At 64.8% G+C, this 57209-nt stretch carries 53 protein-coding genes and 1 pseudogene (2 of these 54 only partly in view); 27 read left to right on the forward strand and 27 right to left on the reverse strand.

Annotated elements, in window-relative coordinates; genetic code table 11:
- From BM190_RS23450 to BM190_RS23465, 4 genes are all read left to right on the forward strand, one after another.
- A protein-coding gene (locus BM190_RS23450; RefSeq protein WP_092259506.1) for a LysR family transcriptional regulator crosses the window boundary here: on the forward strand, positions 1 to 625 show its 3' portion. The gene continues 293 nt to the left of window position 1, outside the view; 625 of the gene's 918 nt are visible here — the last part of the coding sequence; the start codon falls outside the window, past its left edge; its stop codon occupies positions 623 to 625.
- 33 nt (positions 626 to 658) lie between these two features.
- Positions 659 to 1909: a Zn-dependent hydrolase gene (locus tag BM190_RS23455; protein WP_018315614.1), complete on the forward strand. Its 1251-nt coding sequence runs from the start codon at positions 659 to 661 to the stop codon at positions 1907 to 1909.
- Positions 1910 to 1921: 12 nt separating this feature from the next.
- Entirely contained in the window at positions 1922 to 2833 is a 912-nt protein-coding gene (locus BM190_RS23460; RefSeq protein WP_092259509.1) for an NAD(P)-dependent oxidoreductase, read from the forward strand.
- 148 nt (positions 2834 to 2981) lie between these two features.
- Positions 2982 to 4055: a malate/lactate/ureidoglycolate dehydrogenase gene (locus tag BM190_RS23465; protein ID WP_092259512.1), complete on the forward strand. Its 1074-nt coding sequence runs from the start codon at positions 2982 to 2984 to the stop codon at positions 4053 to 4055.
- Between the two features lie 186 nt (positions 4056 to 4241).
- Here the strand turns inward: BM190_RS23465 and BM190_RS23470 are convergent, their stop codons facing one another.
- Complete coding sequence (locus BM190_RS23470; RefSeq protein WP_092259516.1) at positions 4242 to 5315, reverse strand: tartrate dehydrogenase; 1074 nt, start codon at positions 5313 to 5315, stop codon at positions 4242 to 4244.
- 154 nt (positions 5316 to 5469) lie between these two features.
- Here BM190_RS23470 and BM190_RS23475 point away from each other — a divergent pair, with 154 nt between their 5' ends.
- Positions 5470 to 6246: an SDR family oxidoreductase gene (locus BM190_RS23475; protein WP_038972756.1), complete on the forward strand. Its 777-nt coding sequence runs from the start codon at positions 5470 to 5472 to the stop codon at positions 6244 to 6246.
- 122 nt (positions 6247 to 6368) lie between these two features.
- A complete protein-coding gene (locus BM190_RS23480) occupies positions 6369 to 7787 on the forward strand; it encodes an amidase (protein ID WP_092259519.1) in 1419 nt (472 codons plus the stop codon).
- A gap of 183 nt (positions 7788 to 7970) precedes the next feature.
- On the opposite strand, the gene BM190_RS23485 is transcribed toward BM190_RS23480, so the two are convergent.
- Positions 7971 to 9077: an amino acid ABC transporter permease gene (locus BM190_RS23485; protein ID WP_092259522.1), complete on the reverse strand. Its 1107-nt coding sequence runs from the start codon at positions 9075 to 9077 to the stop codon at positions 7971 to 7973.
- Positions 9078 to 9079: 2 nt separating this feature from the next.
- Complete coding sequence (locus BM190_RS23490) at positions 9080 to 10267, reverse strand: amino acid ABC transporter permease (protein WP_092259957.1); 1188 nt, start codon at positions 10265 to 10267, stop codon at positions 9080 to 9082.
- Positions 10268 to 10355: 88 nt separating this feature from the next.
- Between BM190_RS23490 and BM190_RS23495 the strand changes: the two genes are divergently transcribed.
- From BM190_RS23495 to BM190_RS23510, 4 genes are all read left to right on the forward strand, one after another.
- Positions 10356 to 11228 carry a MurR/RpiR family transcriptional regulator gene (locus BM190_RS23495; RefSeq protein ID WP_092259525.1) on the forward strand — a complete coding sequence of 291 codons (873 nt, stop codon included), beginning with the start codon at positions 10356 to 10358 and terminating at the stop codon, positions 11226 to 11228.
- A 3-nt stretch (positions 11229 to 11231) separates the two neighbouring features.
- The gene (locus BM190_RS23500) at positions 11232 to 12581 is read left to right on the forward strand and encodes an aspartate aminotransferase family protein (protein WP_092259528.1); all 1350 of its coding nucleotides are present in this window, start codon (positions 11232 to 11234) and stop codon (positions 12579 to 12581) included.
- 10 nt (positions 12582 to 12591) lie between these two features.
- Complete coding sequence (locus BM190_RS23505) at positions 12592 to 13605, forward strand: amino acid ABC transporter substrate-binding protein (RefSeq protein WP_018315604.1); 1014 nt, start codon at positions 12592 to 12594, stop codon at positions 13603 to 13605.
- A gap of 148 nt (positions 13606 to 13753) precedes the next feature.
- Complete coding sequence (locus BM190_RS23510; RefSeq protein ID WP_092259532.1) at positions 13754 to 14404, forward strand: aspartate/glutamate racemase family protein; 651 nt, start codon at positions 13754 to 13756, stop codon at positions 14402 to 14404.
- Here BM190_RS23510 and BM190_RS23515 read toward each other — a convergent pair.
- Positions 14401 to 15048: a TetR/AcrR family transcriptional regulator gene (locus BM190_RS23515; RefSeq protein WP_092259535.1), complete on the reverse strand. Its 648-nt coding sequence runs from the start codon at positions 15046 to 15048 to the stop codon at positions 14401 to 14403. The two genes, BM190_RS23510 and BM190_RS23515, sit on opposite strands and share 4 nt — an antisense overlap.
- Before the next feature lie 155 nt (positions 15049 to 15203).
- Between BM190_RS23515 and BM190_RS23520 the strand changes: the two genes are divergently transcribed.
- The 5 genes from BM190_RS23520 to BM190_RS23540 are packed head-to-tail and all read left to right on the forward strand — an operon-like array spanning position 15204 to position 19951.
- Positions 15204 to 15413, forward strand: a complete 210-nt coding sequence (locus BM190_RS23520) for a ferredoxin (RefSeq protein WP_007607931.1) — start codon at positions 15204 to 15206, stop codon at positions 15411 to 15413.
- A gap of 52 nt (positions 15414 to 15465) precedes the next feature.
- Complete coding sequence (locus BM190_RS23525; protein WP_018315601.1) at positions 15466 to 16686, forward strand: cytochrome P450; 1221 nt, start codon at positions 15466 to 15468, stop codon at positions 16684 to 16686.
- A gap of 28 nt (positions 16687 to 16714) precedes the next feature.
- Entirely contained in the window at positions 16715 to 18037 is a 1323-nt protein-coding gene (locus BM190_RS23530) for an MFS transporter (protein ID WP_092259538.1), read from the forward strand.
- 3 nt (positions 18038 to 18040) lie between these two features.
- The gene (locus BM190_RS23535) at positions 18041 to 18700 is read left to right on the forward strand and encodes a sulfite oxidase-like oxidoreductase (RefSeq protein WP_018315599.1); all 660 of its coding nucleotides are present in this window, start codon (positions 18041 to 18043) and stop codon (positions 18698 to 18700) included.
- Between the two features lie 27 nt (positions 18701 to 18727).
- The gene (locus BM190_RS23540) at positions 18728 to 19951 is read left to right on the forward strand and encodes a bifunctional alpha/beta hydrolase/OsmC family protein (RefSeq protein WP_092259540.1); all 1224 of its coding nucleotides are present in this window, start codon (positions 18728 to 18730) and stop codon (positions 19949 to 19951) included.
- A gap of 10 nt (positions 19952 to 19961) precedes the next feature.
- On the opposite strand, the gene pdxR is transcribed toward BM190_RS23540, so the two are convergent.
- Complete coding sequence (pdxR, locus tag BM190_RS23545; RefSeq protein WP_177237245.1) at positions 19962 to 21392, reverse strand: MocR-like pyridoxine biosynthesis transcription factor PdxR; 1431 nt, start codon at positions 21390 to 21392, stop codon at positions 19962 to 19964.
- Positions 21393 to 21489: 97 nt separating this feature from the next.
- Between pdxR and BM190_RS41770 the strand changes: the two are divergent.
- A pseudogene (locus BM190_RS41770) lies at positions 21490 to 22403 on the forward strand (DMT family transporter).
- Here BM190_RS41770 and BM190_RS23555 read toward each other — a convergent pair.
- The 16 genes from BM190_RS23555 to BM190_RS23630 all read right to left on the reverse strand — a co-directional run bounded on the left by BM190_RS23555 (position 22382) and on the right by BM190_RS23630 (position 36430).
- Positions 22382 to 23440: a YeeE/YedE family protein gene (locus BM190_RS23555; RefSeq protein ID WP_092259544.1), complete on the reverse strand. Its 1059-nt coding sequence runs from the start codon at positions 23438 to 23440 to the stop codon at positions 22382 to 22384. The pseudogene BM190_RS41770 and the gene BM190_RS23555 sit on opposite strands and share 22 nt — an antisense overlap.
- A 2-nt stretch (positions 23441 to 23442) precedes the next feature.
- Positions 23443 to 24447: a quinone oxidoreductase family protein gene (locus BM190_RS23560; RefSeq protein WP_092259546.1), complete on the reverse strand. Its 1005-nt coding sequence runs from the start codon at positions 24445 to 24447 to the stop codon at positions 23443 to 23445.
- A 76-nt stretch (positions 24448 to 24523) separates the two neighbouring features.
- Complete coding sequence (gene paaK, locus BM190_RS23565; RefSeq protein ID WP_092259547.1) at positions 24524 to 25855, reverse strand: phenylacetate--CoA ligase PaaK; 1332 nt, start codon at positions 25853 to 25855, stop codon at positions 24524 to 24526.
- A 28-nt stretch (positions 25856 to 25883) separates the two neighbouring features.
- On the reverse strand, positions 25884 to 26333 hold the full coding sequence (gene paaI / locus BM190_RS23570) for a hydroxyphenylacetyl-CoA thioesterase PaaI (protein WP_092259549.1): 450 nt from the start codon (positions 26331 to 26333) through the stop codon (positions 25884 to 25886).
- A gap of 101 nt (positions 26334 to 26434) precedes the next feature.
- Positions 26435 to 27517, reverse strand: a complete 1083-nt coding sequence (gene paaE, locus BM190_RS23575) for a 1,2-phenylacetyl-CoA epoxidase subunit PaaE (protein ID WP_092259551.1) — start codon at positions 27515 to 27517, stop codon at positions 26435 to 26437.
- 2 nt (positions 27518 to 27519) lie between these two features.
- A complete protein-coding gene (paaD, locus tag BM190_RS23580; RefSeq protein ID WP_092259553.1) occupies positions 27520 to 28023 on the reverse strand; it encodes a 1,2-phenylacetyl-CoA epoxidase subunit PaaD in 504 nt (167 codons plus the stop codon).
- Positions 28017 to 28793 (reverse strand): 1,2-phenylacetyl-CoA epoxidase subunit PaaC, encoded by a 777-nt coding sequence (gene paaC / locus BM190_RS23585; RefSeq protein WP_177237246.1) that lies wholly within the window; start codon positions 28791 to 28793, stop codon positions 28017 to 28019. Before paaC ends, paaD begins: the two co-directional genes overlap by 7 nt.
- The gene (gene paaB / locus BM190_RS23590; RefSeq protein ID WP_092259557.1) at positions 28793 to 29080 is read right to left on the reverse strand and encodes a 1,2-phenylacetyl-CoA epoxidase subunit PaaB; all 288 of its coding nucleotides are present in this window, start codon (positions 29078 to 29080) and stop codon (positions 28793 to 28795) included. Before paaB ends, paaC begins: the two co-directional genes overlap by 1 nt.
- A 10-nt stretch (positions 29081 to 29090) precedes the next feature.
- Positions 29091 to 30083: a 1,2-phenylacetyl-CoA epoxidase subunit PaaA gene (paaA, locus tag BM190_RS23595; protein ID WP_177237247.1), complete on the reverse strand. Its 993-nt coding sequence runs from the start codon at positions 30081 to 30083 to the stop codon at positions 29091 to 29093.
- Between the two features lie 76 nt (positions 30084 to 30159).
- The gene (gene paaX / locus BM190_RS23600; RefSeq protein WP_018315586.1) at positions 30160 to 31026 is read right to left on the reverse strand and encodes a phenylacetic acid degradation operon negative regulatory protein PaaX; all 867 of its coding nucleotides are present in this window, start codon (positions 31024 to 31026) and stop codon (positions 30160 to 30162) included.
- Between the two features lie 211 nt (positions 31027 to 31237).
- Complete coding sequence (locus tag BM190_RS23605) at positions 31238 to 32008, reverse strand: esterase/lipase family protein (protein WP_177237248.1); 771 nt, start codon at positions 32006 to 32008, stop codon at positions 31238 to 31240.
- A gap of 188 nt (positions 32009 to 32196) precedes the next feature.
- Entirely contained in the window at positions 32197 to 33483 is a 1287-nt protein-coding gene (locus BM190_RS23610; protein WP_092259562.1) for a DUF445 domain-containing protein, read from the reverse strand.
- Positions 33484 to 33703: 220 nt separating this feature from the next.
- Positions 33704 to 34159 carry a phasin gene (locus BM190_RS23615; RefSeq protein WP_092259565.1) on the reverse strand — a complete coding sequence of 152 codons (456 nt, stop codon included), beginning with the start codon at positions 34157 to 34159 and terminating at the stop codon, positions 33704 to 33706.
- A gap of 218 nt (positions 34160 to 34377) precedes the next feature.
- On the reverse strand, positions 34378 to 34971 hold the full coding sequence (locus BM190_RS23620; protein WP_177237249.1) for a GNAT family N-acetyltransferase: 594 nt from the start codon (positions 34969 to 34971) through the stop codon (positions 34378 to 34380).
- Positions 34968 to 36050 (reverse strand): PHA/PHB synthase family protein, encoded by a 1083-nt coding sequence (locus BM190_RS23625; protein ID WP_018315581.1) that lies wholly within the window; start codon positions 36048 to 36050, stop codon positions 34968 to 34970. The genes BM190_RS23620 and BM190_RS23625 overlap by 4 nt, the downstream gene beginning before the upstream one ends.
- On the reverse strand, positions 36047 to 36430 hold the full coding sequence (locus tag BM190_RS23630; protein ID WP_026201523.1) for a hypothetical protein: 384 nt from the start codon (positions 36428 to 36430) through the stop codon (positions 36047 to 36049). Before BM190_RS23630 ends, BM190_RS23625 begins: the two co-directional genes overlap by 4 nt.
- Positions 36431 to 36597: 167 nt before the next feature.
- Between BM190_RS23630 and BM190_RS23635 the strand changes: the two genes are divergently transcribed.
- A complete protein-coding gene (locus BM190_RS23635) occupies positions 36598 to 37512 on the forward strand; it encodes an alpha/beta fold hydrolase (RefSeq protein ID WP_092259569.1) in 915 nt (304 codons plus the stop codon).
- Here BM190_RS23635 and BM190_RS23640 read toward each other — a convergent pair.
- The 6 genes from BM190_RS23640 to BM190_RS23665 form a co-directional block, all read right to left on the reverse strand.
- Positions 37509 to 38183 carry a spermidine synthase gene (locus BM190_RS23640; RefSeq protein WP_092259571.1) on the reverse strand — a complete coding sequence of 225 codons (675 nt, stop codon included), beginning with the start codon at positions 38181 to 38183 and terminating at the stop codon, positions 37509 to 37511. The genes BM190_RS23635 and BM190_RS23640 overlap by 4 nt on opposite strands.
- A 30-nt stretch (positions 38184 to 38213) precedes the next feature.
- On the reverse strand, positions 38214 to 41450 hold the full coding sequence (locus tag BM190_RS23645; protein ID WP_092259573.1) for a bifunctional cytochrome P450/NADPH--P450 reductase: 3237 nt from the start codon (positions 41448 to 41450) through the stop codon (positions 38214 to 38216).
- A gap of 115 nt (positions 41451 to 41565) precedes the next feature.
- Entirely contained in the window at positions 41566 to 42561 is a 996-nt protein-coding gene (locus BM190_RS23650; RefSeq protein ID WP_092259575.1) for an alpha/beta fold hydrolase, read from the reverse strand.
- 10 nt (positions 42562 to 42571) lie between these two features.
- Positions 42572 to 44122 carry a WS/DGAT/MGAT family O-acyltransferase gene (locus tag BM190_RS23655; protein ID WP_092259577.1) on the reverse strand — a complete coding sequence of 517 codons (1551 nt, stop codon included), beginning with the start codon at positions 44120 to 44122 and terminating at the stop codon, positions 42572 to 42574.
- 47 nt (positions 44123 to 44169) lie between these two features.
- Positions 44170 to 44970, reverse strand: coding sequence for an esterase/lipase family protein (locus BM190_RS23660; RefSeq protein WP_092259579.1), 801 nt, complete (start codon positions 44968 to 44970; stop codon positions 44170 to 44172).
- On the reverse strand, positions 44970 to 45227 hold the full coding sequence (locus BM190_RS23665; RefSeq protein WP_028135213.1) for a DUF6489 family protein: 258 nt from the start codon (positions 45225 to 45227) through the stop codon (positions 44970 to 44972). Before BM190_RS23665 ends, BM190_RS23660 begins: the two co-directional genes overlap by 1 nt.
- A gap of 305 nt (positions 45228 to 45532) precedes the next feature.
- Here BM190_RS23665 and BM190_RS23670 point away from each other — a divergent pair, with 305 nt between their 5' ends.
- From BM190_RS23670 to BM190_RS23715, 10 genes are all read left to right on the forward strand, one after another.
- Positions 45533 to 47128: an ABC transporter substrate-binding protein gene (locus BM190_RS23670; protein ID WP_018315572.1), complete on the forward strand. Its 1596-nt coding sequence runs from the start codon at positions 45533 to 45535 to the stop codon at positions 47126 to 47128.
- 104 nt (positions 47129 to 47232) lie between these two features.
- Complete coding sequence (locus BM190_RS23675; protein WP_092259581.1) at positions 47233 to 48213, forward strand: ABC transporter permease; 981 nt, start codon at positions 47233 to 47235, stop codon at positions 48211 to 48213.
- A gap of 9 nt (positions 48214 to 48222) precedes the next feature.
- Positions 48223 to 49194 (forward strand): ABC transporter permease, encoded by a 972-nt coding sequence (locus BM190_RS23680; protein WP_028143436.1) that lies wholly within the window; start codon positions 48223 to 48225, stop codon positions 49192 to 49194.
- A 28-nt stretch (positions 49195 to 49222) separates the two neighbouring features.
- The gene (locus BM190_RS23685; RefSeq protein ID WP_092259959.1) at positions 49223 to 50209 is read left to right on the forward strand and encodes an ABC transporter ATP-binding protein; all 987 of its coding nucleotides are present in this window, start codon (positions 49223 to 49225) and stop codon (positions 50207 to 50209) included.
- Positions 50206 to 51195: an ABC transporter ATP-binding protein gene (locus tag BM190_RS23690; protein ID WP_092259583.1), complete on the forward strand. Its 990-nt coding sequence runs from the start codon at positions 50206 to 50208 to the stop codon at positions 51193 to 51195. The genes BM190_RS23685 and BM190_RS23690 overlap by 4 nt, the downstream gene beginning before the upstream one ends.
- Before the next feature lie 81 nt (positions 51196 to 51276).
- The gene (locus tag BM190_RS23695) at positions 51277 to 53082 is read left to right on the forward strand and encodes a gamma-glutamyltransferase family protein (RefSeq protein WP_092259585.1); all 1806 of its coding nucleotides are present in this window, start codon (positions 51277 to 51279) and stop codon (positions 53080 to 53082) included.
- 9 nt (positions 53083 to 53091) lie between these two features.
- A complete protein-coding gene (locus BM190_RS23700) occupies positions 53092 to 53802 on the forward strand; it encodes a DUF1028 domain-containing protein (protein WP_092259587.1) in 711 nt (236 codons plus the stop codon).
- Positions 53799 to 54788 (forward strand): ABC transporter ATP-binding protein, encoded by a 990-nt coding sequence (locus BM190_RS23705; RefSeq protein WP_018315565.1) that lies wholly within the window; start codon positions 53799 to 53801, stop codon positions 54786 to 54788. Before BM190_RS23700 ends, BM190_RS23705 begins: the two co-directional genes overlap by 4 nt.
- Positions 54788 to 55894, forward strand: a complete 1107-nt coding sequence (locus BM190_RS23710; protein ID WP_092259589.1) for an ABC transporter ATP-binding protein — start codon at positions 54788 to 54790, stop codon at positions 55892 to 55894. Before BM190_RS23705 ends, BM190_RS23710 begins: the two co-directional genes overlap by 1 nt.
- Before the next feature lie 22 nt (positions 55895 to 55916).
- A protein-coding gene (locus tag BM190_RS23715; RefSeq protein ID WP_092259591.1) for an ABC transporter substrate-binding protein crosses the window boundary here: on the forward strand, positions 55917 to 57209 show its 5' portion. It continues 216 nt past the right edge of the window; 1293 of the gene's 1509 nt are visible here — the first part of the coding sequence; the start codon lies at positions 55917 to 55919; its stop codon lies beyond the right edge, outside the window.

The raw sequence follows: 57209 nt of genomic DNA on the forward strand, positions 1-57209 counted from the left end.
CGAGACCATCGTGCACACCTGGCTGCCGCGCCTGGTGAAGAGCGTGAACCAGGTCTATCCGAACCTGTCGCTGGAGATCGAGGTCGACATCACGCCCAACCTCACCGCGCGCCTGCTCGCGCAGGAGATCGAGCTTGCCTTCGTGGTCGGACCGCTGTCGGCGTCCGGCGTGCATAATCGCGTGCTCGCCGATTACCCGATCGGCTTCCTCGCAAGCCCTTCGCTCGGCCTCGGCAAAGGCCGGGTGACACCGGCGGAGCTTGCTCGGTTTCCGATCATCACCTTCCCGCGCAAGACCAAGCCTTACGAGGTCGTGCGCGAGGTGTTCGACCGGCCGGAGCTGCCGCCGATCCGGCTGCACGCGTCCGCATCGCTCGCGACCGTCATCCACATGGCGGTCGAAGGCCTCGGCGTCGCCGTGATCCCCGACGCGATCGTCGAGAGCGAGCTCGCCGACGGCCGGCTGCAGCTGCTCGACACCGATCTTGCGATCGCACCGCTGACGTTCACCGCAAGCTGGCTCGCCTCGCCCGACGTCGTCGCCGTGGAGCGCGTCGCCGAGCTTGCACGGCAGATTGCGCAGAGCAGCCTCGCAGTTGACGCGCCCGCGCTGGCGCGTCATTGAAAAAGGCGCCGGACAATCGAGAGACCCCACCGCATGAGCCGAGCCGCCACCAATCTGCAAATCGATTCCGCCCGCCTCTGGGGCTCCATCCACGAGACCGCGCAATTCGGCGCGACGGCCAAAGGCGGCGTGCGGCGGCTGACACTGAGCAGCGAAGACAAGCTGGTGCGCGACTGGTTCCGCAAGGCATGCGAGGACGCCGGGCTCGAAGTGCACACCGACGCACTCGGCTCGCAATTCGGCCTGCGCAAGGGCCGCGACATGTCGAAGCCGCCTGTCGGCATCGGCTCGCATCTCGACACCCAGCCGACCGGCGGCAAGTATGACGGCATTCTGGGCACGCTCGGCGCACTTGAAGTGATCCGCACGCTGAACGATGCCGGCATCGAGACCGAAGCGCCGATCTGCGTCGTCAACTGGACCAACGAGGAAGGCTCGCGCTTCGCACCCGCGATGATGGCCTCCGCCGCCTATGTCGGCGACTTCACCACCGACGATATTTTGTCGCGCAAGGACGCCGAGGGCACGACCGTCGGCCAGGCGCTGGACAGCATCGGCTATCGCGGCGACAAGCCGGTCGGCTTCCAGAAGCTCGGCTGTTTCGTCGAGCTGCATATCGAGCAGGGCCCGATTTTGGAGGCCGAAGGCAAGACCATCGGCGTGGTCGATTCCGGCCAGGGCGTGCTGTGGTACGACGGCAAGATCTCCGGTTTCGAGAGCCATGCCGGATCGACGCCGATGCCGCTGCGGCGCGACGCGCTGGCGACGTTGTCGGAGATCGTGCTGGCGATGGAATCCATCGCGAAGAAGCACGGCCCGAACGCGGTCGGCACCATCGGCGAAGCCGTGATCGCAAATCCCTCGCGCAACGTCATTCCCGGCGAGATCGCCTTCACCATGGATTGCCGCAGCGCGGACGGCGCCATCATGGACGCGCTCGATCGCGATCTGCGCGCCGCGATTGCGGAGATCGCCGCACGCCGCAAGGTCGAGGTCAAGATCGACCTGGTCTGGCGCAAGCCGCCGACGCATTTCGATCCCAAGCTGATCTCGGCAGTCGAGAACGCGGCAAAGACGCTCGGTTATTCCTCGCGCCGCATCACCTCCGGCGCCGGCCACGACGCCTGCAACCTCAACACGATCATGCCGGCGGCGATGGTGTTCGTGCCCTGCAAGGACGGCATCAGCCACAACGAGCTGGAGGATGCCACGCAGGGCGACTGCACTGCCGGCACCAACGTTCTCATGCATACCGTGCTGGCGATCGCCGGCGTCGCGTCCTGACCGGAGAGAGCCATGCGCGGAGTTTTCATCGACGCCAATGAAGCGCTTGCCGTGATCATGGAACGGCTGGAGAAGCCCGGGGATCCCAAGGTGCGGATCCACAGGGATCCAGATATCAAGCCCGAGCAATACCCTGAAATCCTCGACGGCGCCGAGATCGCCATCGTCGATCACACCGCACTGCCGACCGAGGTGGCGAAGAAATGTGCGGGGCTGAAGCACGTCGTGTTCCTCGGCACCGGCGCGCGCAGCTACATGAATCCGGAGGAGCTGGCAGAACTCGGCATCTCCGTGCACCTGATCAAGGGCTATGGCGACACCGCGGTCGCTGAATCCGCAATCGCGCTGATGTGGGCCTCGGCCCGCGTCATCGCGATGATGGATCGCGAGATGCGCGGCGGCAACTGGCTGCGCGAAGACGGTATGCAGCTCACCGGCAAGACGCTCGGCCTAATCGGCTTCGGCGGCATCGCCGCCGAGGTCGCGCGCATTGCGTCCGGCAGCGGCATGAAGGTGATCGCCTGGAATCGCTCTCCGAAGAGCCATCCGGGCGTGGAATTCACCGATCTCGACAGCCTGCTGGCAAGGAGCGACGTCGTGTCGCTGCACCTGCTGCTCAACGACGAGACGCGCGGCATGATCACGCGCGAGAAGATCGCAAAGATGAAGCCGGGCGTCATCTTCGTGAACACCGCCCGCGCCGCGATCGTCGACGAGCAGGCGATGATCGACGCGCTGAAATCGGGCCACATGCGCCATGCCGGCCTCGACGTCTTCAACACCGAGCCTCTGCCCGGCGATCATCCGCTGACAAAAATTCCGAACGTGACGCTGTCGGCGCATTCCGCCTTCCGCACGCCGGAGGCGAGCGAGAACCTAATTGAAGCCGCATTGGTTCATTGCCGCCGCATCGTGAATTCGTAAGATGGGTTAGCCTTGCAGGTGCGTGAAGCGCATCTGCGAGGCGTAACCCACCTCTTTAGTTTCCGCGGAGACAGAAGTGGTGGGTTACGCCTTCGGCTAACCCACCCTACGCTCCCCGCCAAATTGTGAAAGGATAAGAGCAATAACAATGGCCGACTATCGCACCATCAAGGCAGAGCCGCTCACCAACGCCATTCGTGCCATCGTCAAGGCCGGCGGGTCTTCGGACCGCGAAGCCGAGCTCGTGGCCACCAATCTGGTCGAGGCCAACCTCAAGGGCCATGACTCCCACGGCGTCGGCATGATCCCGCGCTATGTCCAGAGCGTCACCAATGGTGGCCTCGCCGTGAACGCGCACGTCAAGATCGTGCTAGACACGGGGCCGCTCCTCACCCTCGACGGCCTCACCGGCTACGGCCAGGTGATCGGTCATGAAGCCATGGAGCTGGCAGCCGAACGCGCCAAGCGAAACGGCGTGTGCCTCGTCGGCCTCTCCAATTCGCATCACATCGGTCGCATCGGCCACTGGGCTGAGCAGTGCATCGACCACGGATTGGTCTCGATCCACTTCGTCAACGTCATTTCCCGCCCGATCGTGGCGCCCTGGGGCGGCAGCGATGCGCGCCACGGCACCAACCCGTTCTGCGTCGGCATCCCGCGCGCCGGCAAGGACCCGATCGTGCTCGACTTCGCCACCAGCCGGATCGCGCAGGGCAAAACCCGCGTCGCCCACAACAAGGGCGTCGCGCTGGAGCCAGGCACCATCATCGACAATGAAGGCAAGCCCACCACCAACCCGCGCTACACCGTGATCCCGCCGCATGGCGCGATCCTGCCGTTCGGCGAGCACAAGGGCTCGGGGCTCGCGCTCGTGTGCGAAATCCTCGGCGGCGCGCTCTCCGGCGGGCAGGTGGTCAAGGGCCCCTCCGACGGCAAGTACAACGTCCTCAACGGCATGCTCTCGATCGTCATCGATCCCGGCAAGCTCGGCACCGGCGAAAACCTCGCGCGCGAAGTCGAGAGTTTTGTTGCCTGGCAAACCGGCTCGCCGCCTGCCCCCGGCGTCGACAAGGTCAGAATCGCCGGCGAGCCCGAGCGCGAGACCAAGGAGAAGCGCCTTGCCGAAGGCATTCCGGTCGATCCGACCACCTGGCAGGAGATCATCGAGGCCGGGAAGAAGTTCGGGCTGGATCAGGCCGCGATCGAGAACATCGCTGGCTGAAAGGCGCGGGGCACGCCTCTCTTCCCTTCTCCCCTTGTTGTGGGAGAAGGTGGCGCGAAGCGCCGGATGAGGGGTTCGTGCCGCGAAAAATTTTTGAGAGGTTTAACTCCGCGGAGAGATACCCCTCACCCGTCTCGCCGCTACGCGGCGAGCCACCCTCTCCCACAAGGGAGAGGGTAGAGAGCCTCAATCCACCATATCCGCGACAGCCTTGCCGCAGGCCGTGGTGTCGGCGTTGCCGCCGAGGTCCTTGGTGCGGAGCGTGCGTTCGGCCAGCGTGCGCTCGATCGCCTCGACGATCGATTGGCCGGCTTCCTTCTCGCCGAGATGCTCGAGCATCATGGCGCCCGACCAGATCGCGCCGATCGGGTTGGCGACGCCTTGGCCGGCGATATCAGGCGCCGAGCCGTGCACCGGCTCGAACACCGAGGGGAAATCGCCCTCGGGGTTGATATTGCCTGACGGCGCGATGCCGATCGTCCCGGTGCAGGCCGGGCCGAGGTCGGAGAGGATGTCGCCGAACAAATTGGAGCCGACCACGACGTCGAACCAATCCGGATGCAGCACGAAGTTCGCGGTGAGAATGTCGATGTGGTACTTGTCCCACTTCACGCCCGGAAACTTCTTCGCCATCGCCTCCACGCGCTCGTCCCAATAGGGCATGGTGATGGAGATGCCGTTGGACTTGGTCGCCGAGGTCAAATGCTTCTTCGGCCGCGACTGCGCGAGCTCGAAGGCGAACTTCAGGATGCGGTCGACGCCGGTGCGGGTCATCACCGTCTGCTGGGTGACGAACTCGCGGTCGGTGTCGGGGAACATGCGGCCACCAACGGAGGAATATTCACCTTCGGTGTTCTCGCGCACCACCCAGAAATCGATGTCGCCGGGCTTGCGGCCCGCCAGCGGCGACGGCACGCCGGGCATCAGCCGCACCGGGCGCAAATTCACATACTGGTCGAACTCCCTGCGGAACTTGATCAGCGAGCCCCACAGCGAGACGTGGTCCGGAATCTTGGCCGGCCAGCCGACCGCACCGAAATAGATCGCATCGTGCTTGCCGATCTTCTCCTTCCAGTCATCGGGCATCATCTGGCCGTGCTTCTCGTAATAGTCCCAGGACGAGAAGTCGAAATGGTCGAAATGCAGGGAGACCCCATGCTTCTTCGCCGCGGCCTCCACGACGCGCAGGCCCTCGGGCATCACTTCCTTGCCGATGCCGTCGCCGGGAATGACCGCGATCCGGTATTGTTTCTTGCTCATCGAGAACGTCCTTGGTTGGTCCGGCAGTCGCCGCCTTTTGACCGCATTGCAATGGACCAAACGCAGCGGCAGTGCAACGCTGCACTGCAATGTTGACCATGGCGCGGCCAAGCGCCTACTGATTTCATCCTGTTCCTATCCTGCGAGTACCCTCATGGATCTGCATCTGCGCGGCAAGCGCGTCCTGATCACCGGCGCGTCCAAGGGCATTGGCGCCGCCGCCGCCGAAGCGTTTGCCGAGGAAGGCGCGCACCTCCTGCTCGCCGCCCGCAACGGCGACCAGCTCAAGGCGCTGGCCGAGCGCCTGCGTTCCGCCCACCAGATCGATGCCGCAACGAGCATCGTCGATCTTCGCAAGGCCGAGGATCTGGCGCGGCTTGCGAAGGAAGCCGCCGACATCGACGTGCTCGTGAACAATGCGGGCGACATCCCCGGCGGCTCGATCGACAAGATCGACGAAGCGACCTGGCGTCACGCCTGGGAATTGAAAGTGTTCGGCTATATCAACCTGACGCGGCAGATCTACGCGCAGATGAAGGCGAAGGGTGGCGGCGTCATCGTCAACGATATCGGCGCAGCCGGCGAAAAGTTCGACGCCAATTACATCTGCGGCAGCGCCGGCAATGCCGCGTTGATGGCCTTCACCCGCGCGCTCGGCGGAAAAAGTCTCGCCGACAACATCCGCGTGGTCGGCATCAATCCCGGCCCCGTCGGCACCGATCGCCACGTCACCCTGCTCAAGACGCGGGCCAAGCACCAGTTCGGCGACGAGAACCGCTACAAGGAATTCCAGAAGAGCCTGCCGCTCGGCCGTCCCGCGCATGCGCGCGAGATCGGCGATCTCATGGCGTTCCTGGCGTCGGACCGCGCCGGCTATACGTCGGGCGTGATCTACACGGTGGACGGCGGCATCAGCGCTGGCTGGGGCTAACTCTATCCGCATCATTGCGAGCGAAGCGAAGCAATCCAGATTGTTGCCGCGGACGGACTCTGGATTGCATCGTCGCTTCGCTCCTCGCAATGACGAACAGAATAAGCACAGGAGTAAAGTAATTGTCTCAAGACCTGATCCGTGAAACCGCCTGCGCCGTCGTCGACAAGCTGCGGTCCGGCGATGTCTCGCCGCTCGAGCTGCTCGATGTCGTGGAGAAGCGCATCAGTGAGGTCGACGGCAAGGTGAACGCGCTGCCGATCCTGTGTTTCGAGCGCGCGCGGGACAGCGCCAAGGCCCTGATGCGGAAACCCGCCGGCGCGCGGGGGCTGCTCGCGGGCCTGCCGGTGCCGATCAAGGACCTGACCGACGTTGCGGGCGTGTTGAACACGCAGGGCTCGCCGATCTTCAAGGACAATATCCCCGCCAAGTCCGACCTCATGGTCGAGAACCTCGAGGCCAACGGCGCGGTGGTCTACGCCAAATCCAACACGCCGGAATTCGGCGCCGGCGCCAACACTTTCAATGAAGTGTTCGGCGCAACCCTCAATCCCTGGGATACTTCAAAATCCGCGGCGGGCTCTTCCGGCGGCGCGGCCGTGGCGCTGGCCACCGGCATGGCCTGGCTGGCGCAAGGCTCCGACATGGGCGGCAGCTTGCGCAGCCCCGCGGCTTTCTGCGGCGTCGTCGGCATGCGCCCGAGCATCGGCCGCGTCGCACATACTCCCAAATCCGGCATCGATCGCAATCTCGGCGTGGTCGGCCCGATGGCGCGCAGCGTCGAGGATCTCGCGCTGCTGCTGGATGCGATGAGCGGCGATTACGCGGACGATCCGCTGTCACTGCCGGCGCCCACGACCTCGTTCCTGTCGGCGGCTCAGTCCGGCAAGAAGCCGAAGCGCATCGCCTATTCGCCCGATCTCGGCATCACGCCTGTCGATCCCGAGGTGAAGGCGATCACGCGCAAGGCGGCGGAACGCTTTGCCGAGGCTGGCGCCATCGTCGAGGAGGCGCATCCGGACTGGCGCGAGGCGCATGAATGCTTCCACGTTCTGCGCGCCTTCGATTTCGCGATCACCAAAGCCAATCTGCTGCGCACCAAGCGCGACCTGCTCAAGCCCGAGGTGATCTGGAACATCGAGGAAGGCCTCAAGCTGACGGTCGAGCAGCTCGAACGCGCCGAGGCCCAGCGCGTCGGCATGACGGCGCGGGCGGTCGAGTTCTTCAAGACCTATAATTTGCTGCTGACGCCGACCACGATCGTGCCGCCCTTCCCGATCGAACACCGCTATGTCGCCGAATGCGCCGGCAAAAGGTTCGACAATTACGTCGAGTGGCTCGGCATCGTCTACGCCATCACGCTCGCCTGCTGCCCCTCGCTGTCGCTGCCATGCGGCTTCACGGCGTCGGGCCTGCCGGTCGGGGTGCAGGTGGTCGGTGCACCAAGGGGCGATGCGCAGGTGCTCGCGGGCGCGAAGGTGCTGGAGGATATTTTGGGTCTGCGCGGCACCACGCCAATCGATCCGAAGGTGAGGAAGTAATTCCACTCTACACCGCGCGCTCCGTAGCACCCTCTCCCTTGTGGGAGAGGGTGGCTCGCCGCATAGCGGCGAGACCGGTGAGGGGTATCTCTCCACAAGGGACTCCCTCGCCGTCTGAATTCGACGATAGAACCCCTCATCCGGCGCTTCGCGCCACCTTCTCCCACAAGGGGAGAAGGAAGATCACCTCCCGCCCGTCGCTTCCAGGCTACGGCTGTACCGCGACATGGCGAAGCAGAACACAAAGTAGATCGCAGCGACGAAGATATAGACCTCGACCGAAAACTGTTGCCACGCAGGATCGATGATCGCCGTCTTCGCCGTCGTGAGCAGATCGAAAATGCCGATGATGAGGACGAGGCTGGTGTCCTTGAAGAAAGCGATGAAGGTGTTGACTAGCGGCGGGATGACATGGCGGATCGCCTGCGGCAGGACGATCAGCCGGTTCTTGCGCCAGTAGGACAGCCCGAGCGCATCGGCAGCCTCGTATTGCCCGCGCGGCACGGCCTGAAGGCCGCCGCGGATGACTTCGGCGAGATAGGCGCCCGCGAACAGGATGATCGCGATTTGCGCGCGGAGCAGCTTGTCGATGTTGAATCCGCTGGGCATGAACAGCGGAAACATCACGCTCGCCATGAACAATAGGCTCACCAGCGGCACGCCACGGATCAGCTCGACATAGAGCACGCTGAGCGAGCGGATCGCCGGCAGCTTCGAACGCCGGCCGAGCGCGACGAGAATGCCGAGCGGGAAGCCGAAGGCCAATCCAAACGTCGCCAGTATCAGCGTCACCGGCAGACCACCCCAGCGATCCTGCGAGACGAAGGAAAGGCCGAGCACGCCGCCCCACATCAGCACGCTGATAAGCGCGAGCGCGCCGATCCAGAGATAGATGAGTTCGCGCCGCCACAAAACGCGACGGGTCGAGAGAAAGTACAGTGCGATGAACAGTACGACCGACAGCGCCGGCCGCCACTGCTCGTCGAACGGATAGGTGCCGAACAGGATGAAGCGGTACTTTTCGGGAATGATCGCCCAGCAGGCGCCGAGGCCGCGCACCGCGCGGCAGCCGCTGGAATCGTTTGCCGGGGTCAGCCACACGGCATTGGCGATGCCCCACTGGACGAAACTGAAGATGCCCTTGGCGAGGATCGCCAGCAGCACGACGGTGAGGATGCCGTTCGGGATCGACGAGAACAGATTGGTGCGCAGCCAGCGCAACGCCGGATTCCCCATCTGCGGGCGGCGGGCGGCGCGCGGCACTTCCGGCATGTCGGTGATCGCGGTCATGCTCAGCGCTCCACCAGCGCAATGCGCGCATTGTACCAGTTCATGAAGAAGCTGATGGAAAGGCTGATGGTCAGGAACACCGCCATGATCAGCGCGATCGCCTCGATCGCCTGCCCGGTCTGGTTCAACGTGGTGTTGGCGATCGAGACCACGTCCTGGTAGCCGATCGCGACCGCCAGCGAGGAATTCTTGGTCAAATTGAGATACTGGCTCGTCATCGGCGGCACGATGACGCGCAGCGCCTGGGGCAGGATGATCTGCCGCAGCATGAAGCTGCGGCGCAGGCCAAGCGCGTTGGCGGCATCCCACTGCCCGCGCGGCACCGACTGGATGCCGCTGCGCACGATCTCGGCAATGAAGGCCGACGTGTAGGTGACGAGCGCGATCAGCAGCGCGAAATATTCTGGGGCGAGCGTCAGCCCACCGACGAAATTGAAGCCGCGCAGCTCCGGCCATTCGATCTTCCAGGACACGCGAAGCAGTACGGACACCAGCACGGGCAAAGCGATGATGAAGCTCACCGCAAAGGGCCATACCGGCCGCGGCTTGCCGTCGCGCATCTGCTGCGCGATCAGCCATCGCCGGATGAGATAGACCACGGCAAGGCCGAACACCGCCGTGCCGAGCACCCAAAGCTGGGGCGGGCCAAGCGGAATGGCCGGCAGGATCAAGCCGCGATTGGACAGGAACACGCCCTCGACCGGCCGCCATGCCGCGCGCGCGGCCGGCAGCGCCTGCATCAGCACATACCAGAACAGGAGTTGAAGCAGCAGCGGGATGTCGCGGAGCGTTTCGACATAGACGGCGGCAAGTCGTGACAGCAGCCAGTTGGCCGACAGTCGCGAGATGCCGATCAGGGTGCCCAGGATGGTCGCGAGCACGATGCCGATCACGGCGACGCGCAAGGTGTTGCCGATGCCGACGACGAAGGCCCAGAGATACGTGTCTCTCGGATTATAGGCGAGCAAGCTGTCGGCGATGGGCATGCCGGCCTCGCGTCCGAGGAAGGCAAAACCGGTCGTGATGCGGCGCGCCGAAAGGTTGGTGACGGTGTTGGACCAGAGAAAGCCGATGACCGCGAGCGCGATCCCGACCACCAGCACCTGCCAGAACAGGCCCTGCAGCTCGCGGCGTCCCCATGCGCCGAACAGGCGGCGGCGCGGTGGCGGTCTCGGCGTGTCCGATGTCACGGCACAAAAACCCTTCTCGAGAGGCAGCGATTTCCGGCGGCGCACGTCAACTGTTGCACCAATCTATATTTCGTGCAACAAATGTTTCATGGCCGAGCCCGCGAAATCCTCGCCGCTGAGCGAACTGCGCATTGCATTGCCATCGCTGCCGATGCGGCTGCAGGAAGTCGGGCGCTTCGTCGCCGCCAACGATTATGACGCCACCACCCGTTCGATGCGCGACCTCGCGGCGGAAGCCGGCGCCGATCCCGCCGCGTTCACGCGGCTCGCCAAGGCGATCGGCTATTCGGGCTGGGACGAATTGCGCGCGGCGCTGACCGAGGCGCGGCGGCCATCGCAGACCTCGCCCTTCTCCGGCCGCGCCAGAAGCCGCCGGCCCGGCCCGAATGCCGATGTCGCGCTCGTCACCGACAAGCTCGAGGCCGAGGCCGCCGGCCTTCCGCGCATTCCCGCGCAACCGATCGCGGAGGCCGCGCGCTCCCTGCATGAGGCCAAGCGGATCTGGATTGCCGGCTATCGCAGCTGCCGCAGCGTTGCCGAGCTCCTGAACTACGAGCTTCGGCTGTTCCGCCCCGAGCAGGTGCAACTCGTCGGCGTGTCCGGCCCCGACGATCTCGACCTCGGCGCCTTCCGGCCGGGCGAAGCCGTCATCGTCATCGGCTTCCTGCCGTACACCCATGCGAGCGTCCGCGTCGCGCAAGCCGCTCATCACAGCGGCGCGACGCTGATTGCCATCGCGGACAGCCTCTCGGCACCGATGGCCGAGGGCGCCGACCACGTGCTGCTGTTCGAGGCGGCCTCCTCTCCCGGCTTCTTCCCGAGTCTCACCGGCGCGATCGCGATCGCGCAGTCGCTGGCTGCCGTGACGTTCTCGCTCGGCGGCGCCGCCGCGAAGAAGCGCCTGGAGACTACCGAGGCGCGGCTCACCGCTGCCTCCATCTACGTCTCAGAGAAAGGTTGACCCATGGCCGCTCGCACCAGCCGTGTGCTGCACCGCTCACTCCGCGAGACGCCGCCCAAGGCGATCGGCGGCGAAGGCATCTATCTCTTTGCCGAGGACGGGCGGCGCATCATCGACGCCTCCGGCGGTGCGGCAGTCTCCTGCCTCGGCCATCAGCATCCACGCGTGATCGCGGCGATGGCAAAGCAGGCCTCGACGCTGGCCTACGCGCATACCGCTTTCTTCTCCTCCGAGCCCGCCGAGGCTCTCGCCGAGACGCTGGTCGGCCATGAGCCGGGCGGTCTTGCCTACGCCTATTTCGTCAGCGGCGGGTCCGAGGCGATCGAAGCGAGCATCAAGCTCGCGCGGCAATATTTCATCGAGCGCGGCGAGCCGCAGCGGCAACATTTCATCGCGCGGCGACAGAGCTACCACGGCAACACGCTGGGCGCCCTCGCCGCCGGCGGCAACGCCTGGCGGCGCGCGCCCTATGCGCCGCTGCTCTCGGCCGCCTTCAGCCACGTGACGCCGGCCTTCAACTATCACGAGAAGCGCGACGGCGAATCCGATGCGCAGTTCGTGGCGCGGCTGGCGGCGGAGCTCGAAGCGGAATTTCAGCGGCTCGGTCCCAACACGGTCGCGGCGTTCCTCGCCGAGCCGGTCGTCGGCGCCACCGCCGGCGCGGTGACGGCACCGGACGGCTACTTCAGGGCGGTGCGTGAGATCTGCGACCGGCACGGTGCACTGCTCATCCTCGACGAGGTCATGTGCGGCATGGGCCGCACCGGCACCACGCATGCCTGGGAGCAGGAAGGCGTCGCGCCGGACATCCAGGCGATCGCAAAAGGGCTCGGCGGCGGCTACCAGCCGATTGGGGCGATGCTCGCGAGCGGCAAGATCATCGACACCATCCGCGCCGGCTCGGGCGCCTTTCAGCACGGCCACACTTATCTGGCACATCCCCTCGCCTGCGCCGCCGCACTGGCGGTGCAGGAGGTGATCCGCGAGGACGGCCTGCTCGACCGCGTCAAGGAGCGCGGCAAGCAGCTCGAACAGCGCCTGACCGAGCGCTTCGGCAATCACCGCCATGTCGGCGACATCAGGGGCCGTGGCCTGTTCTGGGCGATCGAGCTGGTCGCTGATCGCGCCAGCCGCACCTCGTTCGATCCTGCGCTCAAGCTCAATCAGAAGATCAAGGCGGAGGCCTTCGCCAATGGGCTCGGCTGCTATCCCGGCGGCGGCACCGTGGATGGCGTTCGCGGCGACCACGTGTTGCTGGCGCCGCCCTATATCGCCTCCGCAGAGGAGATCGACCTGATCGTCGACAAGCTCGGCACGGCCGTCGACAACGTGTTGCGTAGTGTCAATCACTGAGGGGAGTAGCATGATGAGGAAAGTGGTTATCGCAGCGAGCGTGCTCGCTGCATCGACAATTGTCGCATCCGCCGCGACGCTCGACACGGTGAAGAGCCGCGGCACGCTGGTGTGCGGCGTCAGCGCCGGCTTTGCCGGTTTCTCCGCGCCCGACTCGCAGGGCAATTACAAAGGTCTCGACGTCGATTATTGCCGCGCGCTCGCGGCCGGCGTGCTGGGCGATGCCAGCAAGGTGCGCTACGTCTCTCTGACCGCGCAGAACCGCTTCACCGCCCTGCAGTCGGGCGAGATCGACGTGCTCTACCGCAACTCGACGCAGACCTATCTGCGCGGCGTGACGCTGGGCTTGCGGCAAGGCCCGATCAACTTCTACGACGGCCAGGGCTTTGTCGTGAAGAAGGATCTGGGCGTCAAGGACATCAAGGACCTCAAGGGCGCCACCGTCTGCGTCGCGCAGGGCACCACGCATGAGGTGACGCTCGGCGATTACGGCCGCGCCAACGGCATCGACTGGAAGCCGCTGGTGTTCGACCGCGTCGACACCATGTACCAGACATTCTTCGGCGGCCGCTGCGATGCCATGACCCAGGACGCCTCCGCACTCGCCGGCGCCGTGACCACCGCCGCGCCGAACCCGGCCGATTACGTCGTGCTGCCGCAGACCATCAGCAAGGAGCCGCTCGGGCCCTTCACCCGCAACGGCGACGAGGTCTGGAGCGACATCATCACCTGGCTGCATTACGGCCTGATCGAGGCCGAGGAGCTCGGCGTCACACAAGGCAATGTCGAGGAGATGGCGAAGTCGCAGACGCCCGCGATCCAGCGGCTGCTCGGCGCATCCGGCGATCTCGGCTCCCGGCTTGGGCTCGACAACAAATGGCTGGTCACCGCGATCAAGGCCACCGGCAATTACGGCGAGATCTACGAGCGCAATGTCGGCAAGGCGAGCCCGCTCAAGCTCGATCGCGGCCTCAACGGCCTCTGGAGCAAGGGCGGCTTGATGTACGCGGTGCCGTTCAAGTAAACCGTGATCGTGTCCCGGACGCGCTGCGGCGTGCAACGCCGCTGCGCAGAGCCGGGACCCAGCGGCCACAATGGGCCCCGGCTCTGCAGCGCAATACTGCGCATTGCGCTGCGTCCGAGGCACGAGACCCATGGATAAGCCACTTTAGATGACGACGTCCCCTCGCATCGCCCTGATCCACGCCCTCAAGCATTCCATCGCCCCGATCGAGGCGGCGTTCGCCAAGGCTTGGCCAGAGGCGCGGCTGATGAACCTTCTCGACGACAGCCTGTCGGCGGATCTGGCCCGCGACGGCGCGCTCAACGATGCCATGACCGAGCGCTTCCTCGCGCTCGGCGACTATGCGGCGGCGACCGGAGCGAACGGGATCCTGTTCACCTGCTCGGCCTTCGGCCCCTGTATCGAGGCGGTCGCGCGCGCGCATGCGCCGATGCCGGTGCTCAAGCCCAACGAAGCCATGATCGAACGGGCGGTGACGATGGGCAAGCGGATCGGCCTGCTGTCCACCTTCCCGCCGACCCTGGCCTCGATGCCGCCGGAGTTTCCGGCCTCCGTCCAAATCGTGCCGAAGCTTGCCGAGGGCGCGCTGGCGGCGCTCGACCGCGGCGACCGCGCCACCCACGACCGGCTGATCGTCGAAGCGTCAAAGGATCTGCGCGATTGCGACGTCATCGCGCTGGCGCAGTTCAGCATCGCCGCGACGGCGCCTCTGGTGACGGAAGCCACCGGCCATCCCGTCGTGACCACGCCTGAGAGCGCGGTCGACAAGCTGATGAAGCTGCTGAAAGCGAAGGCTTAGGTACCTGTCGCTTTTCGACGCCGCGCGCCCTTGATGGCAGCGGCGAGCGCGGCCTTCGTTTCGCTGACGAAATCCTCGACCAGCTCCTCGCGCGTGGCGTGCGCGGCCTCGCCGGTGAACAGGCCCTGCTCGGCCAGCATCACCACGCCGTGCAACGCCGCCCAGATCTTGAGCGCCTGACGTTCGCGCAAATAGCCGACGGCGGGCGCTTCCAGGGCTTCGATCACGAGCGAGAAGGTCTCGCGCGTGGCCTCGTGCAGCTCGCTGCCCTTGTCGGCGCATGCCACGGTGCGGGACGCGAACATCAAGCGGTAGATGCCGTTGCGCCGCAGGCCGAACTCGAGCGTCGCCTGCGCCAGCCGCGACAGCTTTGATTGCTTCGACGTCCCAGCCATGGCCTCTCGCAAGATCGCGCTGAGCTGCCTGAACGCCTCCGCCGTCACCGCTGCAAGCAGCGCCTCGCGGTCGGCGAAATGCCGGTACGGCGCCGGCTGCGACACGCCGAGCTGCTTTGCCAGCGCCTTGATGCTGATGGCCTCGGCACCGCCCTGCTCCGCCTCGCGCAAAGCGGCCTTGACCAAGGCATCGCGAAGATCGCCATGATGGTAGGTGTTCGCGGGCTTGCGGGCGAGTTGTGAGCGCATGGTGTGGCGAACCTATAAGTTTGCGCTTGACAGGGAAAGCCTGTCGCGAATGTAATAGCATATAACTTAAAGCCGGCGGCGAATGCCGCGGATAAAATTGACATGAGGAACGCGCCGCCATCGGGCCACGCGCGGATACGACCGAGGATGCCGCCATGACAGAGCGACTGAGGGTTCACGTCGATCCCGACAAATGCCAGGGCCACGCGCGCTGCAAGGCCCTCGCGCCGGAACTTTTCGAGCTGGACGAATACGGCAACGCCCACGAAGCCGGCGACGGCACGGTCCCGCCGGGGCTCGAGGACAAGGCGTGGCTTGCCAAATCCAACTGCCCGGAAATCGCGATCGATGTGATCGAGGAGTAGCGCGGCCGCCCCCGCGTCCTTCCAGCGAACACGAGCCAAGGGATTCCCTGCCATGTCCGACGCCAGTCCGCCTGCCGCCCATCCGCCCGTCACCGACTGGGTCCATGATTTCGACCATACCGATCCGCAATGGACGGAGGATCCTTTCCCGATCTGGGACGAGCTGCGCGCAGCGAGCCCGGTCGTGCACACCGAGCGTTTCCTCGGCTGCTACATGCCGACGACCTATGAAGCGGTGCGCGAGATCGCCAACGACACCGAGCATTTTTCCTCGCGCCGCATCATCGTGCGCGACGTCCGTCCCGAGATCGCGAGGAACGCCGCACCGCCGATCACCTCAGATCCGCCCGTGCACAAGCCGGCCAAGCAGCTGTTGCTGCCGCCCTTCACGCCGGACGCGATGAAGAAGCTGGAACCGCGGATGCGCGCGATCTGCAACGAGCTGATCGACGGCTTCATCGCCGATGGCAAGGTCGACGCCGCCGCACGCTACGCCAAATATATCCCGGTTCGGGCCATCGCCCACATGCTCGGCATCCCCGAGAGCGACAGCGATCTCTTCATTAACTGGATCCACATGATCCTCGAGCTCGGCATCAAGGACGAGAGCAAGCTGCTGCAGGCCGTGCAGGAGATGAGCGCCTATTTCAGCGCGCATATCGAGGCGCGCAAGGACAAGCCGACCGACGATCTCATCTCCTACCTGATGAACGCCAAGGACAAGGAGGGCAACCCGCTCGAAGACTCGCACGTTCTTGGCTCGCTGCGCCTGCTCCTGATCGCCGGCATCGACACCACCTGGAGCGCGATCGGCTCCTCGCTCTGGCACCTCGCGAAGACGCCGGGGGACCGCGAGCGACTGATCGCCGAGCCAGGACTGATCCCGACCGCAGTTGAGGAACTGCTGCGCGCCTATTCTCCGGTAACGATGGCCCGCGAGGTGGTCAAGGAGACCACGATCTCGGGCTGCCCGGTCAAGGCGGGCAACATGGTGCTGCTGTCGTTCCCGGCCGCCAACCGCGATCCAAAGATGTTTCCGGACGCTGACAAAGTCGTGATCGACCGCCGCGAAAACCGGCACGCCGCCTTCGGCCTCGGCATTCACCGGTGTGTCGGTTCCAACCTGGCACGCATGGAGATGCAGGTTGCGCTGGAGGAATGGCTGAAACGCATTCCAGATTTCCGGCTCGATCCGGCAGGCGCGGTGACCTGGTCACAGGGCACGGTGCGCGGCCCCCGCCAGTTGCCATTCTTGCTCGGAAAGGCGATGTAGGCCTTTCCAGACAAGGGAGAGGCCGGACGTGACTGAACAAGCAATCAAGCCGGCCTCCGACCACATCGATATCGCCGACGCCAAGCGGCGGATCAAGGCGATCTTCATCGGCTCCATCGGCAATCTGGTCGAGTGGTACGATTTCTACGCCTACACCGCGTTCGCACTCTATTTCGCTCCCGCCTTCTTCCCGGGCAACGACCCCGTCGTGCAGCAATTGAACGTCGCCGTCGTCTTCGCGGCGACGTTCCTGATGCGGCCCCTGGGCGGCTGGTTCTTCGGCTATCTCGCCGACCATTTCGGACGGCGCATCTCGCTCACGCTCTCGGTGGTCTTCATGTGCTTTGGTTCGCTGATCATCGCGCTGACGCCGACCTATGCCACGATCGGGTTCGCCGCGCCGGTGATCCTGGCGCTCGCACGCGTCATCGAGGGCCTGAGCCTCGGCGGCGAATATGGCGCCAGTGCCACCTATCTCAGCGAGGTCGCCGACCCCAAGCACCGCGGCTTCTATTCGAGCTTTCAATACGTCACCCTGATCGGTGGCCAGCTCACCGCGATCATCGTGCTGCTGCTCCTGCAAAAGGTCTTCCTCACCCCACAGGAGCTGAAGGACTGGGGGTGGCGTATCCCCTTCGCGATCGGTGCAGCGCTCGCGGTCTTCGCCGCGGTGATGCGGCGCGGCCTGCACGAGACGGAGGCGTTCGAGGAAGCCAAGAAGGTGGTGAAGCCGACCGGCTCGATCACAAATTTGCTGCGTTATCCGCGCGAGCTGTTGCTGGTGGTCGGCCTCACCGCCGGCGGCACCGCGGCGTTCTACACCTTCACCACCTACATGCAGACCTTCGTCAAGCTTTCGGTCGGGCTGACCGAGGACCAGACCACTTTCGTGATCTTCGGCACGTTGGTTTTCGCGACCATCCTCCAGCCGATCTACGGCGCAATCTCCGACAAGATCGGACGCAAGCCGCTCTTGATCTTCTTCGGTGTCGCCGGCACGCTCGCGACCGTGCCGCTGTTGATGACGCTGAAGGAGACCAAGTCGCCCTTCGTCGCGTTCGTCCTGATCTGCTGTGCCTGGCTGTTCGTCGCCGGTTACACCTCGATCAACGCGGTGGTGAAGGCCGAACTGTTCCCGACCAATGTCCGCGCGCTCGGCGTCGGCCTGCCCTATGCCATCACGGTGTCGGTCTTCGGTGGCACCGCGCCGGCGATCGCGCTCTATTTCAAGAGCATCGGGCACGAGGAATGGTTCTACTTCTACCTCAGCGGCATCATCTGCCTGTCCCTGGTGATCTATGCTACCATGCGCGACACCAAGCACACTTCGGCAATGCATCGGCACGAGTAGACCATGGCTGACGAGACGCCATCCGACAGCAAGCTGACGCGCACCAAGGAGAAATGGGCGCGCGAGGGCCGCTTTCTCACGGGGAAGATCACGCGGCCGGAAGACCAACGGCTGCCGCCCGGCCAGCACCTCACCAAGGACTGGCCTGTGCTCGATCTCGGAGTCGTGCCGCCGGTGTCACGCGAGCGCTGGCGGCTCGACGTCTATGGCGCGATCGAGAGCCCCGTGTTCTGGACATTCGCCGAATTCATCGCGCAGAAGCAGGCCCGGTTCACCTCCGACATCCATTGCGTCACCACCTGGTCGCGCTACGACAATGAGTGGGAAGGGCTTGCCACGCGCGAGCTGCTCGCGGCCTGCCAGCCGCGCGAGGACGCACGCTTTGTGACGCTGCATTCCCATGACGGCTACACCACCAACCTCGCGCTGGAGGACTTTGCCGCCGAGGATGCGCTGCTCGCCCATAGCTGGTCCGGCCAGCCGCTGACGGAGGAGCATGGTGGCCCGGTACGGTTGGTCGTGCCGCATCTCTATTTCTGGAAGAGCGCGAAATGGCTCCAGGCCATCGAATTCCTGACCGAGGACGCACCGGGCTTCTGGGAAGTCCGCGGCTATCATAACCGCGGCGACCCCTGGGCCGAGCAACGCTATTCCGACGATTAGAATTCAAGCAGGAACGAGGGGAAGCCCATGCCGACGGAACGCTTTCAATTCACGGGCGAAGGCGGACATCAGCTTGCGGCCGCACTGGAGTTGCCGGACGGCGAGCCCGCGGCCTACGCGCTGTTTGCGCACTGCTTCACTTGCGACAAGGACACGCTCGCCGCCAAGCGCATCTCGGTCGCGCTGGCAGCCAAGGGCATCGCGGTCCTGCGCTTCGACTTCACCGGGCTCGGTTCGAGCGAAGGCGATTTCGCCAATTCGACGTTTTCTTCCAACGTCGCCGATCTGGTCCGCGCGGCCGACCATCTGCGCAGTGCCCGCAAGGCGCCGTCGATCCTGATTGGCCACAGCCTCGGCGGCGCGGCGATCCTCGCGGCAGCCGGACGTATCCCAGAAGCCAGGGCAGTTGTGACCATCGCGGCGCCATCCGATCCGGCGCACGTGACCGGCCTCTTCAGGGAGCATCTCGACAACATCCGCGCGCAGGGCGAGGTCGAGGTCTCGCTCGCAGGACGCCCGTTCCGGATCAAGCGCGAGTTCCTCGAGGACATCGCCGAGCACGAGCTGATGAAGGACATCACAGGGCTGCACAAGGCGCTGCTGGTGATGCACTCGCCGGTCGACGACACCGTCGGCATCGACAATGCGACCAAGATCTTCGTTGCGGCCAGGCACCCCAAGAGCTTCGTCTCGCTCGACCATGCCGACCATCTGCTTGCCAAGCCCGCCGACGCCCTCTACGCAGCCGACGTGATTACGGCCTGGGCCAGCCGCTACATCGACAGCGCAAAGCCCGCGAAGGCGATGGATCTTCCCGAGGCGCCGCGTCAGGTCGTGGTGCAGGAGACGCGCAAGAGCAAGTTCAACCAGCTCGTCACGGTCGGACCACATCGTCTGGTGGCGGACGAACCCGTCGCCGCCGGCGGCGAGGATGCCGGTCCTGGGCCCTATGATTTCCTACTCGCTGGCTTAGGGGCCTGCACCTCCATGACCATGCGTCTTTATGCCGACCGCAAATCGCTGCCGCTCGACCGCGTCACCGTCAGATTGAAGCATTCCAAGATCTACGCCAAAGACTGCGCGGAGTGCGAGACACGCGAAGGCATGCTCGACCAGATCGAACGAGACATTGCGATGGATGGCGCGCTCGATGCCGAGCAGCGCAAGAAATTGATGGAGATCGCCGACAAGTGCCCGGTACACCGGACATTGACGTCGGAGATCCGCATCGTGACGAAGGCCGTGGACTAGCTCGACTGCACTAGAAGCACGATGCCATCGTCCGCAATGCCGCACTGATCTCGTTCTCGCGCCAGGCCGCAAAGCCGAGCAGCAGGCCGTGATCCCGCGGCCGGTCCAGCGCCAGGCTGGACAGCGCCCGCGTTTCAACGCCCGCGGCAGCCAGTCGCTTGACCGCCGCCCGATCGGCGCTACCGTGTTTGAGGCGAGCGACGAGCTGGATGCCGCCCGCCGGCACTTCGACCGAGAGCATCTCGCCCAGATGGCGCTCCAGTCCTGCAACGATGTGGTCGCGGCGCGCGTGATAGAGCCGGCGCATCCGGCGCAGATGCGCAAGGAAATGCCCGTCGGCAATGAACTCGGCCAGCGCTTCCTGGATGTGGCTGGATGCGATCAGCCCGATGTGCCGCTGTGCGATCTCGAAGGTGCTGACCAGCGCCGGCGGCACAACGAGATAGCCGAGCCGGATGTCCGACGTCATCACCTTCGAGAAGGTACCGACATAGAACACGCGGCCATGGGCATCGAGCCCTTGCAAGGCCGGCACCGGCCGGCTGTCATAGTGGAATTCGCCGTCGTAATCGTCCTCCACGATCCAGCTCTTGCCGGGCCTGCACACACCAAGAAATTCGGTGCGACGCGTCAGCGACATCAGCCGTCCGGTGGGATGCTGGTGCGATGGCGTCATGAAGATCAATTTCGGGGCCGCGAGACCCGGCATCCGCTGCATGCCCTGCGTGTCAAGCCTCATGCCGGTCACGCGCGCGCCGGAGGCACAGAAAGCGGCGGCCGCGCCGGGATAGCCGGGGTCCTCGACCCAGACCTCGTCGCCGGGGGAGATGAGAACAGCCGCGATCAAGGTCAGCGCGGCCTGCGCGCTCGGCAGGATCATGATCTGCTCTGGCGTGGCGCGAACGCCTCTGCTCGCGGCCAGGTAATGCGCGAGCGCCTCGCGCAGGCGCGCTCGGTTGACCGGTCCGAGCTCGCGTTTGGCCGCATGCACGGCGCTACGGCGCAGGCAGCGAGCCCAGATCTCGTTCGGAAACTCCCGCGCATCTCCAAGCCCTGGCCGCAACGGTCTGAGCGGCACCTGATAGGACATCGGCCAGTCGGTCTGCTTGAGCTGCGAGGCCCAGGGTGAAAGCCGCGGCTTGCCGGAGCGCACGCGCGCCGCAACTGCATCTGCTCCTTGACGTCGTTCGCCGCCGTCGACGGTGACCACCGGACGGCGGCCGTGCGAGGCCTTGAGGTATCCTTTCGCGGCGAGCTGCTCGAACGCATAGGTGACGGTGTTGCGGGAAACGCCGAGATCGCTCGCGAGCCGGCGGCTCGACGGCAGCGCGCGACCTTTGCCGAGGCGGCCGGTCGCGATCAAGCCACGGAGCTGACTCGTCAGTTGAGCCACCAGCCCGTCGTCGCCGGCCCGCTTCAGGTCGATCATAGACGAGATCATATCCGAAACTGGCACCTTGTTCCTTTCTGATCTGGCGCTTTTGTGGGTACCAGAGCGGATGCTATCTGTCGGGCCGGACTGGTTCAAGGATCTTGCGATGAACTCCCTGTCACCCCGCGCGGCCGTCGGCCTGTTCCTCATCGTCGTGCTGGCCTGGGGCGTGAACTGATCGGTGACGAAGCAATTGGTGCAGCTCGTCCCGCCGCTGTGGAGCTCGGCGATCCGGAGCTGGATCGCGCTGGCAGGATTGTTTGTGATCCTCGGGCTGAGCAACAATCTCGTGATTCCGGAGCGGCGCGACGTGCCGGTGGTCCTCAGCGTCGCGCTGCTGCACATGACGCTCTTCTCCATTCTGGTCGCGGCCGGCCTGCGCTTCCTGCCCGCGAGCAAGGGCATCGTGCTCGGCTACACCACGCCGCTCTGGGTCGCGATTGCGGCACCCCTGCTCGGAAAGGACACCCTGACCGCACCCAAGCTTGCCGGCGCCCTGCTCGGACTGATCGGCCTTGCCGTGATCCTGAATCCGTCATCAATCGACTGGGGCAATGCAAACGTCGTGCTCGGCGCCGGCATGGTCATCCTGGCCGCGATCTCCTGGGCTGCGAACATCATCTATATCCGCGCGCATCGCTGGATCGCCTCTCCGCTCCAGCTCCTGTTCTGACAGCTGCTCGTGGCCACGGGCGTGCTCTCGACCCTTGCGATGGTCATCGACGGGCTGCCGCACGTGGAATGGTCGTGGCGGCTGGCTATGCTGTTCCTGTACTCTGGCCTGATCGGAAGCGCGCTGGCCTATTGGGCGATGTCGATGGTCAACAAAAGCATCTCGGCGCTGACGACGTCGCTTGGCACCACGGAACACCGCTCGTCGGTATCGCCAGTGCTGCGATCCTGCTGGACGAGCCCCTCGACTTGAGCCTCGCTGTCGCCGCCGGATTGATCGTCACCGGCATCGGACTTGCGACGCTCGGCGACCGGCTGTTGCGCGGTCAGGCCACCGCGAGCGGTTGAACCCGCAGCACGCCACGCAAACCTGCGGTCGTGCCGAGCAGGATGCCGGCGAGTGCAACGAACGAGCCCAGCGCCAGTGTCGACACGCCCGTGAGCCCCTGCCCGATCGAGCAGCCGAACGCCATCACGCCGCCGATGCCCATCAGCGCGGCGCCGCTGCCCGATCGCAGCATGTGGCGCGGCGAGGAATAGCCTTCGAGCTTGAAGCGGCCTGTGGCGAGTGCGGTGATCAGGCTGCCGGCGAAGACGCCAGCGACCGTCGCAATACCGAAATTGAGCGTCAGGCCGGTCGAGAGCATGGCGTATTGCAGCGCGTCCGCGATCGGCGCGATGAAGGTGAGCGAGGTCACCGGCACCGGATTGAAGTCGTCGGCACCGAGATAGCCGGTGACAAGCCAGCCGGCGGCGACGAGCAGGCCGACGACGACGCCCGCCGCGATCTGGCCCGGTGAGCGCCGGAACATCGGATGCGCGAAGGCAAACAGGATCAGCGCGACGACGATCACGGCCGCCGCCAGCGCACGCGAGAGCACTTCACCGGGGCCAAGCGATGCCAGCAACGAAGGCAGCGAATTGACATTGACGGTGGTTTGCGAGGCCTGAACCAGCGCGATGCGAGCCGGCGCTACCAGCCCCTTGAGCGTCATCTGCGCAGCGATGGCGAGCACGATCACGACGACGAAGGAGCGGAGATTGCCGCGGCCGAGCAGCACCAGGGCGCGCGAGCCGCAGCCGTTCGACAGCACCATGCCGTAACCAAACAGCACTCCGCCGAGGAACAGCACCGGCACCGAGAACGTCTGCTGCAGGTAGATCGACTTGCTCAAATCAGCAATGCCGTTGCCGGCAAGGAACTGGCTGGCGGCGATCGCGACGGCGATCGCCAGCGCATAGGTCCGCACCAGCCGTCCGTCTCCCTCCGCAAGCCAGCCGCGCATGCTGCTCATCAGGCAGAAGCCGCTGAGCAGACCGACGGCGCCGTAGACAAGGCCGATGGCGAGGCCGGCGAAGATGACGATTGCTGCGGACGAGTCCATGATTACGGTTTCAGGACCACGCGATCCCGCGAGGAGCCGGCAACCGCGACATACGCCTCCTTGGCGCGCTCCAGCGGATAGACGGCATTCGCCTTGATCGAGAACGGCTTCAGCTGGCCGCTCGCAAAGCCCGGGCCGAGATCGCGCAGCACTGCGCCTGTCGCGGCCGACGACAGGCCGAGTGTATCGATGCCGACATAGGTGTGCTGGCCCCGGTAGAATTCGAGGATGTTGAACTGCACGATGCGGTCGATCGCGGCGATCAGGATCTGACGGCCACGCAATGCGAGCGACTTGTGCGCGGCCTGGAAATAGGGATCGCCGACCGTGTTGAAGACGACATCGACCCCCTTGCCGCCGGTCAATTCGCGCGCGCGCGTGGCAACGTCGGTCGCGGAGGCGTCGACCACCTCGATGGGGGCGTTGGTGTGGCCTTCGTAAGCTTCCGCTTTGCGCACCACGCCGATGACGCGCGCGCCCTGCCATGTCGCGATCTGCACCGCGGCCTGGCCGACCTTGCCATTGACGCCGAACACCAAAACGGTCTCCCCGCTCTTCGGCACGCCGGCGCGGCGAAAGCCTTCCATCGCGGTGACGAAGGGCACGCCGATGCCCGCTGCCTCCTCCCACGACACCGTGCTCGGCTTCTCCACCACCGCATCAGCCTCGACGACGAGATGGGTTGCGTGGGTACCGTCGCGGCGGATGCCGAGATCGCCGGAGGATCCGAACACCTCGCGGCCGACCGTGCCGGCCGGCCCGTCGGTCACCACGCCGGAATAGTCGCGGCCCGGCGTGCGCGGGAACACAGCATAGGGCATCAAGCCGGTCGCGGCCTTGACGTCGGAGGGATTGACGGCGGCGGCCTTGACCTCGATCAGGAGATCGTTCGGACCGCGCGCCAGCTTGTGATGCTCGACCACGGGCGCAACCGCGGCAGCATTCTCGGCCTTGGCATTGAGGCGCACGCAGCGCGCTTCGACGGTTTTGGTATCGGCTGGCAACATGAAAGACCCGCGATTTCTCGCGGGCCTTGTCGCCTCTGGGGCCGGTCAAGTCAATCCGTCAAGTCAATCCGTAAAGTCAAGCCTTGGGCCGCTTGTCGTAGAGCCGCTTGGCCTTGCCGAGCGAGCGCTCCAGCGTGGCGGGCGCGACCACCTGAACCCTGGAGCTAATGCCGATGGTGTTCTTGATGTGGGTCGCAATCCGGTCGGCATGGTCGAGGAGACCGCGGCCGTCCCAGCTTTCGGACCGCGCCTCCGCGATGATTGTCAGCTCGTCCATACGGCCTTCGCGGGTCAGTTCCAGGATGAAGTGGCCGCCGCACCAGTCGGTCGCGAGCAGCACCTCCTCGATCTGGGTCGGGAACAGGTTGACACCGCGCAGGATGATCATGTCGTCCGAGCGGCCCGTCACTTTCTCCATCCGCCGCATGCCCGGCCGCGCCGTGCCCGGCAACAGCCGCGTCAGGTCGCGGGTGCGATAGCGGATCACGGGAAAAGCTTCCTTGGTGAGCGAGGTGAAGACCAGTTCGCCCTTCTCACCGTCCGGCAGCACCGCACCCGTTTCAGGATCGATCACTTCGGGATAAAAATGATCCTCCCAGATGTGCAGGCCATCCTTGGTCTCGATGCATTCCTGGGCGACGCCGGGGCCGATCACCTCGGACAGACCATAGATGTCGGTCGCATCCATATCGAAGGCGTCCTCGATCTCGCCGCGCATCGCATTGGTCCAGGGCTCGGCGCCGAAGATGCCGACCTTGAGCGAGCACTGGCGCGGGTCGAGCTTCTGACGCTTGAACTCGTCGAGGATTGCCAGCATGTAGCTCGGCGTCACCGTGATGATGTCGGGCCGGAAGTCGTTGATCAGCTGCACCTGCCGCTCGGTCATGCCGCCCGAGATCGGCACCACGGTGCAGCCGAGCTTTTCGGCGCCGTAGTGCACGCCGAGGCCGCCGGTGAAGAGGCCATAGCCATAGGCATTGTGGATGATCATGCCCGTACGCCCGCCGGCGGCGCGGATCGAGCGCGCCATCACGTCCGACCAGGTGTCGATGTCTCCTTGCGTATACCCCACCACGATCGGCTTGCCGGTCGTGCCGGAGGACGCATGCACGCGCACCAGCTTTTCGCGCGGCACGGCGAACATGTTGAAGGGATAATTGTCGCGCAGATCCGTTTTCACCGTGAACGGGAATTTCGCGAGATCGGAGAGCTCGCGAAAATCGGACGGATGCACGCCGGCCCCGTCGAAGGCCTTGCGATAATGCGCGACGTTGTCATAGGCGTGCTTCAGCGACCAGGCCAGCCGCTGCTTCTGCAGCGCCATGATCTCGTCGCGCGAGGCACGCTCATGCGCGTCCATCTCGGCGCTATAGGCGCTGCCGCCTTCCTTCAGCTTCGTCGAAGCCATCCTCGTTTCCCCACATTGATTGGTTCTTTTATTTGTCTTGCGTCGGCAGCCACGTGCCGGGAATGACGCGCGAATGCCCGCGGAATTCGGCGACGACGACGTCACCGGCGGTAACTCGCACGTCATAGATGCCGGAGCGGCCGCCGCGGGTGATCTCGCGCGCCTTTGCAACGAGGCGGTCGCCGAGCCTGCCCGGCTTGATGAAGGTGATCTGCCCCTGCGCTGCGACCACGCGTTCGTTGTGCGAGTTGCAGGCAAAGGCGAAGGCGGAATCGGCGAGCGTGAAGATGAAGCCGCCATGGGCAATGCGCTGGCCATTGACCATGTCCGGCCGCACCGTCATTGCGAGCGTCGCGAAGCCGGGGCCAATCTCGACGATCTCCATGCCGAGCCCTTTGGAGGCATCGTCCTCCGTCCACATCGCCTCAGCGCAGGCGCGGGCAATATCCTCAGGCGACAGGGCGGCTTTGACGTTCACGCGCTTCTCCCGGCCAGATGTTTGCCCATGATGTTCTGCTGGTTGGCCAAAACTGTCAAATAATGCGACGCATTTGCATCGTCAGCGTCTGAAGCACCGGCTCAGACATGGTCATAATCGACCACGACCCGCTCTGACGACGGCTTGGCCTGGCAGGTCAGGACGAACCCAGCCTTCAGCTCCCAGGGCTCCAGCGAATAGTTGATGTCCATCGGCGCGTCGCCCTCGACCAGCTTGGCGCGGCAGGTCGAGCACATGCCGCCCTTGCAGGCGAAGGGTAGATCGACGCCGGCGCGCAGCGCGGCATCGAGGATCGCCTCGTCCTCCGCGACCGGCACGTCGCGGCGCTTGCCGTCGATGATCAGCGAGGCGATCGCCTTCGGCGGCGCGTCGGGCGCGACCACCTTCTTCGGCCGCGGCTTGCCGCCGAACTCGGAGACGAAGCGCTCGACGTGGATACGCTCTTCGGCGATGCCGAGCTCGCGGCAGGTCGCCTCGATATCCTCGCTCATGCCAAGGGGCCCGCAAATGTAGACGTGATCGACGCTGGCCGCAGGCACCAGCGAGCGCAGCAGCACCCTCACCTTGTCGCCGTCGAGCCGGCCGTGCAGGATCGGGATGTCCTGCTCCTCGCCGGAGATGACGTGGAAGATGGACAGGCGATCGATGAAGCGGTCCTTCAGTTCCTCGAGCGCTTCAAGGAACATGATGTTGTCGGTGGTGCGGTTGCCGTAGAACAGGAAGAAGCGGCTGTCCGGCTCACGCGCGAGCGTGCCCTTGACGATCGACAGGATCGGCGTGATGCCGGAGCCTGCGGCGAACCCGACATGGATGCGCCCGGCATCCGCTTGAGGAATCGCACCGAAGCGGCCCGTCGGCGTCATCACATCGAGTTCGTCGCCGCATTTGAGATCTTCGGCTGCCCAGTTCGAAAACGCACCGCCGTCGACCTTCTTCACGGCGATACGAATCTCGCCATCATCAGGGCCGGAACAGATCGAATAGGAGCGCCGTACCTCCTCTCCGTCCAGCGTGGTGCGGAGCGTGAGGTATTGGCCAGGCGTGAAAGCGTAATCGCCGGCGAGTTCGCCGGGGATGGTGAAGGTCATCGAGATGGCGTCGGACGCCTCGCGGCGGAGATCGTTGACGGCCAGGCGATGGAAGCGCGGTGCGGTGGCTGACATGGTCAATGACACTTGAAGTAATCGAACGGTTCGCGGCAGGACTTGCAGCGCCACAGCGCTTTGCAGGAGGTCGAGCCGAATTCAGACAGCACCTCGGTGTTTTCCGAGCCACATTGCGGGCAGGCCACCGCCTGTTCACCGAACAGTGCCCGGCGCGAGCTTGAAGCCTGCGGCGGCGCGATGCCGTAGGCGCGCAGCTTGTGGCGACCCTCCTCGCTCATCCAGTCGGTGGTCCAGGCCGGCGACAGCACGGTGCGGACTTTCGACCGGCGAAAACCGGCGCGCTCCAGCGCGACCTCGATTTCCAGCGCGATCATGTTCATCGCCGGACAGCCGGAATAGGTCGGGGTGATCGCCACCTCGACGTGATCGCCGTCGAGCGCAACCTCGCGCAGCACGCCGAGGTCGGCGATGGTCAGCACTGGAATTTCGGGATCGACCACGCTCGCCGCAGCGTCCCAGGCGCGCCGGCGCAGTTCGCTGTCACGGTCGAGCACGCTCACCATGTCAGCCCCGGAAAGGTGCGCTGCATCGATTGCAGCTCGGACAGGAGATGGCCGAGATGTTCGCTGTGCCGGCCCACGCGGCCGCCCTGCTGCATCCAGTCGTTCTGCGGCAAGACCAGCGTGGCTTCACTGGCGACATCGGAAAGCGTTTGCAACCAGCGACCACGCAACGTGCCGGGATCAATCGCGATACCGGCGTGGATCAGCGCGCGCTCGCCATCATCGACGGCAAACATCTCGCCGGTGAAGGCCCAGAGCTGGTCGATCGCGGCCTGCGCGCGGGCGTGGCTCTCATCGGTGCCGTCGCCGAGCCGGATGAGCCACTCCGAGGCGTGGCGCAAATGATAGGCGCTCTCCTTCTCAGATTTGGCGGCAATCGCGGCCAGCGTCGTGTCGCGCGAATTCATCATCGCGCGCCAGTAGAGGTCGGCGAACGCGGAATAGAAGAACTGTCGCACCAGCGTCTGGGCAAAATCGCCGTTCGGCTGCTCGACCAGCAGCAGGTTGCGATACTGCCTGACGTCGCGCAGATAAGCGAGCTTGTCCTCGTCGTTGTCCTTGCCTTCGGCCTTGGCTGCGTAGCTGTAGAGCTCGCGCGCCTGACCGATGAGATCGAGCGCGATGTTGGAGAGCGCCATGTCCTCTTCCAGCATCGGTGCGTGCCCGCACCATTCCGACAGCCGATGGCCGAGGATCAGCGCATCGTCGGCGCGGCGCAGCGCGTAGAGCACCAGCGGCGTTTCGGAGACCTCGATGTTGGCGACGGACATCACATATGCCCTACTTCTTCCGGAACCTCGTAGAACGTCGGATGCCGGTAGATCTTCGATTCCGCCGGCTCGAACATCATGCCTTTTTTGGCGGGATCGCTCGCGGTGATCGCGGTCGACGGCACGACCCAGATCGACAGGCCTTCACCGCGGCGGGTGTAGATGTCGCGGGCGGCCTGCAGAGCCATCGTCGCGTCGCTCGCATGCAGCGATCCCACATGCTTGTGCGCGAGCCCGTTGCGGCTGCGAATGAAGACTTCCCACAGCGGTGTGTTCGGCGTGGCCATATTGGTCTCCCTATTCCGCGGCTTGCGCGGTCTGGCGATGCGCACGTTTGGCCGCATAGGCGGCGGCGGCTTCGCGCACCCAGGCGCCGTCTTCGTGCGCCTTGCGGCGCGCAGCCATGCGATCGCGATTGCACGGGCCGTTGCCGGCAAGGACCTGCTTGAACTCGGTCCAGTCGATCTCGCTGTAACGCCAGTGCCCGTCGGCATCCTGAATCATGCCGGGATCGGGAATGGTGAGGCCGAGATATTGCGCCTGCGGCACGGTGGCATCGACGAACTTCTGGCGCAGCTCGTCGTTGGAGAAACGCTTGATCTTCCACTTCGTCGAAGTGTCGCTGTGCTGGCTCGTGCTATCTGGCGGGCCGAACATCATCAGCACCGGCCACCACCAGCGGTTCAGCGCATCCTGCGCCATCGCTTTCTGCTCGTCCGAGCCGCGGCACAGCGTCAGCATGATCTCGTAGCCCTGGCGCTGATGGAAGGATTCTTCCTTGCAGACGCGGATCATCGCGCGCGCATAGGGTCCATAGGAGCAGCGGCACAGAGGGATCTGGTTCATGATCGCGGCGCCGTCGACCAGCCAACCAATGGTGCCGATGTCGGCCCAGGTCAGCGTCGGATAGTTGAAGATCGAGGAATACTTGGCTTTGCCCGCGAGCATGGCGTCGACCAGCTCTTCGCGCGAGGTGCCGAGCGTCTCGGCCGCGGCGTAGAGATAGAGGCCGTGGCCGCACTCGTCCTGCACCTTGGCGAGGAGCGCGGCCTTGCGGCGCAGGGTCGGCGCGCGGGTGATCCAGTTGCCTTCGGGCAGCATGCCGACGATTTCGGAATGGGCGTGCTGGGAAATCTGGCGTGTGAGCGTCTTGCGATAGGCCGCTGGCATCCAGTCGTTCGGCTCGATGCGCTCCTCGGCATCGATGCGGGCCTGGAACTGCGCAGCTTGGCCTGCGTCCTCAAGACTGCGGTCGTTGGTCTCGGCCGTATTCAGCGCCTGGGTATACATGCGCATCCTCCCGATTTATTGGGAGGGAATATATAACAATAATTACGTCATGCAAGATATTTCTGTAACATAAAACTCAGGCCTCGAACCTCCTTTCCAGCAGCTTCCGCGCTGGCGGCAATGGTCCCTTTTCGTTGGTTCCATGTCCATCAAGCCATTGTTCGGAGGGGGCAAGCAGCGCACGATAGATTTCGCCGCACAGGTCCCGTGCGGCCCTGCCCGGCCAGTTCGTCGGCAGCAGGCTTTCGGGCAACAGCGGATCGCGCAGCACGACGCGGCGGTAGTGGTGGATCAAGAGGATGCGCGCGGTGAAGGCGTCGGCCTCGGACAGATCCGTGCCGCGGCCGATCGCGGCGCGCAGCGGCTCGAACGTCTTCATGAATTTCAGATAGGCATCCGCGGTGCGATCCAGCGGCCAACTTGCGCTGAGCAGTCGACGCCCGCTGTCGTCCTCCGCCGAGACCTCGAGACGGATCGCGCCCGAAGCTTCATCCGGGACTGGCACCCCCGACGGCGCGACCCAGACGCCCGGCAGCGGACTGCCGAAGCCGGCATTGCGCAGCGCGTCGCGCGAGGCGTCGCGGTCCTCACCATTGCCGATCAGCAGCAGCTCGAAGCGTCCGGTCCAGTCGGATGGCGGCGGATCGTAGATGTGGCGCGTCGCGGCCTCGAACGTCTGGCGCCCCTTGTCGGCCAGCCGATAGAAGCTGTTGCGGCCAACCTTCTCGCGCGTCAGCCAGCCGTCAGCGGCGAGCCGCGACATCGCGGTGCGCACCACGCCGCTGTCGATGTCGAGCCCTTGAAAGAATTCCAGCAGCGTGCCGAGCCACACTGAGCTGCCGCGCGGCACGATGGCATCGCCGAACACGGTGATGACGATGGAGCCGGTGCGCGACGGTTCACGCTTGAGCTGGTCGATGATGCGGGACAACGGATGCGCCATGCCCGAGGCATAGCGCGTTTGATGCGGGCGCGACAATGGAGGGGAGCGACGCCACTTCTCCTTCTCCCCGCTTGCGGGGAGAAGGTCGGGATGAGGGGGAGCCTCCGCCCATTCGGTGAGAGTGGGAGTCGCGGAGACTCCCCCTCACCCGGATCGCATCTCCGATGCGATCCGACCTCTCCCCGCAAGCGGGGCGAGGTGAAGAAGCGCACTACCGATGCGGATCGGGATAGGCCAGGCTACGCCAGCCGCTACGATCGAACGGCCGCCACTGGCCTTCCTTCTGCGCGAGCCGGTCGGCCACCGCATAGACCACGGCGGGATGATGGCCCATGCCGCAATGGCTGCTCTCGACCTCGATGCTCTCGGTCTGGGTGCCCGTCTTTTCCATGCAGCCCTGCCAGGCGCAGACGCCGTCGGTGCGGCTGAAGATGGCGGTGGTCGGCACCGGCGGCGGAGCGGCAAGCTCGCCGCCGAACCGCGGATCGACCTCGTCGGACTTCCGACCGCTCGCCCATTCATAGACGCGCCAGGCATTGGTCGAACGGGGATTGCCGGCGAAGGGACTGCCGAGCGTGATCACCTGGCGCACGCGGTCGGGCATCATCTTGGCGAGCTGGCGGGCATAGAGGCCGCCGAGGCTCCAGCCGACCAGGCTGATCTTGCGGCCATGGGTGTCGCTGAGCTCCTCGACCAGATCTACCATGGCATGCTGCACGCCCTCGCGCAGACCATAGTTGCGGCCCTGGCGCCAACCGCTCACCGCATAACCCTTGCTGGTCAGAAACGTCCGCAACGCACGCGTGGATGCATCCGAGGCCACGAGGCCCGGCAGCACCAGCACCGGATGCCCATCGCCGCGCGGCGCAAGGCTCAGCAGCGGCAGCGCGCCGAGGAACGCGCCGAACTCGTGGATCGCGCGCCCTTCCAGAAACATCAGTGTTCTCGACGGCGGACGCAGCGTCTGGGCAGTAGCGGTCATCAATGTTTCCCCTGAGAAGACGCCGGGCGCGATGCCGGCAAATGGGCATGAATTCCAATACGCCGGCTTCTTGATCGTTCCGCAGTGCAGCATGAATCAGCTAGGCGGCCGGTTCCCGACATTCAAGCGGGAGAGTCGCGGGGCGACAATAGGCCCGCGCGTTAATGCTAACGTCCGTGACGCAAAAGTCACAGCAATCGGAGCAGGTATTCTACGGAGTAGAGCACCAGCCCGGCGAGCCCACCGATCAGCGAACCGTTGAAGCGGATGTATTGCAGGTCGCGCCCGATGTTGATTTCGATCAGCGAAATCAACTGCGCCATGTCCCACGCCTTGACCTGGTCGGAGATGAAGATGGAGACGCCGCTTTTCTGGTCGGCGACGAAGCTGCGCAGCACCGTTACCAGCCCCTTGTTGATCTCGCCGCGCAGCTCGGCATCGCCCGCGAGCGCTTCTCCTGCGGCGACGAACATGCCGGCGAGATGATGCTGCAGCACCTGCGTCTCGCCGCTCGCGCTGCGCTCGATGAAAGAGCGCGTGTTGGCCCAGACGGTGCGGGCGAGATCGGCAAGCTCGGGCCGCGCAAGCAGATCGCGCTTCAGCCCGTCGATCCGGTCGATATAGGCCTGATCGGTGCCGAGCCGGTCGACGAAGCTCAGCACCATGCGATCGAACTCGCCGCGGAACGGATGTTTGGGATCGCTGCGCACTTCATTGAAGAAGGCGGTGGCGGACGCCACGATCTTGTTCACCAGAAACTTGTCCGCGCGATAGAGCCGCAGCAGGGTTGGCAATTCCGCGCGCACTTTCTCCCGGATCATCCCCATCGTCTCTTTCTGGTTCAGCGTCTCGTGCATCACGCGCAGGAGATCGTCGAACAGGATCTGATGGCGTCCCTCCGCCACGAAGCCGCGCAACGTGCCGGCCGCGAGCGGGGCGAGGTCGATGGCCTGGAGCTGCGAAGACATGCGGCGGATGATGAAGGTCATCAGGCCCGAGCTCTCCGTCGCCGAGACGGCTTCCGGCAACAGGCGGAGCGCGAAGCGCGCGAGATCGTCGCTGCGCTTGCGGTCGCGCAGCCAGTCGGCGACGAAGGAGCCGAAATCGATCTCCTTCAGCTTGGCCTCGACCGGACCGGCCTCGAGGAAATGCACCTGGATGAATTCGCCGAGCTTGTCGGCGATCCGGGCCTGGTTGCTCTGGATGATCGCGGTATGCGGGATCGGCAGGCCGAGCGGCCGCTTGAACAGCGCGACCACGGCATACCAGTCGGCAAGCCCGCCGATGGTCGCGGCTTCCGCGAAGGCGGCGATGAAGCCGAACACGGGATGCACCGGCAGCAGCCATTTCGCGACGATGAAGAGCAGAAGCGTCGCGGCCAAGACCAGCGTCGCCAGCGCCTTCACGCGGCGCAGCTCGGCCGCGCGTTCGGCATCGCCGGGAGTGTCGAAGGAGAAGGTGGCGGGTGCATTCATGACGGATGGGAGATTACGTCATTCCGGGGCGATGCGAAGCATCGAACTATGGTGCGCTCTTGCGCACCTGAGAAGCTCGAGATTCTCTGGTGCGCAATTGCGCACCAGAGTTCGCCCTTCGGGCGCCCCGGAATGACGGTCAGTCACAATGACGACAGCGCAGAAACAAAAGGCCCGCCGAAGCGGGCCTCAAATTTCAGTTTTCACTCAGGGCGCCGGATCAGGCGGTCTTGTTGTAGACCTTGGCAAAATTGTCCTGAGCGGACTTCGCACCGTTGGCGGCGAGCTGGCCGAAATAGTCGGCGGTCGCCTTGGCACGCGAGACGAACACTTCGCCGCGGGCGCGGAGCAGGCTCGACTGGATCTCGACGGCTTCGCTGACCGACTTGGCGGAAGCAAGCTTGTCGATGCCGGCGAAGAACGCCTGGGCGTCGTCATAGATCGCCTGCTGGATGTTGCGGCTGATCTTGCCGGCCTCAGCGACGGATTCGGTCACCGCGTTCTCGACGGCGGCGGTCACGCGCTCGGAGCCTGCGAAGGCCTCGGCAGCACGATCCTTGGCGGTGTTGGCGGTCTTCTTGACGAACTCGCGGGCGGCCTCGGGAACTTCCAGATTCTGGATGTTCTTGAAAGCGTCCTTGAAGCCCTCGAAAGCGGTGTTGGTTTCAGTGGTCATGGGGTTCTCTCCATCCTCATTGGTTTGAGCTATGGGCTCACCCCGTCCGCATTGGCCCGGGGCACGGCTTATATGGCATAGTTAATTGTGCGATGCAATATTCATATTGCACTGCGATATCACGAAACTGTGAACAGCCTTAACGGGCGGCAATCTGATGCCTCCCTGGCCAAGCGGGTTCCCTAGAGTGGTCGGACCGCGGTGGCTGGACGGCGGTCCTAGTGCTGGACGGCGCCTGGCAGCCCGTAGGCCTCCATCTGGGCCTGGACCTGCGCGATGTTGTGGCCGAGCACGACGATGTCGTGGGTCTTGCCGTTGACGTCCCGGACATGGTCGCGCAGCAGCGCTTCGGCCTTGAAACCGAGGCTCTCGAACACGGCGATCGCAGCCTGCTGGTCGACCGTCATCTGAACCGAAAGTTTCTCCAGGCCCGCGCCGAGCGCGAGCGCGAAGGTCTCCTGCGACAGCGCCCGCCCTACCCCCTTCCCGCGAACGTCGAGCGAGACGACCATGCGGATCTCGCCGACATGGGGTGACCAGGAGTGCGGATCGCGCACCAGCGTGCCGCAGCCGACGACCTTACCGTCCCTAACCGCAAGCAGGCTCGTAATCGCGCCACGCTCGATCTCCTTGACCCAGGCCGACAGCACCTTCGGTTCGCTGATATTGCGCGGCAAAAACAGCAAATCGTGGGTCGGCAGGCCTTTGCCGAAGGCGAGCACCGCGGCTTCATCCGCGGGCGACATCAGGCGAATCTCGATATCGCCGGCGTCGGTCTTGACGTGGCGCGGATACGAACGCTGCTCGCTCATGTCGATCTCTTCCCTAGCCAGGAATCCAGTTTCGGCCATAGCCGCTTGACGGCGTTGGCTCCTGCGACGAGCGAGACGTGACCGCCCTTCAGCATCACCTCTTCCTTGTCCGCAGAACCAATCTTCGCGATCAGGTGCTTGGCGGCCTCATACGGCACGATGTGATCGTGCTCGGCCACCGCATGCAGGATCGGCACCTTGATATTGTCGAGCTTCGCAGGCCGGCCGCCGACCGACATGGTGTCGTTGAACAGCTTGTTGTCCCACATCAGGTCCTTGGTGATGGCGCGGAAATACTCGCCAGCCAGCGGCAGTGTGTCGGTCGCCCAGCGGTCGAACATGCGGTACGACTTGACGAATTCGTCGTTCCAGATGTTTTCCCAGAGCTGGATCTGGCTGACCGTGCGCGAGGCCGGACGCAACATCTCGAACGAGGACAGGATCATCTCCGGCGGCACGTTGCCGACACTGTCGACGAGATGGTCGACGTCGAAATAGCGACGGTCGGAGAAGTTCGAGAACAGCTTCATCTCTCGGAAGTCGATCGGCGTGGTGAAGCAGATCAAATTCTTCATCGGCCCGTCCTTGTGGATCGCGCCGTAGAGCAGCGACAGCACGCCGCCGAAGCAATAGCCGATGACCGAGACGTCCTGCTCGCCGGAATCGGCTTGCACCCGGCGGACGCAATCCGGGATGAAGTCGAGGACATAGTCCTCCATCCGCAGGCTCTTCTCCTCCGGCCGTGGCGCGCTCCAGTCGAGCATATAGACGTCGTAACCGCGCTTGAGCAGGAATTCGATAAAGCTCTGGCCGGGCACGAGGTCGAGGATGTAGCCGCGGTTGGTGGTCGCCATCACGATCAGCACCGGCACACGGTAGATCTCGTCCGACATCGGCCGATAGTGATAGAGGCTCATCGTGCCGCGCGAATGCAGCACATCCTTAGGCGTCGATCCAAGTGACGGCCCCGAGGTCGAGAAATATTCGACGCCCTTGATGCTGCGCTGGATGGCGCGCTGCACCTCGGATTGGATGCGTTCCGGGATAGATGCGAAATCAAGTCCGGGAGCTGCATTCATGCCTGCTCTCCGCCCTCAGACGGCGGACGCTTGGTGCGTGGCGGCCGCAATGCGGAATCGGCCCCCTGAGACACGCCGGCACTTGCAGCCATCTGACTCAGCAGCGACTTGATCTCACCGATCTGGCCTTCGATAGCTTGCAGCCTTTCGGCAAGGCCTGTGACCTGCTCCCGGCTCGGCAGGTTCATGGAGACCAGATACTTCTCCATGAGTTCGCCGAGTTGCTTCTGAGCACCTGCAGCAACTCCCCCCGCACGGTTCATCGCCTGCGAAAACTCGGGTGACGACATGGCCTGGTTGGCGAAGGAGTTGAACCCCTTCTCCATCTCACCGACCATCTTTTGCCACATGGCGACCGGGTCATTGGTCTTGTCGGTCATCGGCGTCCTCCAGATGTCGAGAGCTTCGATGCCCTTCTTTTTCCGCCATACCACACCGTTGCGCCGTGCCGGTCAACCGGCAAGCAGCGGCTCGGTGCCGCGTGCGGCTTTCATTGCAACGGGAAACCGTGCGATACAGCATCAGTCAAACGCTTGAGGGAACGCCTGTGACGACCCATCAGCCGCCCCAGACCGTCCGCGCCAACGGCATCGACATCTGCTACGAGATTTTTGGCAACGACAATGCCGAGCCGCTGCTGCTGATCATGGGATTAGGCGCCCAGATGATCCATTGGGACGATGCGTTCTGCGAGCAGCTTGCCGCACGCGGCTTCCGCGTGATCCGCTTCGACAATCGCGACATCGGCAAGTCGAGCCATCTGACGGGCGGCAAGCGGTTGACGCCACTCGAGCTGCTCAAGCTACGCTTCTTCAGGATTCCCGTCGCCGCGACTTACAAGCTGATCGACATGGCGAAAGACACGGTCGGGCTGATGGACGCGCTCGGCATCAAGTCGGCGCATCTTGTCGGTGCGTCCATGGGCGGAATGATCGCGCAGGAGGTGACGCTGTCGTTCCCGCAGCGCGTGCGCTCGCTGACCTCGATCATGTCGACGACAGGCAATCCGCGCGTGCCGCCGCCGACGCGCGAGGCCGCCGCAATGCTGATGGCTCCGCCGCCGCGCAGCAAGGAAGAGTTCATCGTCCGCTACGGCCAAACCTGGAAGGTGCTGCGCGCCGGACATTTTCCGGAGGAGGAAGCGCTCGATCCTGAACGCGCCGAGCGCGTGTTCGCGCGCGGGCTCAATCCAGCCGGCGTCGGCCGCCAGCTCCGCGCCGTGCTGGCGTCCGGCAGTCGCAAGGAAAGGCTGCACGCCGTGCAGGCGCCGACGCTGGTCATTCACGGCACCGTCGACCCGCTGGTGCGGCCCGAGGGCGGCAAGGACACGGCGGCGTCAATCCCGAACGCAAAACTGTTGATGATCGAGGGCATGGGCCACGCGCTGCCGATGCGGTTCTGGCCCGAGATCATTGGCGCCATCGACAAGCACGCGCATGGCGCGGCCGCGCAGGCGGCTTAACTCTTCCTCGCCATCCAGATTACGTGGCGCGCGCCGCCGCCTCTGCCGGTGGCGCGGACGGCGACTTCATTGACGTCGAAGCCCGCGCGCTTAAGGCGCTTGGTGAAGGCGGGATTGGGTCCCGACGACCAGACGGCGAGCACGCCGCCCGGCCGCAGTGCTGTCTTCGCCGCCGCCAGCCCGCTTGCGCTGTAGAGCGCATCATTGCCTTTGCGGGTCAGCCCCTCGGGGCCGTTGTCGACGTCAAGCAGGATAGCGTCGAAGGCCGCGCTCTTGGCACGGATGACTTCGCCGACATCGGTTTCCCGGATGCTGACCCTGGCATCATCGAGGCTATCGCCGAAGACCTCCGCCATCGGTCCACGTGCCCAGGTGACCACCGCAGGCACGAGCTCGGAGACCACGATTTTCGCCTTGGCGCCAAGCACCGCCAGCGCTGCACGCAGCGTAAAGCCCATGCCGAGGCCGCCGATCAGGACGACGGGTTTTGCGACCGTCTCGATCTGCTTCGCCGCGAGCGTTGCGAGCGCGGCCTCCGAGCCCGACAGGCGGTTGTTCATCAGCTCGTTGGTGCCGAGCTTGATGGAAAACTCCTTGCCCCGCCGCATCAAGCGGAGCTCCTCGTCGGAGCCGGGGATCTTGGCGGTATCGATTTTTTCCCAAGGAATCATGAGGGACGTTTAGCATGATCGGGCGAACAATCACCCACCCGCCCAGACGTCCAGCACATACCGGTTCTTCGTCCCCATCTCCTCGATCCAGCGCGCAGCTGCGGCCGCGTCGCTGCCGCTGTTCTCGCGATGGATCGCGACCAGTGCCGCCTTCACGTCCGGCTCCATCTTGCCGCCGTCGCCGCAGACATAGATGATCGCGCCCTGCCCGATCAGCGGCCAGACCTTGTCCTTCTGCGCGGCGAGCAGGTGCTGCACATAGGTCTTCGGTCCGTCCGCGCGCGAGAACGCCGTGAAGAGTTCCGTGATGCCGCTCGCCGCCAGCGCCTTCAGCTCGTCCGCGTAGAGAAAATCCTGATCGGGATGGCGGCAGCCGAAAAACAGCATCGCGGGTCCGAGGGTGGCGCCTTTCGCCTTGCGCGCCGCCCGCTCCTGAAGGAAGCCGCGGAACGGCGCGAGGCCCGTGCCGGGGCCGATCATGATGATGGGCACCGAGGGATCGTCGGGAAGCCGGAAGCCGGCCTTGGTCTCGCGTACGGTGGCGTAGATCGCATCGCCCGCGCGACGGTTGGCGAGGTAGTTCGAGCAGATGCCCTTGTAGGTGCCGCGGCCGGAGGCGGCCGGCCCTTCGACGACGCCGACCGTGACGCTGCAGCGCGCCGGGTCGACCGACGGCGAGGACGAGATCGAGTAATAACGCGGCGCCAGCAGCGAAAGCATTTCCAGATAGACATGGAACGGCAATTCGCAGGCGGGATATTCGAGCAGCAGATCGAACACCGATTTGCGACTGGTTAGAATCTCGCTGCGGTAACGCTCGAGCGGCTCAGGCTCCTCGCCGACGAAGGCGAGCAGCTTCGGCTTGGTGACCGGGCACCGGGTGTGCTCGGCCATGATCTGGATCTGCTTGCGCGTCGCGACCTGCTGCAGCTCGACGAACTCGCTGAGCAGGCGGCCGACCGACACGGCATCCCCTACCGGCAATTGCGCACGGCGGCCCTCGGCGACCTGAAGCCTGATCTGGTCGGCGGGCAGAAAGCCGAAGCGGCGGGCGACCGAATCCACCAGGGTCGGATCGTTGCGTGGCACGACACTCAAATGATCGCCGACGCGGTAGGCGACGTTGGACGGCAGCTGCACCTCGATGTGGCGCGTCGAACGCTCGGATGGATTGGATCCGCCCTTGTTCTGAAGCTCGTCGTTGGCGAGCACCTTCATTGCGACAGCACCGCCCTGGGCGACGATGGTGTTGACGGCTGTGACCGCTACCGGCTCGATCGCATAGAGCGGATCATCTTCGGCAGTGCGGGTGAAATTCCAGTCGATGCCGAACTCCTTCGTCGCGACCTGGGCCGCCGCCGGGAACCATTTCTGGAACTGGCCGTCGAGATCGCTGCGCGCATCGCCCTCGCCGCGCGGATAAACCGCGCGCGCACCATGCGACGACAATTGCTCGTCAATCAGGCGCGGCACCGATTGATAGGTCGCAGCCCAGTCGCTGTTGCCGCAGCCGAACACGGCGTAGCGCACGCCGGCGAAGGCATCTTTCGGCAGATCGCCGCCGAGCCATTTGACGAACTGCGTCGCGTTGTCAGGCGGCGCGCCGTTGTAGGACGCGCAGATGATCAGAACGCCGCCCTCCTGCGGCAGCTTTCCGACGTAATCGTCGAGCGGGCCGAGATGCACGGCAAAGCCGTTGATCTCGGCGAGATCAGCCATGCGCGTCGCGAGTTCCTCGGCGGTGCCGAGATTGGAGCCGTAAAGCACCAGCATCGGCGTGTTATGGCCGGGCCGGGCCGTCGGCTGGCGCGCCGCCTTCGGCGCCGAGGACATAGCCGCGATGGGCCCGCCATAGGCGCCACGCTCGCGATCGGCGCGCGGACGCACCTTGATCTTGAAGCCTTCCGGCTTCATCGTCAGAGTTTCCTTCAGATGCATCTGATAGCGCTGGTGATCGATCAGCTTGAAGCGCTGCAGGATCATGCCGAGCGCGAGCGCGGCCTCGTGCATGGCAAAGCCGCGGCCGATGCAGGCGCGCTGGCCGTTGCCGAACGGTTTCCAGGCATTGACCGGCCGCTTGGCCTCCGCCTCACGGCTGAAATTCTCGGGATCGAAGGCGTCCGGATTCGGTCCCCAGACGCTGGGATCGCGATGCAGCGCCGTCACCAGGATGGTGGTGAAGGTGCCCTTCCGGAGCTTGTACTTGCCGCCGCCGAGCGTCTCGTCCTTCAGCGGCGAGATGCCATAGGCCGGCGCCGGCGGCCACAGCCGCAGCGCCTCTTTCAGAATCTGCGTGATGTAGGTGAGCTGCGTCACCTGCTGGTAGGTCGGCTTCGCGTTGACGTCGGGGCCGAAGACACGATCGACCTCGTCATAGGCCTTCTTGAGGATGTCCGCGTGCTTGAGCAGCGCATAGAGCGTGTAGGACAACAGGCCGCTGGTGGTCTCATGGCCCGCGATCAGGAACGTGTTGATCTGGTAGCGGATGTTGACATCGTCGAGCTGCTCGCCGGTCGAACGGTCGACGCCAGTCATCATCGCGGCGAGCATGTCCTTCTTGTCGTCGATCCCCTCCGCGCTCTTGCGCCGCTCGGCGATGATCTCGTCGACCATCTTGTTCATGAAGGCGACGTCTTCGGCGAGCGTCTTGCGCCGCTTCTGCATCCAGAGCTGCTCGAACGGCAGGCCGCGGGTCATCATGATGGTTTCGAGCGAGCGCACCAGCGACTCGACGAAGGGATGGTAGTCGCGCCGGTAGAACGAATTGAAGCGATACTCGAAACCGCACAGGCCGATGGTGTCCAGCGTCAGCGCCGTCATGTCGTGGACGACGTCGATCTCGTCGTCGGCATTCAGCCGCTCCCACTTCTGGACAAGCTGCTCCGCGATATCGACCATGCTCGGGTGGTAGGACTGCATGGCGCGGTTGCCGAACGGCTGGAGCAGGATGTTGTGCGCCTTGCTCCAGTTCGGCTCGCGGGTGTCGGCCGTGAACAGGCCGTCGCCGCCAACCGCGCGCACGCGCCGCAGCGCGCCGCGCACCGTCTTGTCGAAACGCTTCTCATCAGACAGTTCATCGACGAGATCGTGGCCTGAGACGACCACGATCGGCGAGCCCATCATGTCGAGCCAGAAGATCGGACCGAGTTCCTTGGCGAGCCGCGTCAAATGCTGCACGGGGGCGGCCGAGTCCAGCGACAGCATGTTGCCGACCACAGGCTTGGTCGGCGGATGCGGGATTGGGTCCAGACGGTTGTTGGATGACATTGACGTGCGTTTCCCCCTGCCTTGCGTCATTCCGGGATGGTCCGAAGGACCAGACCCGGAATCTCGAGATCCCGGGTTCGATGCTATGCATCGCCCCGGGATGACGTCTGCGTCCTCACCCAAACCGCCTTCTACGCCATTCGATCAGCTTGGCGCTGACCTCTTCCGGCTTCTCCTGCTGCGTCCAATGGCCGCTGTCCTTCACCAGATACTTCTCGAGATCGGAAATCAGCTTGTCCATGCCATCGGCGGAGGACGGCGGCAGCACCGCGTCGTTCTCGGCCATGATCATCAGCGACGGCACCCGCACCGTATGATCGAGCCCTTCGGCACGCGTCCAGTTGCGCGACATGTTGCGGTACCAGTTGATGCCGCCGGTAAAGCCGGTCCGGGTGAAATTGTCGACGAACACCTTCTTCTCTTCCGGTGACAGGATGGGCGTGCGCGGATCGTGCTTCGCATCATAGGCAGCAATCATTTGCGGAAACGCCAGATTGACCCGCGGCGAAGCGCCGACGCCGGCAACCACCTCCTCTGCCGGCGCGTCGGGCGGGCGCGGCACCGGCTTGCGCATGAAAGCATCGAAGGTTTGCTCGACGCGACTGCCAAAGATCTTGTCGGGCTCACGCGCCGGATCCTGGAACTGCACGATGTACATCTTGTCGCCGAAGCGCGCGCGCAGGAGCTCAATCGGATCGGCCCAGGCGCGGTTGGTATGAGGCGTGTTGATGCCGACCACCCCCGCAACCCGCTCAATGTGGCGCAACGGCATCTGCCAGACAATGAAGCCACCCCAGTCGTGACCGACGAAGATTGCCTTGTCGATATTCAAATGATCGAGGAGCCCGACGAGGTCGCCGGTCAGGTGCTCGATGTCGTAAGCCTCGACCGGCTCGGGCCGGTCGGTCGCGCCATAACCGCGTTGGTCGGGCGCGATCACGCGGATGCCGGCCTCGCTCAGCGCCTTGATCTGGTGACGCCAGGAGAAGGCGAGCTCGGGCCAGCCGTGGCACAGCACCATCGGCGGCATGTCGGTGTTCGGGCCAGCTTCGTAATAGCCCATGCGGATTCCGTTCGTCTGCACGAACTTGAGCGGTGGCATTTCAATCATCGAACCATTCCTACTCAGCGGCACCCTTGATGTCGGTCGCCGGCGGCGCGTAGGCCGCCTCCAGCGCGGCGAACTCCTCCGGCAGCATGTCGCACATCACCTGCACATGCGGAATGATGTTGGCGCCGACGATGAAGCCGAAATCGAGCTGGTCGCGATAGCTCTGCACGGTGATGTTGAGCGCCTGCCCGTGCGTCGAGATCGACACCGGGAAAATGTGCAACAGCTCCGCGCCGGCAGCGTAGAGCGTCTGCCGCGGCCCCGGCACGTTGGACACCGTGATGTTCGCGGCCGGCGGCAGCACGTCCGACAGGTTCGAGCGGCTGTAGAGCAGCGCCAGGATCTGCACCATGATCGGCGCGCCGAGCATCGAGATGTTGGAGACCTGGGGCATCAGCGCGCGCAAGGGGTGCGACATCTCCTTGGACTTGCTCGATTGCGCGATGATGGCTTCGAGCCGCGCCTTGGGATCGTCGATGTTGGTCGCGATCGCGCAGATCATGCCGAACACCTGGTTGTTGGCCTCGGTGTTGCCCTCCTCGCGCAGCGAGATCGGCACCGCCGCGGTCAGCGATTTCGCCGGCAGCGTGCTGTACTCCTTCAGGTAACGCCGGACCACGCCGGAGGCGAGCGCCAACACGACGTCGTTGAGCTTGCCGCCGGCCTGCTTGGCCAGCGCCTTTGCCCGCGACAGCGGGATCGAGACGCCGGCGAAGCTTCGCTCCGAGGAGATGGTCTTGTTGAGCATGGTCGGCGGCGACACCATGCTGGCGAGACTCTCGCGCGACTTCGGATCGGCGACCTTGCCAAGCACCTCGGAGACGCTCTTGACCATGGTCGGGATATTGCCGGCAAAGCGCACCGCGCTCTCGATCTGGTACATCGCATTGTCGAACAGGATCGAGCCGATGTCGCTCTTGCCGGTGCGCGGCAATTGCAGATTCTGGGCGGCCTTGCCCGCGTCGAGTGGCTGGTTGAACAGCTGCTGATAGGAATCGAGCAGGTTGGCGGCGATGTCACGCGGCTCCTGTCCAGGCTTGGATCCCGCGGCCGGCGGATCGACCTTCCGCGGGATCGGCGAGATGTCGTAGATCATGTTGGTCAGGGCGGCACCGGCACCGCCGTCGATCGCGGCATGGTGCATCTTCGAATAGAGCCCGACCTCGTTGTCCTTCATGCCCTCGAACACGTAGAACTCCCAGAGCGGGCGAGCCCGGTTCAAGAGCTTGGCGTGCATCCAGCCGACGATGCGCTCCAGCGTGGCGCGGTCGCGCGGCTGCGGCAGGCTGGCGCGGAAGATGTGGCGGTCGATGTCGAACTGATCGTCCTCGACCCAGGAGGGATGATCGATGTCGAGCGGCGCCTTTTCCAGCCGCGCCTTGAGGATCGGCGCGATGTGCAGGCGCGACACGATCATCGCCTTGAAGTCTTCGAAGAAGTCGCCCTTGTAGTCGTCGGGCAGGCGAAAGATCGCCATGCTCCCGACATGCATCGGCATCTCCGGCGTTTCCAGATAGAGAAACGACGCGTCCAGCGACGACAGCTTCTTACCGTCAGCCATAGTTCCCTCCCGCAAGATTTGACGGGCGCCTTGGCCGGCGCTTCTCGTCAGGCCGATACTGCCTGTTCCGGCGGGGCATATGCAATGGCAAACGGCCCGGCCCGGTCAAATGGCGAGAATTCCCCTTCCGGCTGCGCCAGGCGGTCGGCCACGGCCCACAGCGCCGCAGGGTTCACCCCGAGCCCGATATGGCTCGCCAGATGCACCTCGATGTTCTCGGCACGGTCGGAGGGACGCAGCAAGCAGGTTCGCCAGTTCACGACACCGTCGGCCCGCGAATAGATCGACGTCGCCGGCACCGGAAGATCGCCGGCGATCGCCTCGCGCAATTCGGCGAAATCCTCGACCCGCTCGCCTGACAGCGCCTCGTAGAGCCGCGTGGCGTTGGTCGCCCGCACGTCATTGGCAAAAGGGCTACCGAGCGTCACGACATAGCGGACCATGTCGGGCGCCTGGAGCGCGAGATCGCGAGCATAGACGCCGCCGAGGCTCCATCCGACCAGGCTGACCTTGCGTCCGCTCGCAGCATGGATTTCGGCCAGACGGGTGCGCAGCGACTGGCGCATCCGCCCCAGCCCGCCGAGATTGCGGCCCATCCGCCAGGCATGTGCCTCATAGCCGAGCTCGGCGAGATAGCGCCGCATCGGGGCCATCGAGAGGTCGCTGGCCAGAAAGCCCGGCAGCGCCAGCACCGGATGACCGTCACCCCTGGGCGCGCGCATCAGGACTGGCGACAGCAGCAGGCTCGCATTGAATTCGAACAGGCCGCGCGCTTCTGCAAGCAGCAGGGCAAGGCCCGGCGGACGGAGCCCGCCCGGCGCCTGCCGCCCGTCCGGCCCGGACGGCATTATTTCTTCTTGTCGCTGCTGCGCGTGCCGCCGAGGCCCGCCATCGTGACGAACATGTCCTGAAACCGCTCGGCGATCTTGGGATCGAAGGTGAACCAGCTCTGGATCAGCGATTCCGGCGAGACCTTCTCGATGTTGCTGAGCACCTGCTGCTGCAGCTTGTCCATCACCGCCGTCTGCATCGGCCCCACGTCAGGCAAACCGAAGAACTGGCGGGCCTCGAGGGGGGTGCAGTCGATTTCGATATTAACTTTCATGTCCCCTCCGGATGAGATTCGAGCGGCCTGTCGGCAGTATCGCCGCGAGTTGTGGTGCGACGCAAGCGACCTGATGCAGGCGCGACATGCCCCGTCCCGCAATCGGCCGATATAGTCAACCAAAGTCGAAAGACGCGGTCCTCCATGCCAGGCGGCACGGTCAGCATTGCTGCACAGCGGTGCAACTTGGCGCGTTCCTTGCTGGAATGGCGCTTGCACCGGTCGAGAACTCTGGGCAACATGGATCAATCAGCCCTGCCGAACAATCAAAAATCATCGGCACGGTAGAGTGGAGAGGGTCAAGAATGTCAGTCGGTCGAAGTCTGTTTGCGGCGACGCTCGCCGGTACGCTTGCGTTGACGGTCGCGCCGGCGTCGAGCCAGACGCTGCGTTATGCCAACCAGGGTGACCTGAAATCCCTTGATCCCTATACGCTCAACGAAAGCACCACCCACGCCCATCTCGGTCACGTCTATCAAGGCCTCACCGCGCGCGACAAGGACCTCAAGATCATTCCGGCGCTGGCGGAAAGCTGGGAAACCCCGGAGCCGACCCGCTGGCGCTTCCATTTGCGCAAAGGCGTGAAATTCCACAACGGTGACCCCTTCACCGCCGACGACGTGGTGTTCTCCGCCGATCGCGTCCGCAAGAAAGGGTCCAATATGCAGACCCGCCTTGCGCCCGACGTCAAGGTCGTCAAGGTCGACGACTACACCGTCGACTTCGTGCTGCCATCGCCCAATCCCATCCTGCATAATTCGTGGGATGTCTGGTACATCATGGACAAGAAATGGGCCGAGGAGAACAACGTCGTCGATCCGACGCCGGTGGCGGCGACCACGCCGAGCTATGCCTCTCTCCACGAGAACGGCACCGGTCCGTTCACCATCGAAAGCCATCAGCCCGGCGTGAAGACGGTTTTCAAGGCCAACCCCAATTACTGGGGCAAGGTCGAGGGTAACCTGAAGGAGATCGTCTTCACCCCGATCGCTTCGGACGCAACCCGCGTCGCTGCGCTGCTCTCAGGCGAAGTCGACGTCATCGAGCCGGTGCCGATCCAGGACATCTCCCGCGTCGATTCCAGCCCGAACGCCCAGGTGCTGAAGGGGCCAGAGCTGCGCACCATCTTCATCGGCTTCGATCAGATGCGCGATGAGCTGCTCTACTCCAACATCAAGGGCAAGAACCCGTTCAAGGACGTCCGCGTCCGCGAGGCCTTCTACAAGGCGATCGACATCGAGCTGATCAAGAAGCGCGTGATGCGCGAGCTGTCGACGCCGTCGGCGCTGATGATCGCTCCGGAGTTGTTCGCACTGTCCAAGGAGTTCACGCGGCCGAAATTCGACCCTGATGGAGCCAAGAAGCTCCTGACCGAAGCCGGCTATCCCGATGGCTTCGAGGTCACGATGGATTGTCCGAACGACCGTTACGTCAACGATGCCGCGATCTGCCAGGCCGTCGTCGGCATGCTGGCCCGCATCGGCGTCAAGATCAACCTGCTGGCGCAGCCGAAGGCGCAGTACTTCGCCAAGGTGTTGAAGCAGGGCGGCTACCAGACCTCGTTCTACCTCCTGGGCTGGACCCCGAGCACGATGGACTCCCACAACGTGCTCTACGACATCATGGGCTGCCGCGACGATGCGAAATCCTCACGCGGCGAGGCCAATCTCGGCGGCTACTGCAACAAGGAGTTCGACGCCATCACCGACAAGGTGCTGGTCGAAACCGATACTGCCAAGCGCAACCAGCTGATCAAGCAGGCCTACGAAATCGGCAACAAGGACTGGTCCTACATCCCGCTGCACCAGCAGGCGCTGGCCTGGGGCGTGTCGAAGAAGGTCAACCTGCCGCAGCGCGCCGACAATCTGGTCATGTTCCATTGGGCGACCAAGAAGGAATAGCGCCAGTTGAACACGAGGTCCCGGCGGCGTCAGGCATCCGGGACCTTTCCTTTTCCGGCTGACAAAGACGTCGACCGCACGCACACCCAAGGATAGTGGAAGGCATGCTCGCTTTCACTCTTCGCCGCGCCGTTCAGGCCATCGGCGTCATGTTCGCCGTCGGCATCATCGCCTTCTCGATGTTCCGTTTCGCAGGCGACCCCGTCAACCAGATCGTCTCGATCGACACGTCGGCGGCCGAACGCGAAGCCGTGCGCAAGTCGCTCGGGCTGGACGATCCCGTGCCCGTGCAGTTCGTGCGTTATTTCGCCGACGCCGCGCAATTCAAGTTCGGCGTCTCCTACCAGTTCCGCCAGCCGGTCTCGACCCTGTTGATGGAACGTATGCCGGCCACGCTGGAACTTGCGATCTGCGCCACCGTGTTTGCAATGGTGTTCGGCATTCTGATGGGCGTCTATTCGGCGCTGAGGCGCGACACCATGCTCGCCAAATTATTCCAGGCGGTTTCGCTGATCGGCATCTCATTGCCGACTTTCCTGATCGGAATTCTCCTGATCTATCTGTTCGCGGTGACATTGGGCTGGTTGCCCTCGTTCGGCCGCGGCGAGGTGGTCAAGCTCGGCTGGTGGAGCACGGGTCTGCTCACGCTGTCGGGATTGAAGGCATTGATCATGCCCTCGATCACGCTCGGCCTGTTCCAGATGACCCTGATCATGCGGCTGGTGCGTGCGGAAATGCTTGAAGTGCTGCGAACCGACTATATCCGTTTCGCCCGCGCCCGCGGGCTGACTACCCGCGCCATCCATTTCGGCCACGCGCTGAAGAACACGCTCATCCCCGTCATCACCGTCGCCGGCCTTCAGTTTGGCTCGGTTATTGCATTTTCGATCATCACCGAAACCGTGTTCCAATGGCCGGGCATGGGACTCCTGTTCGTGCAGGCCGTGCAAAACGTCGATATCCCGATCATGGCCGCCTACCTGCTGATGGTCTCGCTGATCTTCGTCACCATCAATCTGGTGGTTGACATTCTCTACACCGTGGTCGATCCGCGCCTGCGCGCGACCGTCGGCCGCGCTACATAAGGCCCCTGCATGTCCGACGCCGTCGCCTCCAATTCCGACAAGCAGAGCGCGCCGCCCGCGCATGCCGGTCGCAGCTGGCTCAGCCGCGCCCTCGACAGCGACATCTTCTATTCGTTCCGCCGCTCCAAGCTGACCATGGTGGCAGCGGCCATTACCGTGCTGCTTTTCCTGCTCGCGATCTTTGCATCCGCGCTCGCGGTGCAGAACCCGTTCGATCCTGCGCAGCTCCAGTTGATGAACTCGCGCATCTCGCCGCTCTGGACCGCCGATGGCCAAAGCCCGTTCCTGCTCGGGACCGACGAGCAGGGTCGCGACGTGTTCTCCGCCATTCTCTACGGGATGCGCATCTCGCTCGCCGTCGGCGTGGCCGGTGTGATCTTCGCCGGCGCGCTCGGCATCGCACTCGGCCTGATCGCCGGCTATTTCGGCGGCGCGGTCGATGGCGTGATCATGCGGATCGCCGACGTGCAACTGACCTTTCCCGCCATTCTGATCGCGCTGCTGGTCAATGGCATCGCGAAATCCATCCTCGGCAACCGCCTGGATGCCACCAGCATGCTGGTGGTGCTGGTGATCTCGATCGGCCTGAGTTTCTGGGTCGGGTATGCAAGGACGGTGCGCGGCTCCGTGATGGTCGAGAAAAACAAGGATTACGTGGCCGCCGCGCAGCTGATCGGCCTGCCCGCGCCCAAGATCATGCTGCGGCACGTGCTGCCGAACACGATGGGCCCGATCCTGGTCATCGCCACCATCAACCTCGCGCTGGCCATCATCACCGAGGCGACGCTGTCCTTCCTCGGTGTCGGCCTGCCCGACACCATGCCCTCGCTGGGCACGCTGATCCGCATCGGCAACAATTATCTGTTCGCGGGCGAATGGTGGATCGTTGCATTCCCCGGCCTCGCCCTGGCCGGGCTGATCCTGTCGATCAACCTGCTCGGCGACTGGCTGCGCGATGCGCTCAACCCGAAGCTCCGATGAGCAAAACCTCGACAAGAGCGCCTCACTCATGACCGAGCCCATCCTCTCCGTCCGCAACCTTCAGGTGGAGTTCGCCTCCCGCCGCGGCACGCTGCGCGCCATCGACGGCGTCTCCTTCGACATCGCCAAGGGCGAAGTGCTGGGCGTTGTCGGCGAATCCGGCGCCGGCAAATCCGTCACCGGCCTCGCCGTGATCGGCCTGATCGACCCGCCGGGCCGCATCGCCGGCGGCGAGATTCATCTCGCCGGCCTGCGCATCGACAATCTGCCGCCCGAGGAGATGCGCCGCATCCGTGGCAAACGGATCGGCATGATTTTCCAGGACCCCCTCACCTCGCTCAATCCGCTCTATCGGGTCGGCGACCAGATCATCGAGACGATCCGAACCCACCTGAATCTCTCCGAGACGGCCGCCCGCCGCCGCGCCATCGACCTGCTTGCCGAGGTCGGCATTCCCGCGCCGGAAAAGCGCATCGACGGCTACCCGCACGAATTCTCCGGCGGCATGCGCCAGCGCGTCGTGATTGCGCTCGCAATCTGCGCCGAGCCCGAGCTGATCATCGCGGACGAGCCGACCACCGCGCTCGACGTTTCCGTGCAGGCGCAGATCATCTCGCTGATCAAGCGGCTCGGCCGCGACCACGGCACCGCCGTGATGCTGGTGACGCACGACATGGGCGTGATCGCGGAGACCTCCGACCGCGTCGCCGTGATGTATGCCGGCCGTGTCGCCGAGATCGGTCCGGTGCAGGATGTCGTGAAGAATCCGCTGCATCCCTATGCCAAGGGCTTGATGGGCGCGATCCCGACGCTGGCCGGCGACGACAAGCGTCTCATGCAGATTCCTGGCTCGATGCCGCGGCTGTCGGCGATCCCGCGCGGCTGCTCGTTCAACCCGCGCTGCGCGTTCGTGTTCGATCGCTGTCGTGTCGATCGACCCGAGCCGCTGCCGCGCGGTGCGCAATCGGTCGCCTGCCATCTCTATGACAGCGTGCCGGCGGAGAGCGCGGCATGAGCGCTTCCTTCGTCCAGGCTACAAATCTGCGCCGGGTGTTCGACGTCTCGAAACCCTGGCTCAACCGCGTGCTCGAAGGCGGCCATCTCGAATATCTCAAGGCGGTCGATCACGTCACCTTCGATATCAGGAAGGGCGAGACCTTTGCGCTGGTCGGCGAGTCCGGCTCGGGCAAGACCACGGTGGCGCGGATGGTCGTCGGCCTGCTGCCGCCGAGCTCCGGCGATGTCTTGATCGACGGCGTCTCGATGACCGATCCGCGGCAGGCGCCGGCGCGCCGAAAGCTGCGCCGCCGCATCCAGATGATCTTCCAGGATCCCTATGCGAGCCTGAACCCGCGCTTCCGCGTCGATGCCATCATCTCCGAGCCGATCCGCGCCTTCGACCTGATCCAGGGTGAGCGCGACATCCAGGCGCGCGTCGGCGAGCTGCTCAGCCTGGTCGGCCTGCATCCCGACGATCGGTTGAAATTTCCGCACGAATTCTCCGGCGGCCAGCGCCAGCGCATCGCGATCGCCCGGGCGCTCGCATCGGATGCCGAGTTCATCGTCTGCGACGAGCCGACTTCGGCGCTCGACGTCTCCGTGCAGGCGCAGATCCTGAACCTGATGCGCGACCTGCAGGACAAGTTCGGTCTGACCTACATGTTCATCAGCCACAACCTTGCCGTGGTCCGCCACATGGCGAGCCGCGTCGGCGTGATGTATCTCGGCCGCATCGTCGAGATCGCGGAAGGACGCGAGCTGTTCGCCCGTCCGCGTATGCCCTACACCAAGATGCTGCTGGGTGCCGTGCCCGACCTCGCCATGAGCGGCCGCCAACGCATTCCGGTGAAGGGCGAGATCCCGAACCCGATCAATCCGCCGCCCGGCTGCACCTTCAATCCGCGCTGCCCGCTGGCGTTCGATCTCTGCCGCAAGGAGACGCCGGAACTGATTGACGGCGTCGCCTGCCACGCCGTCAACACCGCGCCGGTCCCGGCGTGACGCGCGCGTGCCATGCTGGCAGCGCATTGGCGGCGCGGCATCGCCTGTGATCAATTGCGCGCGCCGCAAATGAGGTAATCCATGGCCAGCAATGTCAATCCCGATCCCTTCACGACCCGCCCCGAGATCGAGGGCACGTTCGGGGTCGTCGCCACAACCCACTGGATCGCGACCGCCGTCGGCATGGCCATCCTGGAAAAGGGCGGCAATGCCTTCGACGCCGGCGTTGCCACCGCCTTCACGCTGCAGGTGGTCGAGCCGCATCTCAACGGCCCCGGCGGCGACGTGCCTGTCATCGTGCACGACGTGAAGCGCGGCCGCACCGAGGTGATCTGCGGCCAGGGCCCCGCCCCGGCGCGCGCCACCATCGCGCATTACAAGAGCGAAGGCCTCGACATGGTGCCCGGCACCGGCCTGCTCGCGGCCTGCGTCCCCGGCACGTTCGAATCCTGGATGATGCTGCTGCGCGACTACGGTACGATGCGCGTGCGCGACGTGCTGGAGCCCGCAATCTCCTATGCGCGCGACGGCTACCCGCTGGTGGAGCGCGCCTGCGCCACGATCCAGACCGTCGAACAATTATTCCGCAAGCATTGGCCAACGTCGGCCGCCGTCTACCTGCCGAACGGCGAGGTGCCGAAGCCCGGCACGCTCTTTACCAACAAAACGCTGGCCGCGACCTACGCACGAATTCTCAGCGAAGCCGAGAGCGGCGGCGGTGGCCGTGATGCCGAAATCGAGCGCGCGCGCAAAGCCTGGTCGCAAGGCTTCGTCGCGGAAGCCATCGACAAATTCTGCCGGACGCAAGAGGTGATGGATGTCAGCGGTTCGCCGCATCGCGGCGTGCTCTCTGCCGACGACATGGCGCGCTGGCAACCGACGATCGAAGCGCCGCTCACCTACGACTATGGCCGCTATACCGTCTGCAAGGCCGGAGTCTGGAGCCAGGGTCCGGTGACGCTGCAACAGCTCGCGCTGCTGAAGGGCTTTGCCCTCGACGGGCTCGATCCCACCGGGCCGGAGTTCATCCATCTCCAGATCGAATGCGCAAAACTTGCCTTTGCCGATCGCGAAAAATTCTACGGCGACCCCAAGTTCAGCGAGATCCCGATCGCGACGCTGCTATCGGACGCCTATAACGACGAACGCCGCAAGCTGGTTACCGAGAAGGCTTCGCTCGATCTCCGGCCCGGCGCAATCGAGGGCTTTGGCGGCGTCGTCAAGCTGCGCCGCGCTGAAGGCCAACGCGAGGCCGTTGGCGCGCTCGGCGCCGGTGAACCAACCGTGGGGCGCTTCGGCGAGGTGCACGGCGACACCGTGCATTTCGACATCATCGACAAAGCCGGCAACATGGTATCCTCGACGCCTTCAGGGGGCTGGCTGCAATCCTCGCCTGTCATTCCCGAGCTGGGTTTCTGCCTCGGCAGCCGCGCGCAGATGTTCGATTTGGAGGAGAACCAACCGGGTTCGCTCGCGCCGGGCAAGCGGCCGCGCACGACACTGTCGCCGACCATGGCACTGCGCGACGGCGAGCCGTACCTCGCCTGGGGTTCGCCCGGCGGCGACCAGCAGGACCAGTGGATCACGCAGTTCTTCCTGCGCCATGTCCATTGCAATCTCAATCTCCAGGAGGCGATCGACGCGCCGGCTTGGCACTCCGAGCATTTCCCGATCTCGTTCTGGCCGCGTACAGCCCGCCCCGGCGTGCTCGTGGTCGAGAACCGCGTGTCCAAGGCGACGATCGAGAACCTTCGTGAGCGCGGACACATCGTGGAAGTTGGTCCCGACTGGTCCGAAGGCCGCCTCACCGCGGCCTCGCGCGTCGGCGTGCGGCGGCGCGCCGCCGCCAATCCGCGCGGCATGCAAGGTTACGCCGCGGGACGCTGAAGGCAGCACATGACCTGGTCGATCATCGCGCGAGACCCTGCTACCGGCCAGCTCGGCATCGCGGTTGCCACCCGGTTCTTCGCCGTCGGCGCGCGCGTGCCCTATATCGCGGCTGGCCTCGGCGCGATCGCGACGCAGGCCTTCGTCAACCCCTATTACGGCATCGACGGCCTCAAGCTGCTGCGGCAGGGCCTCAATGCGCACGACGTGCTGGCCGCGCTGCTCGCGACCGACGATGGCCGCGAGAGCCGTCAGATCCACATCATGGATGCGAGCGGCGAGATCGCCGCCCATACCGGGCGCGACTGCGTCGACTGGTGCGGGCACATCGCAGGCAGCGGGTTCTCCATCGCCGGCAACATGCTGGCTGGCGCCGACGTGCTCGACGAGACCGCGAAGACCTATATCGCCAACGACAGCCTGTCCTTCCCGCGCCGCCTGCTCGCCGCGATGCGAGCAGGGGAAGCTGCCGGCGGCGACAAGCGCGGCAAGCAGTCCGCCGCGCTCTTGATCCATGGCGAGGAGGAATGGCCGGCACTGGACATTCGCGCCGACGACCATCCCGATCCGATCAGTGAGCTCGAACGGCTCGAGCAGGTCAGCCACGAGCTATGGGTGCATTTTCGCACATCCATGCCGACGCGGCAGAACCCGGCCGGCAATACCGATCGCAGCGTCATCGACGCCAGCATCCAAGCAGCGCGTGCAAGGCAATCATGAGCGCGAGCCCCCTCATCGAGATCAGGGACCTCCGCATCCGTTTCCACGGCGACGACGGCCGCATCACCCACGCGGTCGACAGTGTCGACCTCAGTGTCGCCAACGGCGCGACGCTCGGCCTCGTCGGCGAATCCGGTTGCGGCAAGAGCGTGACGTCGCTGGCGATCATGGGCCTGTTGCCGAAGCAAAGTGCGGAGATATCGGGCGCGATCCGCTTCGACGGCCTCGACCTCCTGCGGACGCCGGACCAGACCCTGCGCAATCTGCGCGGCAACCGGCTCGCGATGATCTTCCAGGAGCCGATGACCTCGCTCAATCCGAGCTTCACCATCGGCGACCAGATCATCGAGACCATTTTGCGCCACCGCGGCGGCTCGCGGAAAAGCGCGCGCGAGCGGGCGATCGAGCTGCTGCGCCGCGTCCACATCCCCTCGCCCGAGCGGCGGATCGACGAATATCCGCACAAGCTCTCCGGCGGCATGCGCCAGCGCGTGATGATCGCGATGGCGCTGGCCTGCGATCCGCGCCTGCTGATCGCGGACGAGCCGACGACCGCGCTCGACGTCACCTTGCAGGCGCAAATCCTGGAGCTGATGCGGGAGTTGAAAGCGGCAAGCGGCGCCGCGATCATCCTGATCACGCACGATCTCGGCGTGGTCGCCGAGGTCTGCGACGAGGTCGCTGTGATGTATGCCGGCGAGATCGTCGAGCGCGCGCCGGTGGACGACTTGTTCTCGGCGCCGCAGCATCCCTACACCGTCGGCCTGCTCGGCTCGATCCCGCGGCTCGACCATCGCGCCGAACAGCTTGCGACGATCGAGGGCATGGTGCCGAACATGGCGCAGCCGCCGGCAGGCTGCCGCTTCGCCGCGCGCTGCCCGTTCGTGCTGGACGCCTGCACCAAGGCACCGCCGCCATTGATCGAAGTCAGCCCCGGCCACCTCTCGCGCTGCATCCGCGCGCCGCTCGAACGTCTGGTGTCGTGATGGCGCTGCTCGAGGTCACGGGCCTGGTCAAGCATTTCGTCGCCGAGCGCTCGCTGTTCGGCCGGGCGCTGGCGCACGTCAAGGCGGTCGATGGCGTCTCCTTCTCGCTCGAAGCCGGCAAGACGCTGGCGCTCGTCGGCGAATCCGGTTGCGGCAAATCCACCGTAAGCCGCCTGGTGCTGCGGCTGATCGAGCCGGACGCGGGTATGGTCCGGTTCGACGGCCGCGATCTCCTCTCGCTTGATCCCAATGCGCTGCGCGCCTTCCGCCGCGAAGCGCAGATCATCTTTCAGGACCCCTACGCCTCGCTCAATCCGCGCATGACCGTCGGGCAGATCCTGACCGAGCCGCTGGCGCTGCACGATCTCGTGCCGCCGGCAGAGCGGCGCGCGCGCGTCGCGGAAATCTTGCGGCTGGTCGGGCTGGAGCCGAGGCTGGCACGGCGCTATCCGCACGAATTCTCCGGCGGCCAGCGCCAGCGCATCGCCATCGCCCGCGCGCTCGCGGTCGAGCCGAAGCTGATCATCTGCGACGAGCCGGTCTCGGCGCTCGACGTCTCGATCCGCTCGCAGATCCTCAATCTGCTGCGCGAGCTGCAGGACCGGCTCGGCCTCGCCTACATTTTCGTCTCGCACGACCTCGCCGTGGTCAAGCACATCGCCGACCACGTCGCGGTGATGAATCTCGGCCAGATCGTCGAGACGGCGGAGGCGGATGCGCTGTTCGCCTCACCCCGACATCCCTATAGCCGAGCGCTGCTGTCCGCGATCCCGCTGCCACAGCCGAAGGCGAAGCGCGCGACCGTCCTGCTGGAGGGCGAGATCCCGAGCGCGCTCAATCCGCCCGCTGGCTGCCGCTTCCACACCCGCTGCCCGTTCGTGATCGAGCGCTGCCGCAACGAGGCGCCGGCGCTTCTAGCTGACGGCTCGGGCCACGCCACCGCCTGTCACCGCACGGCGGAGCTGCCGTCTGCCGACGCCATCCTGCCGGCAGCCGGCGGGTTTTCGCCGGCGCTTGCTAAATTGGTCGCGGCCTTCAGCCGAAAGACGGAAGGCGGGAGCCCTGCCGGGGTTGGTATACAAGGCGCCGCGCCCACAACGACGTAGCCGAAGCAATGGGGATTGTCCGATGAAGATGTTTCGCCTGGCCGCAACGGCCGCCGCTGTCCTGCTGTCGCTTGGAGCCGCGCAGGCCCAGACCACGCTGCGCATCGGCCTCGCCGAGGATCCTGATATCCTCGATCCCACGATGGCGCGCACCTATGTCGGCCGCATCGTGTTCTCCGCCTTCTGCGACAAGCTGTTCGACATCGACGAGAAGCTCAACATCGTGCCGCAGCTCGCCCTGTCGAGCGAGACCGCCGACGACGGCAAGGCGCTGGTCATCAAGCTCCGGCCGGGCGTGAAATTCCACGACGGCGAGCCATTCGACGCCGAAGCCGCAAAGTTCTCGCTGGAGCGGCATCTGACGTTCCCCGGCTCGTTCCGCAAGCCCGAGCTCGCCTCGGTCGATCATATCGAAATCGTCGATCCCCTCACGGTCAAGCTGGTGCTGAAGTCGCCGTTCTCGCCGCTGCTGGCCCAGCTCACCGACCGCGCCGGGATGATGGTGTCGCCGAAGGCGGCGAAAGAAGCCGGCGACAAGTTCGGCCTGCGTCCGGTCTGCGCCGGCCCTTATAAATTCGTCGAGCGCGTGCAGCAGGACCGCATCGTGTTCGAGAAATTCGCGGACTATTGGAACAAGGACAACGTCTTCATCGACAAGATCGTGTTCCAGCCGATCGTCGATGCCACGGTGCGGCTTGCGAACTTGAAATCCGGCGGCCTCGATTTGATCGAGCGCGTGCTCGCCACCGACCTGAAGGAAGTCCGCGCGGATTCACGGCTGAAGGTCGCGACCGCGATCGAGCTTGGCTATCAGGGCGTCACGCTCAACATCGGCAAGGACAAGGCCAAGGGGCCGCTCAGCCAGTCCGCCAAGGTGCGGCAGGCGCTCGACCTCGCGATCGACCGCGAGGCGATTAATCAGGTCGTGTTCAATGGCGAGTTTCAGGTCGGCAATCAATGGGTCAATCCTGATCATCCCTACTATCAGAAATCCCTTCCGGTCCGTCCCCGCAACGTCGAGAAGGCCAAGGCATTGCTGAAGGAGGCCGGCGTGACACCGCCGGTCAGCGTCGATTTCCTGGTGCCGAAGGGCGCGGAGACCGAGACGCCGGCGCAGGTCATCCAGTCGATGGCGGCCGAGGCCGGGTTCGACATGAAGATCCGCCTCACCGAATTCGCGACCGGGCTGAAGCAGGCGGAGTCTGGCGATTACCAGGCCTATATGCTGGCCTGGAGCGGGCGCGTCGATCCCGACGGCAACACCTTTGTATTCCTGCACAGCGGTGCGCCGCAGAATTACGGCGCGTGGAACAAC

Origin of the sequence: Bradyrhizobium sp. Rc3b, from assembly GCF_900114915.1 — a bacterium.
Taxonomy (GTDB): Bacteria; Pseudomonadota; Alphaproteobacteria; order Rhizobiales; family Xanthobacteraceae; genus Bradyrhizobium.

Bases quoted from the DNA above. Each gene is read 5' to 3' on its own strand.
- BM190_RS23535 (WP_018315599.1), top strand. From the start codon at position 18,041: ATGGCTGACGAGACGCCATCCGACAGCAAGCTGACGCGCACCAAGGAG.
- BM190_RS23620 (WP_177237249.1), bottom strand. From the start codon at position 34,971: ATGAGCGAGCAGCGTTCGTATCCGCGCCACGTCAAGACCGACGCCGGC.
- BM190_RS23465 (WP_092259512.1), top strand. From the start codon at position 2,982: ATGGCCGACTATCGCACCATCAAGGCAGAGCCGCTCACCAACGCCATT.
- BM190_RS23475 (WP_038972756.1), top strand. From the start codon at position 5,470: ATGGATCTGCATCTGCGCGGCAAGCGCGTCCTGATCACCGGCGCGTCC.
- BM190_RS23525 (WP_018315601.1), top strand. From the start codon at position 15,466: ATGTCCGACGCCAGTCCGCCTGCCGCCCATCCGCCCGTCACCGACTGG.
- BM190_RS23685 (WP_092259959.1), top strand. From the start codon at position 49,223: ATGACCGAGCCCATCCTCTCCGTCCGCAACCTTCAGGTGGAGTTCGCC.
- BM190_RS23455 (WP_018315614.1), top strand. From the start codon at position 659: ATGAGCCGAGCCGCCACCAATCTGCAAATCGATTCCGCCCGCCTCTGG.
- BM190_RS23540 (WP_092259540.1), top strand. From the start codon at position 18,728: ATGCCGACGGAACGCTTTCAATTCACGGGCGAAGGCGGACATCAGCTT.
- BM190_RS23520 (WP_007607931.1), top strand. From the start codon at position 15,204: ATGACAGAGCGACTGAGGGTTCACGTCGATCCCGACAAATGCCAGGGC.
- BM190_RS23625 (WP_018315581.1), bottom strand. From the start codon at position 36,050: ATGAATGCAGCTCCCGGACTTGATTTCGCATCTATCCCGGAACGCATC.
- BM190_RS23505 (WP_018315604.1), top strand. From the start codon at position 12,592: ATGATGAGGAAAGTGGTTATCGCAGCGAGCGTGCTCGCTGCATCGACA.
- BM190_RS23500 (WP_092259528.1), top strand. From the start codon at position 11,232: ATGGCCGCTCGCACCAGCCGTGTGCTGCACCGCTCACTCCGCGAGACG.
- BM190_RS23680 (WP_028143436.1), top strand. From the start codon at position 48,223: ATGTCCGACGCCGTCGCCTCCAATTCCGACAAGCAGAGCGCGCCGCCC.
- pdxR (WP_177237245.1), bottom strand. From the start codon at position 21,392: ATGATCTCGTCTATGATCGACCTGAAGCGGGCCGGCGACGACGGGCTG.
- BM190_RS23650 (WP_092259575.1), bottom strand. From the start codon at position 42,561: ATGATTGAAATGCCACCGCTCAAGTTCGTGCAGACGAACGGAATCCGC.
- BM190_RS23560 (WP_092259546.1), bottom strand. From the start codon at position 24,447: ATGTTGCCAGCCGATACCAAAACCGTCGAAGCGCGCTGCGTGCGCCTC.
- paaA (WP_177237247.1), bottom strand. From the start codon at position 30,083: ATGTATACCCAGGCGCTGAATACGGCCGAGACCAACGACCGCAGTCTT.
- BM190_RS23710 (WP_092259589.1), top strand. From the start codon at position 54,788: ATGGCGCTGCTCGAGGTCACGGGCCTGGTCAAGCATTTCGTCGCCGAG.
- BM190_RS23660 (WP_092259579.1), bottom strand. From the start codon at position 44,970: ATGCCGTCCGGGCCGGACGGGCGGCAGGCGCCGGGCGGGCTCCGTCCG.
- BM190_RS23460 (WP_092259509.1), top strand. From the start codon at position 1,922: ATGCGCGGAGTTTTCATCGACGCCAATGAAGCGCTTGCCGTGATCATG.
- paaX (WP_018315586.1), bottom strand. From the start codon at position 31,026: ATGGCGCATCCGTTGTCCCGCATCATCGACCAGCTCAAGCGTGAACCG.
- BM190_RS23605 (WP_177237248.1), bottom strand. From the start codon at position 32,008: ATGACCGCTACTGCCCAGACGCTGCGTCCGCCGTCGAGAACACTGATG.
- paaB (WP_092259557.1), bottom strand. From the start codon at position 29,080: ATGGCCACGCCGAACACACCGCTGTGGGAAGTCTTCATTCGCAGCCGC.
- BM190_RS23555 (WP_092259544.1), bottom strand. From the start codon at position 23,440: ATGGACTCGTCCGCAGCAATCGTCATCTTCGCCGGCCTCGCCATCGGC.
- BM190_RS23495 (WP_092259525.1), top strand. From the start codon at position 10,356: ATGGCCGAGCCCGCGAAATCCTCGCCGCTGAGCGAACTGCGCATTGCA.
- BM190_RS23675 (WP_092259581.1), top strand. From the start codon at position 47,233: ATGCTCGCTTTCACTCTTCGCCGCGCCGTTCAGGCCATCGGCGTCATG.
- paaK (WP_092259547.1), bottom strand. From the start codon at position 25,855: ATGGCTTCGACGAAGCTGAAGGAAGGCGGCAGCGCCTATAGCGCCGAG.
- BM190_RS23705 (WP_018315565.1), top strand. From the start codon at position 53,799: ATGAGCGCGAGCCCCCTCATCGAGATCAGGGACCTCCGCATCCGTTTC.
- BM190_RS23700 (WP_092259587.1), top strand. From the start codon at position 53,092: ATGACCTGGTCGATCATCGCGCGAGACCCTGCTACCGGCCAGCTCGGC.
- BM190_RS23645 (WP_092259573.1), bottom strand. From the start codon at position 41,450: ATGTCATCCAACAACCGTCTGGACCCAATCCCGCATCCGCCGACCAAG.
- BM190_RS23485 (WP_092259522.1), bottom strand. From the start codon at position 9,077: ATGACCGCGATCACCGACATGCCGGAAGTGCCGCGCGCCGCCCGCCGC.
- BM190_RS23470 (WP_092259516.1), bottom strand. From the start codon at position 5,315: ATGAGCAAGAAACAATACCGGATCGCGGTCATTCCCGGCGACGGCATC.
- BM190_RS23515 (WP_092259535.1), bottom strand. From the start codon at position 15,048: ATGCGCTCACAACTCGCCCGCAAGCCCGCGAACACCTACCATCATGGC.
- paaE (WP_092259551.1), bottom strand. From the start codon at position 27,517: ATGTCAGCCACCGCACCGCGCTTCCATCGCCTGGCCGTCAACGATCTC.
- BM190_RS23640 (WP_092259571.1), bottom strand. From the start codon at position 38,183: ATGATTCCTTGGGAAAAAATCGATACCGCCAAGATCCCCGGCTCCGAC.
- BM190_RS23695 (WP_092259585.1), top strand. From the start codon at position 51,277: ATGGCCAGCAATGTCAATCCCGATCCCTTCACGACCCGCCCCGAGATC.
- BM190_RS23665 (WP_028135213.1), bottom strand. From the start codon at position 45,227: ATGAAAGTTAATATCGAAATCGACTGCACCCCCCTCGAGGCCCGCCAG.
- BM190_RS23510 (WP_092259532.1), top strand. From the start codon at position 13,754: ATGACGACGTCCCCTCGCATCGCCCTGATCCACGCCCTCAAGCATTCC.
- BM190_RS23655 (WP_092259577.1), bottom strand. From the start codon at position 44,122: ATGGCTGACGGTAAGAAGCTGTCGTCGCTGGACGCGTCGTTTCTCTAT.
- BM190_RS23670 (WP_018315572.1), top strand. From the start codon at position 45,533: ATGTCAGTCGGTCGAAGTCTGTTTGCGGCGACGCTCGCCGGTACGCTT.
- BM190_RS23630 (WP_026201523.1), bottom strand. From the start codon at position 36,430: ATGACCGACAAGACCAATGACCCGGTCGCCATGTGGCAAAAGATGGTC.
- paaC (WP_177237246.1), bottom strand. From the start codon at position 28,793: ATGTCCGTCGCCAACATCGAGGTCTCCGAAACGCCGCTGGTGCTCTAC.
- BM190_RS23615 (WP_092259565.1), bottom strand. From the start codon at position 34,159: ATGACCACTGAAACCAACACCGCTTTCGAGGGCTTCAAGGACGCTTTC.
- BM190_RS23610 (WP_092259562.1), bottom strand. From the start codon at position 33,483: ATGAATGCACCCGCCACCTTCTCCTTCGACACTCCCGGCGATGCCGAA.
- BM190_RS23690 (WP_092259583.1), top strand. From the start codon at position 50,206: ATGAGCGCTTCCTTCGTCCAGGCTACAAATCTGCGCCGGGTGTTCGAC.
- paaD (WP_092259553.1), bottom strand. From the start codon at position 28,023: ATGGTGAGCGTGCTCGACCGTGACAGCGAACTGCGCCGGCGCGCCTGG.